The sequence below is a fragment of the Deltaproteobacteria bacterium genome (assembly GCA_016210005.1).
In the GTDB taxonomy this organism is placed as follows: Bacteria; Desulfobacterota; Binatia; order HRBIN30; family JACQVA1; genus JACQVA1.
In genome coordinates this window covers 1-43,081 of the sequence record JACQVA010000001.1, presented here as the reverse complement: position 1 = coordinate 43,081, position 43,081 = coordinate 1, and the positions used below count along the sequence as shown (strand labels likewise).

At 65.2% G+C, this 43,081-nt stretch carries 38 protein-coding genes and 1 pseudogene; 28 read left to right on the top strand and 11 right to left on the bottom strand.

The window, feature by feature from the left end; genetic code table 11:
- Positions 1-294 precede the first annotated feature (294 nt).
- Positions 295-1,179, top strand: coding sequence for a protease HtpX (gene htpX, locus HY699_00195; protein MBI4514226.1), 885 nt, complete (start codon positions 295-297; stop codon positions 1,177-1,179).
- A gap of 234 nt (positions 1,180-1,413) precedes the next feature.
- Here the strand turns inward: htpX and HY699_00190 are convergent, their stop codons facing one another.
- The 4 genes and pseudogenes from HY699_00190 to HY699_00175 all read right to left on the bottom strand — a co-directional run bounded on the left by HY699_00190 (position 1,414) and on the right by HY699_00175 (position 5,668).
- Positions 1,414-2,820 (bottom strand): hypothetical protein, encoded by a 1,407-nt coding sequence (locus HY699_00190; protein ID MBI4514225.1) that lies wholly within the window; start codon positions 2,818-2,820, stop codon positions 1,414-1,416.
- Between the two features lie 88 nt (positions 2,821-2,908).
- Positions 2,909-4,006, bottom strand: a complete 1,098-nt coding sequence (locus tag HY699_00185) for a hypothetical protein (GenBank protein MBI4514224.1) — start codon at positions 4,004-4,006, stop codon at positions 2,909-2,911.
- Positions 4,006-5,424 carry a cytochrome c gene (locus tag HY699_00180; GenBank protein MBI4514223.1) on the bottom strand — a complete coding sequence of 473 codons (1,419 nt, stop codon included), beginning with the start codon at positions 5,422-5,424 and terminating at the stop codon, positions 4,006-4,008. Before HY699_00180 ends, HY699_00185 begins: the two co-directional genes overlap by 1 nt.
- Positions 5,425-5,482: 58 nt before the next feature.
- A pseudogene (locus HY699_00175) lies at positions 5,483-5,668 on the bottom strand (MBL fold metallo-hydrolase).
- Between the two features lie 468 nt (positions 5,669-6,136).
- On the opposite strand from HY699_00175, the gene HY699_00170 reads away from it, so the two are divergent.
- From HY699_00170 to purE, 5 genes are all read left to right on the top strand, one after another.
- Positions 6,137-6,439 carry a hypothetical protein gene (locus tag HY699_00170; GenBank protein MBI4514222.1) on the top strand — a complete coding sequence of 101 codons (303 nt, stop codon included), beginning with the start codon at positions 6,137-6,139 and terminating at the stop codon, positions 6,437-6,439.
- Complete coding sequence (locus tag HY699_00165) at positions 6,373-6,849, top strand: GIY-YIG nuclease family protein (protein MBI4514221.1); 477 nt, start codon at positions 6,373-6,375, stop codon at positions 6,847-6,849. The genes HY699_00170 and HY699_00165 overlap by 67 nt, the downstream gene beginning before the upstream one ends.
- Before the next feature lie 5 nt (positions 6,850-6,854).
- Positions 6,855-7,943 carry an FtsH protease activity modulator HflK gene (gene hflK / locus HY699_00160; GenBank protein MBI4514220.1) on the top strand — a complete coding sequence of 363 codons (1,089 nt, stop codon included), beginning with the start codon at positions 6,855-6,857 and terminating at the stop codon, positions 7,941-7,943.
- A gap of 2 nt (positions 7,944-7,945) precedes the next feature.
- On the top strand, positions 7,946-8,818 hold the full coding sequence (gene hflC, locus HY699_00155) for a protease modulator HflC (GenBank protein MBI4514219.1): 873 nt from the start codon (positions 7,946-7,948) through the stop codon (positions 8,816-8,818).
- Positions 8,819-9,094: 276 nt separating this feature from the next.
- On the top strand, positions 9,095-9,673 hold the full coding sequence (gene purE / locus HY699_00150; protein ID MBI4514218.1) for a 5-(carboxyamino)imidazole ribonucleotide mutase: 579 nt from the start codon (positions 9,095-9,097) through the stop codon (positions 9,671-9,673).
- Here the strand turns inward: purE and HY699_00145 are convergent.
- On the bottom strand, positions 9,670-10,569 hold the full coding sequence (locus HY699_00145) for a serine protease (protein MBI4514217.1): 900 nt from the start codon (positions 10,567-10,569) through the stop codon (positions 9,670-9,672). The genes purE and HY699_00145 overlap by 4 nt on opposite strands.
- A gap of 122 nt (positions 10,570-10,691) precedes the next feature.
- Between HY699_00145 and HY699_00140 the strand changes: the two genes are divergently transcribed.
- The 4 genes from HY699_00140 to HY699_00125 all read left to right on the top strand — a co-directional run bounded on the left by HY699_00140 (position 10,692) and on the right by HY699_00125 (position 14,118).
- Complete coding sequence (locus tag HY699_00140) at positions 10,692-12,083, top strand: anthranilate synthase component I family protein (protein ID MBI4514216.1); 1,392 nt, start codon at positions 10,692-10,694, stop codon at positions 12,081-12,083.
- On the top strand, positions 12,080-12,964 hold the full coding sequence (locus HY699_00135; GenBank protein MBI4514215.1) for an aminotransferase class IV: 885 nt from the start codon (positions 12,080-12,082) through the stop codon (positions 12,962-12,964). Before HY699_00140 ends, HY699_00135 begins: the two co-directional genes overlap by 4 nt.
- Before the next feature lie 9 nt (positions 12,965-12,973).
- The gene (locus HY699_00130; GenBank protein ID MBI4514214.1) at positions 12,974-13,360 is read left to right on the top strand and encodes a hypothetical protein; all 387 of its coding nucleotides are present in this window, start codon (positions 12,974-12,976) and stop codon (positions 13,358-13,360) included.
- A 107-nt stretch (positions 13,361-13,467) separates the two neighbouring features.
- On the top strand, positions 13,468-14,118 hold the full coding sequence (locus HY699_00125) for a DNA-3-methyladenine glycosylase 2 family protein (protein ID MBI4514213.1): 651 nt from the start codon (positions 13,468-13,470) through the stop codon (positions 14,116-14,118).
- A gap of 34 nt (positions 14,119-14,152) precedes the next feature.
- Here HY699_00125 and HY699_00120 read toward each other — a convergent pair whose 3' ends face one another.
- On the bottom strand, positions 14,153-15,133 hold the full coding sequence (locus HY699_00120; protein ID MBI4514212.1) for an MBL fold metallo-hydrolase: 981 nt from the start codon (positions 15,131-15,133) through the stop codon (positions 14,153-14,155).
- Between HY699_00120 and HY699_00115 the strand changes: the two genes are divergently transcribed.
- Entirely contained in the window at positions 15,132-15,347 is a 216-nt protein-coding gene (locus HY699_00115; protein MBI4514211.1) for a hypothetical protein, read from the top strand. The genes HY699_00120 and HY699_00115 overlap by 2 nt on opposite strands.
- A gap of 158 nt (positions 15,348-15,505) precedes the next feature.
- On the opposite strand, the gene HY699_00110 is transcribed toward HY699_00115, so the two are convergent.
- Entirely contained in the window at positions 15,506-16,522 is a 1,017-nt protein-coding gene (locus tag HY699_00110; GenBank protein ID MBI4514210.1) for an alcohol dehydrogenase catalytic domain-containing protein, read from the bottom strand.
- 230 nt (positions 16,523-16,752) lie between these two features.
- On the opposite strand from HY699_00110, the gene pilB reads away from it, so the two are divergent.
- The 7 genes from pilB (at position 16,753) to HY699_00075 (ending at position 25,215) form a co-directional block, all read left to right on the top strand.
- A complete protein-coding gene (gene pilB / locus HY699_00105; GenBank protein MBI4514209.1) occupies positions 16,753-18,447 on the top strand; it encodes a type IV-A pilus assembly ATPase PilB in 1,695 nt (564 codons plus the stop codon).
- 64 nt (positions 18,448-18,511) lie between these two features.
- Positions 18,512-19,585 (top strand): type IV pilus twitching motility protein PilT, encoded by a 1,074-nt coding sequence (locus HY699_00100; protein ID MBI4514208.1) that lies wholly within the window; start codon positions 18,512-18,514, stop codon positions 19,583-19,585.
- A gap of 104 nt (positions 19,586-19,689) precedes the next feature.
- Positions 19,690-20,910 (top strand): type II secretion system F family protein, encoded by a 1,221-nt coding sequence (locus HY699_00095; protein MBI4514207.1) that lies wholly within the window; start codon positions 19,690-19,692, stop codon positions 20,908-20,910.
- Complete coding sequence (locus HY699_00090) at positions 20,907-22,982, top strand: sigma 54-interacting transcriptional regulator (protein ID MBI4514206.1); 2,076 nt, start codon at positions 20,907-20,909, stop codon at positions 22,980-22,982. Before HY699_00095 ends, HY699_00090 begins: the two co-directional genes overlap by 4 nt.
- Positions 22,983-23,545: 563 nt before the next feature.
- Positions 23,546-23,926 carry a prepilin-type N-terminal cleavage/methylation domain-containing protein gene (locus HY699_00085; protein MBI4514205.1) on the top strand — a complete coding sequence of 127 codons (381 nt, stop codon included), beginning with the start codon at positions 23,546-23,548 and terminating at the stop codon, positions 23,924-23,926.
- A 150-nt stretch (positions 23,927-24,076) separates the two neighbouring features.
- Positions 24,077-24,439 (top strand): prepilin-type N-terminal cleavage/methylation domain-containing protein, encoded by a 363-nt coding sequence (locus HY699_00080; GenBank protein ID MBI4514204.1) that lies wholly within the window; start codon positions 24,077-24,079, stop codon positions 24,437-24,439.
- A 404-nt stretch (positions 24,440-24,843) separates the two neighbouring features.
- Positions 24,844-25,215 (top strand): prepilin-type N-terminal cleavage/methylation domain-containing protein, encoded by a 372-nt coding sequence (locus tag HY699_00075; GenBank protein ID MBI4514203.1) that lies wholly within the window; start codon positions 24,844-24,846, stop codon positions 25,213-25,215.
- 51 nt (positions 25,216-25,266) lie between these two features.
- On the opposite strand, the gene HY699_00070 is transcribed toward HY699_00075, so the two are convergent.
- Complete coding sequence (locus HY699_00070; protein ID MBI4514202.1) at positions 25,267-28,467, bottom strand: fused MFS/spermidine synthase; 3,201 nt, start codon at positions 28,465-28,467, stop codon at positions 25,267-25,269.
- Positions 28,468-28,668: 201 nt separating this feature from the next.
- Here HY699_00070 and HY699_00065 point away from each other — a divergent pair, with 201 nt between their 5' ends.
- The 6 genes from HY699_00065 to HY699_00040 are packed head-to-tail and all read left to right on the top strand — an operon-like array spanning position 28,669 to position 35,772.
- Positions 28,669-29,661 carry a hypothetical protein gene (locus HY699_00065; protein MBI4514201.1) on the top strand — a complete coding sequence of 331 codons (993 nt, stop codon included), beginning with the start codon at positions 28,669-28,671 and terminating at the stop codon, positions 29,659-29,661.
- Positions 29,658-30,602 carry an ABC transporter ATP-binding protein gene (locus tag HY699_00060; protein ID MBI4514200.1) on the top strand — a complete coding sequence of 315 codons (945 nt, stop codon included), beginning with the start codon at positions 29,658-29,660 and terminating at the stop codon, positions 30,600-30,602. The genes HY699_00065 and HY699_00060 overlap by 4 nt, the downstream gene beginning before the upstream one ends.
- Positions 30,568-32,316, top strand: a complete 1,749-nt coding sequence (locus tag HY699_00055; protein ID MBI4514199.1) for a tetratricopeptide repeat protein — start codon at positions 30,568-30,570, stop codon at positions 32,314-32,316. The genes HY699_00060 and HY699_00055 overlap by 35 nt, the downstream gene beginning before the upstream one ends.
- A 1-nt stretch (position 32,317) precedes the next feature.
- Positions 32,318-33,085, top strand: coding sequence for an ABC transporter permease subunit (locus tag HY699_00050; GenBank protein MBI4514198.1), 768 nt, complete (start codon positions 32,318-32,320; stop codon positions 33,083-33,085).
- A complete protein-coding gene (locus tag HY699_00045) occupies positions 33,082-34,851 on the top strand; it encodes a glycosyltransferase family 39 protein (GenBank protein MBI4514197.1) in 1,770 nt (589 codons plus the stop codon). The genes HY699_00050 and HY699_00045 overlap by 4 nt, the downstream gene beginning before the upstream one ends.
- On the top strand, positions 34,852-35,772 hold the full coding sequence (locus HY699_00040; GenBank protein MBI4514196.1) for a glycosyltransferase family 2 protein: 921 nt from the start codon (positions 34,852-34,854) through the stop codon (positions 35,770-35,772).
- On the opposite strand, the gene HY699_00035 is transcribed toward HY699_00040, so the two are convergent.
- Positions 35,769-38,183 carry a bifunctional YncE family protein/alkaline phosphatase family protein gene (locus HY699_00035; protein ID MBI4514195.1) on the bottom strand — a complete coding sequence of 805 codons (2,415 nt, stop codon included), beginning with the start codon at positions 38,181-38,183 and terminating at the stop codon, positions 35,769-35,771. The two genes, HY699_00040 and HY699_00035, sit on opposite strands and share 4 nt — an antisense overlap.
- A gap of 394 nt (positions 38,184-38,577) precedes the next feature.
- On the opposite strand from HY699_00035, the gene rpsU reads away from it, so the two are divergent.
- Both rpsU and infA read left to right on the top strand, forming a co-directional pair.
- Positions 38,578-38,877, top strand: a complete 300-nt coding sequence (gene rpsU / locus HY699_00030; GenBank protein MBI4514194.1) for a 30S ribosomal protein S21 — start codon at positions 38,578-38,580, stop codon at positions 38,875-38,877.
- A 21-nt stretch (positions 38,878-38,898) separates the two neighbouring features.
- The gene (infA, locus tag HY699_00025) at positions 38,899-39,114 is read left to right on the top strand and encodes a translation initiation factor IF-1 (protein MBI4514193.1); all 216 of its coding nucleotides are present in this window, start codon (positions 38,899-38,901) and stop codon (positions 39,112-39,114) included.
- A 54-nt stretch (positions 39,115-39,168) separates the two neighbouring features.
- Here the strand turns inward: infA and HY699_00020 are convergent, their stop codons facing one another.
- Positions 39,169-39,474 carry a Rieske 2Fe-2S domain-containing protein gene (locus HY699_00020; protein MBI4514192.1) on the bottom strand — a complete coding sequence of 102 codons (306 nt, stop codon included), beginning with the start codon at positions 39,472-39,474 and terminating at the stop codon, positions 39,169-39,171.
- Positions 39,475-39,660: 186 nt separating this feature from the next.
- Between HY699_00020 and HY699_00015 the strand changes: the two genes are divergently transcribed.
- Both HY699_00015 and HY699_00010 read left to right on the top strand, forming a co-directional pair.
- A complete protein-coding gene (locus tag HY699_00015; protein MBI4514191.1) occupies positions 39,661-40,746 on the top strand; it encodes an acyltransferase in 1,086 nt (361 codons plus the stop codon).
- A 22-nt stretch (positions 40,747-40,768) separates the two neighbouring features.
- Entirely contained in the window at positions 40,769-41,542 is a 774-nt protein-coding gene (locus HY699_00010) for a histidinol phosphate phosphatase (GenBank protein MBI4514190.1), read from the top strand.
- A 34-nt stretch (positions 41,543-41,576) separates the two neighbouring features.
- On the opposite strand, the gene lysA is transcribed toward HY699_00010, so the two are convergent.
- Positions 41,577-42,860, bottom strand: coding sequence for a diaminopimelate decarboxylase (gene lysA / locus HY699_00005; GenBank protein ID MBI4514189.1), 1,284 nt, complete (start codon positions 42,858-42,860; stop codon positions 41,577-41,579).
- Positions 42,861-43,081 lie beyond the last annotated feature (221 nt).

Here is a 43,081-nt window from a genome sequence, read left to right as displayed (position 1 = left end):
TTGCGCCCCAACGGGCGACAGCACCACTGTCGCGGCGAATTTATTGCCGCTCCTGCGCACTTGCTGCATGCGCTCCGCGCCAACAGCTCCGTCTGCTTACGCTGATCCTACCGCGCGCACGCGACTATGACAGGACCCTGGGGCTCGAAGGTCTCGATCAAGGAAGAGGCCCTGCTGGCGGAAATCGCCGCGGCGTTCACGGGAGCGGCTGAGCATACCCAATCGTGACCGGTTTGCGGTCACGATTGCTCCAGATACCGGAGCCGAGCCGCTCACATTGAGGAGGAGATCAAAATGAAGCGCATCGTTCTGTTTCTTGCCACCAACATCGCCATTTTGCTGGTGCTCAGCGTCACGCTGCGCCTGCTCGGCATCGAGCGCATTCTGGACGCGGAGGGCATCGGGCTCGACATGGGGGGCCTCTTGGCCTTCGCCGCCGTCTTCGGCATGGGCGGCGCGTTCATCTCGCTGGCCCTGTCCAAGTGGACGGCGAAGCGGCTGACCGGGGCCGAGGTGATCGTCGCGCCGAGCAACGCGGCCGAAGCGTGGCTGGTGGAGACGGTGCGGCAGCACGCGACGCGCGCCGGCATCGCCATGCCGGAGGTCGCCGTCTACGACTCGCCCGACCCCAACGCCTTCGCCACGGGGATGAACCGCAACAAGGCGCTGATCGCCGTGAGTAGCGGACTCGTTACCGGCATGCGGCGCGAGGAGGTGGATGCCGTGCTCGGGCACGAGGTGAGCCACGTGGCCAACGGCGACATGATCACCCTCGCGCTGATCCAGGGAGTGATCAACACCTTCGTCATCGTGCTGTCGCGCGTGGTCGGGCACGCCGTCGACCGCATCGTCTTCAAGACCGAGCGCGGGCACGGGCCGGCGTTCTGGCTCACCACCATCATCGCCCAGGTCGTGCTGGGCATCCTGGCGAGCGTCATCGTCATGTGGTTCAGCCGGCGCCGCGAGTTTCGTGCCGACGCCGGCGGCGCCCGCCTGGCGGGGCGCGACAACATGATCGCCGCGCTCGAGCGGCTGAAGAAGGCCCAGCCCGAGCCCCTGCCCGACCAGATGGCGGCCTTCGGCATCGCGGGCGGCGTCGGGCGCGGGATGGTGCGCCTGTTCATGTCGCACCCGCCGCTCGCAGAGCGCATCGCGGCGCTGCGCAGCACCGCGCTCTAGCTCGCCAGCTCCGGCGTCGGAGGTTCCTCACTTCATCTGCTTCGCGATGGACGGAACGGAGGCGAAGAGCATGAAAGCATACAAGACAAGAGATGAATACGATGTCTGACGCTCTCGTCCTGGCTGCACGGCCCGTCCGGTGCAACAAGAACAGAATAGGGAGGAAGTGATGCCACTCGAAGCGATACGCCGGGACAGCACGGCTCAGGGTGCCGCGCGCACAGCCTGACGGCTTCAACCTCTCGGCGCCTCGCGGTGCAGATTCACCTCGGCGCGCCGCAGTACAGGGAGCGCCAAGAGCGGCACGAGGCCGATCACCAGCACGGTGATCATGAGCCGGCCGAGGTTGGAGTAATCCGACTGCGTCACCGCGTACATGGTGTTGAGGTAACGGGTGCACAACTCGCTTGCCGACAGCGCCAGGTTCATCAAGGACGCCATGATGGCAAACATCGTTGCCTCGGCGCCGCGTGGCGCCGTACGCGCGATCAGGATGAGCATGGGGACCATCGTCAGCTGGCCGAGCGGCGCGGAGATCGTCGTGTCGATGAGCGCCAGCGTGCGCGCCGACACGCCCAGCCACGTGTGCAGGCCATAGAAAAGACCGATATTCGGCAGGTAGAGAATCGTGGCGGCGACGATGACCCAGAGGAGCGTGACGCTCACCGGACGATGCGTGATGGGTTTGCGAAAGACCGCCAGCCCGACGAGGCTCAGGACGGAGCCGACCTGGGCGAGGATGCCGAGAAAGCGCTCGTCGAATCCCAGCTGGTCGATGGCCCAGTAGCTGTAGCCCTGTCCGGTGCCGGGCGTGGCGCGAAAGAGGAAGATCACCAGGGCCGCAAGCACGACGGCGCGCGTAACGCCGACCTGCCAGAGGAGCAAACCGATCAGTACGGCCGAGACGATCAAGATGATCTCCTGCCCATACGGCACGGCGAGCGCTTCGAGCGCCACGCTCACCGCCGCGTAGGCAAATCCCACCAGCATGATGATCGAGGCGTTGTGACCGGCGAGCGGTCCGTCGGTCGGGGGCCGCTCCGCCGCGCGCTTGGTGCGCACGAACAACGCCGCCACCGCAACCAGCACGGGAAGCGCCGCCCCTACCGCACAAACTCCACGCGGTCCGATCCATTGCGTCAGAACACCGCTCAGATACCCGACACTGATCGTACCGGTGAGGAGCGCCATGCGGCCGAGTGTCTGAATCTGTGCGACATCTTCGTCGGACTCGGCAGTCTCGACGCTCAGCGCATCGGCCACCACGTCCTGGACCATGAATCCCACGGCGATGATCACCGTCGCCGCGAGATACGCCGCCTTCGTGCTCACCACCGTCGCCAGCGCGGCATAGCCACCGAAGGAGAGGAAACTACCGAGCAACAGATACGGTACGCGGCGATTGCCGAAGATGGGATAGCGATCCGAGGAGACCCCGACCACCATTTTCATGCTCCACGGCAGGCCGATCCAGAAGCCGATGTGTGCCGCCTCGGCGGGGGTGATGCCGAGCGTGTCCTTTTGAAGATAAAGAAGCCCAACGCTCGTGATCGAGCTGGCACCGTACGCGAAGTAGGTGATCAGCACCGGCAGATAGGCGGGCCGGACCGGGCCGATCACGCGTGCAAGAAATCCCGCCATTTGATTCAACAATGCGGAAGTTGGGCTACCTCCGCAACCTCAGCAAACCGGCGTCCCGAAGGCGCCGGGCATGAGAGGACATGTCAACTCAGCGAGCCGCACTTGTCCGCCGCCGGCCTTGGGCCAGCGCGATGCACCAGGCGATCAGGGCGGCGTTGATCACGAAGCAGACGAGGAATACGGGCAGCCCACCCACCGCCGCGGCGCGCGCGTGCTGCTCGTAGAGCGCCCCGATATCGACCGCAGATAGTCGGATCGCTTCGCGCACCACGGTGACGCCGACCACGGTGATCAGCACGCCGATCGATGCCACGCCCAGCCACACCACGCTCACCCACGGGCGGCGCCACTGTGCCACCCAGGCGACCACTTGCAGGACCAAGCCGAACACCGCAGCAACCAGATACGGACTTGCCAGGGCTCCGGTGAGCTGCCGGCGCGCGGCCTCCTCCATCGTTAGATAGTAGAGCCCGCCGCACGCCGCGCTGAGGACCAGACCGCCGACGGCCAGCAACGCCAAGCGCGACAGCTCAGCGTGGGGCAGCCTCCGCCCGGCGCGTTGCCTCAACCACAATTGCCACGCCACGAGAACCGCCAGCGTCGGGATCGCTCCGACGAACCACACCGCCAAGCGCGGCAGCAGCTCAGGGCTGCGGTAGATCTGTGCCCCGGACGCGTAGAAGCCCGCCCACACTCTCTCGTGCGTACTGAGCAGGTGGTTTTCGGTCCACGAGTAGCCCGCGAACACGAAGCACAGCCACGCCCCGCCGCCGAGGGCCGCACGCGCGGCTGCCGCCCACTCGCCAATGCGCCGGCTCTTCAGCAGGTAGAGGAGATAGAAGCCAACGATGAGCACGGGGAGCATCGCCATCCAGCGATGAAACAGGAGCAGGTTGGCCGAGTAGAATTGCCGTTGATAGAGGATTTGCACGAACAGCAGCGGCGCCACGCCCGCCGTGATCGCGGCGCTCAATGCAAACGGCATCCAGTCCCGCAACACCAGCGCCGTCGTGCTGCGCTCGCGGGCGGCCGCCGCGCCGCCGGTGAACAAGGTCACCACCGCAAGGTACGCCGTCCCAGCCAGGACGTAGTTCATGAACAGCACGTGGATCACCAGGGTGAGCACGTAGAAGGTCAGGTAGAAGGCGGTAGCGCCCGGGAATCCGAATGGAAAGGGCGCATCCATCAGCGCACCCCGGCCGCGCGGTATGCGCGGCGCGCAATCCCTGGCGCCGTCCCCGCCTCGGCCAGCCAGCGGTCGATCTGCGCGAGCGTGTCCGGATCGTCCGCCAGCGGCCAAGTGGCCGGGCGGCCCCTCTTGACCCACGAGAGCATCTGCACCAAGGCCTCCAGCTCAGCCGCCGTGCCGGCGAAGGGCGGCATGAAGGCTTTGGTCCGCTGCAGCTTGGCAATGTTCATCCGCTTCTGCTCCACGGTCCACGACCCGGCGAGGTGGATGATTCCGTTGGCGCCTGCGAGCGTGTGGCAGACGCTGCACTGGAAGCGATAGACCTTGGCGCCCAGCCGGATCTGATCGTTCGGGTAGCTCGCCGCATCGCGCAGCGGGTACGGATCATGGGTGACCGAGCCGACGCGGCGCAGCCGCTCGACGTCTGGCTGCGTCATCGCATTGGAGTACAGGATATCGCGAACCGTGTACGGTTTGCGGACGCCTTCGCGCACGAACTCGCCGCCAGCGGTGGCACCAAATGCCAGCGCGACCAGCAGCGTTGCGGTCGCCCCATTGATGTAAAGCTTCTGGCGAATCAGCCCGACGGCCGCGTACAGGCCGATGAGTAGCGAGGTGCCCACCGCCAGCATGAGGAACATCGTCATGGCGGCGCTGCCGCCCAGCACCCACACGCGGCTGTCGCGCGGGATGACCAGCAGGTACCAGGCCCCGAGCGCCGGCATCAGCGCCATGGGCGCGAGGAAGTTGGCGGCGCGATTGATGAGCATCGTGCGGGCGTGGCGATCGAGATCGGGCATCGCGTTGATGACCGCGCAGGCCACCAGGGCGGCGATCGTCATCGCGACGATAGTGCGGAAGATCAGCGAAGGCCAGAAGCTGGGATTGAAAAAGCCGCTCCACACCTGCTGCGTCGCCGTCCAGCGGCCGGGCGTGAGCTGCCACGAGAGGATGCCATTGATCCAGAACAGGCTGAACCAGGCGGCGGCCGAGTACAGCAGCAGCAGGGTCATGCGACTGCGATCGGTCAGCACCGGCGCGTAGCGATAGAAGGCGTAGCCCGCGACCACCTCGAGACAGAAAAACGTCCACTCGGTCGCCCACACCCAGTGGAACTCATCGACCATCAATCCGATGGTACGCGGACTCACCTGGATGCTCGTGAACCACACGCCGACGCCGGTGAGCGCGCCGACCACGAAGCTGACGAGCACGAGAAACTGGAAGTACCCTTCGAGAAACTTCCGAGCGTGCGGCACGCGGCGGGTGTGCGCCAGCCACTGGAAGTAGCACATCAGCAAGCCACCCCCGATGGCAAACTGCGCCAGAAACACGTGGACGATGCCCATCCCGCCGATGACCATCCCCTTCATCAGCGGCTCGAAGTCGTTCACTGGGTAATACGGCAGATCCATGTCGCTACCGTGCCCACGCGGCGTGGCAACCCGCCGCGGTTGCCGAGCGCGGCGCGAAGTGGTCGGCGTGCACGTGGGTCTCGATCGTGTGGCTGAGGGTGAGCCCGAGCTCGTGCAGCAGCGCGCGGTCGCGTTCGAACTGCTCGAAGACCGTGCCGATGAGGAGGCCTCGCCGCGTCGCCTCGTCGGCGAGCAGGTAGGTGTAAGTGGAGGAAACGGGATCGAACAACTGCGGGAACAGCATGGCGCGGAGGGATGATCCGGGGGTTTGCCTCGCGACAGGAGTTTTGCGCCTGCGGCCCGTGCGATCGTCTTGCGCGGGTTCGCCGCCGTCACGCGTGGGCTTCATGACGAACCGATCGAGCTGGCGCTCCCCCAAGGGCGGCCTGGATCATCAGGAACTCTCCAACGTTGTCCATCGTGACCAGCCCGACCAGCTTCCCCTTGTCGATGACAGGCATAGTATGACACTCACACTCTTGGAGCCGCGCGAACGCTGTCTCCAGCATCTCCGCCCGAATCCGCGGTCTGGAATTTGCCGCGCATGGCTTCTCCTCCTTACTCAAGCCTCAGCACCAGGTTTGCCTTGCTTGTGCCGCTTCGCCTCTTACCAGAGATCTCCGCAATGGTCACGGACGCGGGCTCGTCTGCCGTCGTTCACCGGAGGCCTTTTGCACGCGGCGAATGATCATAGATCAGGAGCGCGACCGGCATGCGCAAGGTTCTGATTTACTCTCTGCTGCTGCTCCTCGGGCTGGCAGGCACGCAGGTGCTGGCTATCGTCGCTCCCGACGCTCAGGCGGACACGGCCACCGCGGTCAAGCTGCTCACGATGTTCGGCGGGTGCGCGACAAATTTGTGGGTAACGTGGTTCGGTGTTATGGCCGTCATTCCCGCGAAAGGCCGTCATTCCCGCGAAAGCGGGAATCCAGTTTGGCGTTTGGCGCTATGGACAAGCAGTTCTGCGTTTACACCCTGGCCAGCAAACGGAACGGCACGCTGTACATTGGGGTGAACTCACAGCTGGCAACGCGGGTGTGGCAGCATAAGAGCAAGGTCGTGGAGGGTTTTTCGGCCAAGTACGGCGTTGACAAGCTGGTCTACTACGAAGCGCAGGGCTGCGCAGAGACCGCAATCGTGCGGGGAGAAGCAGCTGAAGAAGTGGCGCCGCGCGCCTGGAAGATGACAAATTGCGTCCCTTTCGGCCATGGGCCTCGGCCTGACAGTACACGGTACTGTCAGACTGGTGAGGATTTGCCCGGTCGGCTGCACGTTACCCACAGATTTGTCGCACACCCATGTTCGGCCGCCGTGTTGCAGAGGGCGGGACTTGTGCCACATCGCATGATATCTTACCTGCTCATCGGATCAGACGAAGGAAGGAATGGAGATGAAAAGCATGAAGCGACACGCGACAAATGGTGAGTGCGATGGCGCAACGGCATGACGGTTCTTGGTCCGGCGGTGGCCCCGATGATCCCCTCGAGATGGTCACCCAGGCGTGGGAGGACTTCCGCAGGCGGTTCGCGGGCGGTGGTCGCGGGCGCTTCAACCCGTGGTTGATCGTCGCCATCGCGTTGCTGCTGTATGCCCTAAGCGGGGTCTTCATCGTCGCGCCCGACGAGCGCGGCGTGGTCCTGCGCTTCGGGCGCGTGGTGCGCGAGGCCGATCCTGGGCCGGGGTATCATCTGCCCTGGCCGATCGAGACCGTACTGAAGCCCTCGGTGACGCAGGTCCGCAAGGCGGAGTTCGGTTTCCGCACGGTGGACGCCGGGCCGCCGGCGCGCTACCGCGATGAGGACGTCGAGGCCTTGATGCTGACCGGCGACGAAAACATCGTCAAGCTGCAATTCATCGTGCAGTACAAGGTCAAGCCGGAGGCCCGCGGTGCCACCGATTTTCTATTCAATGTGCGCGACCCGCAGGAGACCGTACGCGACGCCGCCGAGGCCGCCATGCGCGAGATCGTCGGACGCAACAACATCGACAATGCGTTGACCGAGGGGAAGGAGCGCATTCAGGAGGACGCGCAGCTGCTGCTGCAGGAAATCCTCGACCGCTACCGCCTCGGGCTCGAAGTCGTGACGCTGAAGCTGCAGGACGTGGATCCGCCAGACCAGGTGTCGGACGCGTTCAAGGACGTCATCAGCGCGCAACAGGACAAGGAGCGGCTGATCAACGAAGCGACCGGTTACGCCAACGACGTGGTACCGAAGGCGCGCGGCCAGGCGGCGCAACTGCTCAATGAGGCCGAAGGCTACAAGGCTGCCAAGCTCCAGGATGCGGCCGGCGCGGCGCAACGCTTCACCGCTCTCCACGACGAGTACTCCAAGGCCAAGGAGGTCACCCGCCAGCGCCTGTATTTGGAGACGATGGAGGAAGTGCTCGGGCGCATGAACAAGATCCTGCTGGACGACCTCGCCGGCAAACAGGTCGTGCCTTATTTGCCGCTCGATCAGGTACTCAAGCCGCGCTCGGCCGAGCCGGCGGAGCCCGCGGCCCAGCCGGGGAGGAGGTAAACATGGATCGGCGTTGGATTCCTATTCTAGTCGTGCTCGGGCTCGTGCTCGGCACTTGGAAGCTGGCAGCGTACAGTGTGCCGCAGTGGATGCAGGCGATCGTGGTGCAGCTCGGCGATCCCGTACGCACGGTGCAGGAGCCGGGCCTCTATTGGAAGATCCCCCTCATCCAGAACGTGCTCTATTTCGACCAGCGGCTGCTCGACTACAATGCCGCCCCGCGCGAGCTGCTCACCAAAGACAAGCAGCAACTGGTGGTCGACAACTACTCGCGCTGGCGCATCCGTGATCCGCTCCAGTTCTACCGCACCGTCCGCAACGAAGAGGGGGCCCAGTCGCGCCTCGACGACATCATCTACTCGAACCTGCGTGAGACCCTCGGCCGTCACACCTTGCGTGAGATCGTCAACGAGAAGCGCGCGGCGCTCATGAAGCAGGTCACCGAACGCAGCGACGAGAAGGCGCGCGAGTACGGCATCGAGGTGGTGGACGTGGTGATCAAGCGCGCTGATCTGCCCGAGAAGAACGAGCTCAACGTCTTCAACCGCATGCGCACCGAACGCGAGCGCCAGGCCAAGAAGTTCCGCGCCGAAGGTGATGAGGAAGCGCGCAAGATTCGCTCCGAGTCGGATAAACAGGTGCAGATTCTTCTGGCCGAGGCCCGCAAGAAGTCCGAAATCATGCGCGGCGAGGGCGATGCGCTGGCGGTCAAGATCTTCGCCGACGCCTACGGCCGTGACCTGGAGTTCTATCAGCTCGTGCGTACGCTGGAGGCCTACCGCAAGTCGCTCGGTGACGGCACCACCATCATCCTGTCGCCCAACAGCGACTTCTTCCGGCTCTTGAAGCACCTCGATCATCCGCCGAAGCCATGAGGGGGGCCTACTCGCGGGCAATCTTCGACTGAACTGCCCCGCGGGCGTGGCGCTTGGACCAAGAAAGGACTCGCAAGGATGAAACGAAAGCAGCTTCTCGAACGGGTCGAGCTGGCTAAGCAACTGGAGGATTGGGCCGTGCGGCTGCGTCTAGGCAGCGCGATCCGAGTTGGCGGCTCGGCGGTGCGCGTGCCCGAGCGCGTCAGCGTGGAAACCGAGATCGAGTCGGACGATCGCGGCACGGAATTGGAAATCGAAGTGAAGTGGGCGGCTGCCATGACCGAGACAACGCCCATGGTCGGGATTTTGGTGGGCAGCCCGAGCGATCTCGAGACCGTGGCGGCCGCGCGCGACGTTCTGGCCTCGCTCGGTGTGCCCTCGGAACTGCGCGCGCTGTCCGCTCACCGTACGCCGGATCTCACGGTCGAGTACGTGCGCGGCGCCGAGCAGCGGGGTATCGAAGTGATCATCGCCTGCGCCGGCATGGCCGCGCACCTAGCCGGAACGGTTGCGGCGTACACGCTGCTGCCGGTGATCGGGGTGCCGCTGGGCGCCGGGCGGCTTGCCGGCCTCGACAGCTTGCTCGCCACCGTACAGATGCCGCCAGGCGTTCCGGTGGCCACGGTGGCGATCGACGGCGCCAAGAACGCCGCCTTCCTGGCCGCACGCATCCTTGCGCTCAAGTATCCCGCGGTCGGCGTTCGGCTGGACGAAGCGATGGCCGCCGAGCGGGTCCGGTACGAGAAGGCGGGTGCGGCTGCTAAAGAACGTGAGTTGCCGAGCTCGCCGGCGCCGCCGGCACGACCAAAGGCGTCAAGCGCAGCGGTGGCAAAGAAAAAGCGGCGGGAGCACTAGGCGAAGAAGGCTTCCGCGTCGCCGGCGCAGATGGCGAGCGGTTTGATTTCATCGCTGCGGAAGACGGTGCAAGCGATGGTGTCGCCCGGGCTATGGGCCCAGAGCAGTTGGTAGAGCGCAGCGCGCCCAGTAACTTCGCGGCCATCCACCGTCAGCAGAACGTCGCCGGCTTTGAGCCCGCCGCTCTCCGCCGGCGTACCCGGCAGCACGCCGGCTATGATCAGGCGCCCCCGCCAGGTGTAGCAGTACAAGCCCACCCACGCGCGCGGCGGCCGGGTGGTGCGCCGCCCGTTGCGGAGTAGCTCTTGGCGGTGATCGAGGAAATTCTCGACCGGGACGGCGAGGGTGAACCGCCCGACTTCGTTGAGGTCGAGCGATACCACGCCCACCAAGTGACCCATGCCGTCAAACAACCCGCCACCGGTGAGCCCCGGATTGACCGCGGTGGTGGTGATAGCGCGCTCCAACCGGTACTCCCAGTAAGCGTCGAACGCGTCGAGCGAGCTGACGGCGCCGTTGCTGACCCGGCGGGCATTGTCCCCCAGCGCCGCCACGATAAAGACCTCTTGCCCGCGCTGGAGACCGGTTGAGGCGCTGAGCTTGGCTACCGGCAGCTTGCGGCCATCGACGCGTACCAGCGCGATGCCGGTGGCGAAGTCCTGCGCTGCCACCTCACCCGCCAGCTCGCTGCCATCGAGCAGCGTCACCGTGATGGACTGCGCCCCAACGACGATGTACTGCACCGTCAAGATCAGCCCGGCCGAATCCACCACCGTGCCCGAGCCCGCCCGTTCGCAGCCGAGAATCGCTGCCGACGGATGATCGGCCGGCACTTCGCCCTGCAATTGCACGGTCGCCGGCAACACCCGCTCGAGCAATGTGACCGATGCATTCATCGGCGGCGGTTTGCTCTCTGGTGCTGGTAGTCGCGCATGGCTCCACCCTAGGCGCGGCGCGGTGAGTTGCAACCACCGAGCCCCGTGGCTATGAAAACAGTCACTGCCAAAGCAGGAATCGCATGCCGGCGCAAGAACTCCGTCTCGCACGCACACCGGTCGAAGTGCTGACCGCGGCGGCGTGGCCACGCCCGTTCGTGTTCGATGGTGGCGGGCCGCAGTCGTGGGGAAACGGCTTCGCGCTCTTCGGGCACACTCCGCGGGCTACGCTGCGCGTCGAGGCCAGCGGAACGGCGCAATGGACCGGCGACGGCAGCAGGCGCCAACTGCTGGGGCATCCCTTGGATCTGATCGAGCAGTTTCGGCGCACCTACGCCAGGCGCGTGATCGATGAGCCGACCACTGTCTTCGCCGGCGGCCTGGTCGCGGCCCTGAGCTACGATCTCAAGCACTGGATCGAGCGCCTGCCCGCACGCGCCCGCGACGACCAGGGTCTGCCGGTACTGGAGTGCGCCTGGTACGACTGGGCGCTAGTGTTCGATTACCGCACCCGCGCCTGGCAACTGGCGTCGTCATTCCTGACTGCGGGCGAGCTGCACGCCGTCGGTCAGAAAATCATGGCGGCAACCCGCGCCACGCCCGCGCCGGCGGCACAGTTGACGGCATCGCTCACTCACAATGTAACCCACGCCGAGTACATCGCCGCGGTGCGGCGGGCGCTGGCGTACATCGCCGCCGGTGATATTTACCAGGTCAATCTCGCCCAGCGCTTCGACGCCGCCGTGCGCGGGATGACGCCGCGGGCGGCGGCGGCCACCTTGTTTGCGCACTGGCAGCAGCGCCACCCGATGCCGTTTGCGGCCTACCTCGATTGCGCAGACTTCACGGTGATCAGCAACTCGCCCGAATGTTTTCTGCAACTGACACCCGCAACCATCGCCACCTTTCCGATCAAAGGCACGCGCCCCCGCGGTATGGATAACGCCCACGACGTTGCCAATGCGCTGGCCTTGCGCACCGATGCCAAGGAAGCGGCCGAGCATGTCATGATCGTCGACCTGGAGCGCAACGACTTGGGCCGGCTATGCCAGCCGGGCTCGGTGGAGGTGACGGAGTTCGCCACGGTGCAATCGTATCCGACGCTGCACCATTTGGTCTCGGCGGTGCATGGGCGGCGGCGTGCCGGCATCGAGCTGGCGGAGATCCTTAGCGCCACCTTTCCCGGCGGTTCGATCACCGGGGCCCCGAAGATCCGGGCGATGGAGATCATTGACGAGCTGGAGCCGGTGCGGCGCGGCTTCTATACCGGTGCCGTCGGCTTCCTCGACGCCCATGGTGCCGGCTGCTTCAACATTGCCATTCGAACCGCGCTGGGGTGCGGGGACAAACTGACCTTTCACGCCGGCGGGGCGATCGTGGCCGACTCCGATCCGCAAGCCGAGTACGAGGAAACCCTGCTGAAGGCGCGCGCTTTTTGTGAGGCGTGGACCGGGCGCGAAGGTGTACGAGTATGACTGTTCAACCCGATCTTGGCGGCGTCGTCTTCATAAATGGCCGCCTGTTACCGGCGGCGCGGGCGCGGGTGAGCGTGTTCGATCGCGGCTTGCTCTACGGCGATGGCCTGTTCGAGACCGTGCGCACGTACCGCGGCAGCGCCTTTGCGCTCGACGATCACCTGGCGCGCCTGCATGCCAGCGCGCGTTGGCTGCGCATCCCGGTGCCGCAACTGGATTGGCCCAGGCAGATCGGTGCGCTCTTGCGGCGCAACCGGCTTGATGCGGGCGATGCCACGGTACGAATTACGCTGACCCGCGGTGCCGCACGGCCCGGCTTGCTGCCGCCGCGCCTGGTTAGGCCGACGCTGTTGATGACCGCGGCTGCAATCGCTCCCGCCGTGGCGCGCGCGCAGCGCCGCGGGGTGCGGGTGGCTTTGTTGCCGTTTGCGCGCGCCGGTGTGCTTGCCGGCCACAAGCTGCTCGATTACGTGCCGGCGATTCTGGGGCGCGTTATTGCTCACCGCCACCGGGCGTTCGAAGGGTTGTACGTCGACGGCGAGGGCCGGCTCAGCGAGGGTACCACCTGCAATCTCTTCCTCTGCCGTCACGGGCGGCTGCTGACGCCGCCGCTAACCGGCGGGCCGGAGGTGCTGCCCGGAGTGACGCGCCGGCTGGTGGTGCAGCTCGCCGCCAGCGCGAAGATCGCGATGGAGGAAAGGGCTCTCTCCGTCAAGGACCTCGCCGCCGCTGATGAGGCTTTTTGCACCTCGTCGGTGATCGAGATCGTTCCCATCATCCGTGCCGGCGAGCGGCAGGTCGGCAGCGGCCGGCCCGGCGCCCTGACGCGCCGGCTGCAGCGGTTGTACGCAGAAATCGTCGCGCGCGCGATCGCGGCGTAGTAATCCCGCTTGACCGATCGTTGGGAATGGGACAGAACTCCGCGCGCGATGGCCTCGCCCGCGTTGCCGAAGATGATGCTCGGGTTCGTCGTGCGCCGCTGCACGGTGGCGCTCGGACACCGGCCGACTGCGGCCGAGCTCGCGGCTTGGGCCAACAGCCAGAGCGAAGAGGGCAAACCCCGATGCCTATTCGGCCGGCCAATCACCGAAAAGGAAGCGGCCGTGATCTTGCGTCATCCGGCGCGCGCCGTATCCGCCCGGAGCGCGGCCGCGCACGAGCAAGCTGCCGAGGGGGCAGAGGCCGCCAACGCGGTGTCCTTGGCGGCCGCCGCCGCCAGGCACCGCAGCGGGCCGCGCGGGCGCGCGCGTGCGCCCGGCCGCCAGCGCCAACGCTGAGAACGGGTGCGGAAAAACCATCACGCCACACGGTCGCGGTCAGCCGTGCTTGATCAGGGTTGCTGAAGGAATGACGAGTGCTCCGAGTTGGACCGCGAAGGCGCTTTTTGCGCAAACCTGTTTCGATTACCCGCTTGACGCCGGCGCGCAAAGCCGCCGCCGTGCGCCATCTCCGCCGGGCCGATGCCAAGCTGGCGCGGGTGATCGCGGCGGTGGGCACCTGCCAGCTGACCGTCCGTGACGGCAACGCTTATCGCTCGTTGTTTCGCGCCGTGTTGTATCAACAGCTGGCCGGCAACGCCGCCGCGGCGATCGAGCGCCGAGTGCAGGCACTGTTCGGCGGCCGCGTTCCGGCGCCGGCGCAGTTGCTCGCCGCCAGCGACGAGGCCCTGCGCGCGGCCGGACTGTCACGCCAGAAGACGGTGTACTTGCGTGATCTCGCCGCGCGCTTCGACAGCGGGGCACTGTCGGTGCGGCGGCTGGCGGCGCTGCCGGATGCGGAGGTCGTCGCTGCGGTCACCACCGTCAAAGGCATCGGCGAGTGGACCGCGCACATGCTGCTGCTCTTCGGACTCGGCCGCCCCGATGTGCTGCCGGTGGGTGATTACGGGGTCCGCAAGGCCGCGCAGCAACTCTATCAGCTCGACGACTTGCCGCGGCCGCACACCTTGGAGCAGATTGCGGCACCGTGGCGCCCGTATCGCTCGGTGGCCTCGTGGTACCTCTGGCGCATGCTGGATACCGAAGTGCTGCTGTAAAACACCGAGTGCTGCCTTATCCCGACTATCCCGACTATCCCAAGTGAGGCCACGCCGGCACTCCGCTGCGCTCGAGCTGGCGCTGATCGTGCGACACCAGCAGAGTAACCCCGGCGTGTTGGCCCAAGCCGCGCAGGAAACGGCGCAGCTCGCCGAGCCGCTCGCCGTCCTCGGGTACCACCAACAAGCTGTACAAGGCCGGTTTCGGCACATCGAAGGTGATGCCGTCGATGTTGTTAGCGGTGTCTCCGGTGAACACGTAGTGGCGTGAGCCGTCGCTCGTCGCCATGTGCGCGACAACGATCTGACTGCCGGGCGTGTGGCCGCCGGCGGCAATCACAAACAGTCCGGGAAAACCGCTGACCGGCATTAGCGGTGCGCCCTCGAGTCGCTCGCGTTGCACACAGCTGGCCGCTTGCAGCAGGCGCAGCCCAGCGCGGGTGAGGTGGTTGGTGCGCAGCGCTTGGGCCTCGGTTTGGAACACGTGGATGCGCTGGCTCACACCGGCGCACAGCGCGGTGATACCGCCGACATGGTCCGAGTGCAAATGTGTGAACAGAGCGCCCTGCACCCGCGCCGCCGCCTGGCCGAGACCTTCGGCGACGCTGCCGAGCGGCTTGATCGGCTGCCCGCCGCTGAAGCGCTCGATCGGCCGGCCGAAGGCCGCTGCCTCCTCGCGCGTCATGCCCGCATCTATCAGCACGATGCGGCCGTCGGCCCACTCGAGCACGAAAGACGGGTGGCTCATGACGTAGGGTTCCTGCGGGTGCGGATCGCGCTTGGGGTCGAGCACCGCCGAACGCGGCATGGGCTGGGTGGCAGTGTTGAGATAGGAAATCCGCACTGGCCCGTCGGCTGAGTTCGTGCCGACAACTGCCGCGGCTGCCGGCAGGGGGGTGCGCTCGCGCCGAATTGTCAGGTGTGCCCACGTCAGCCCCGATGCCGCCGCGACGATGGCGATAGCGACCAATGCCAGTACTACGAGCACGATCTTCTTGGTCATGCGCCTAGTCATGCGCCCTCCGTTTGCCGTTCCCATATCCGGCTCTGTGTTCGGAAACCAGGGCGAGGCGCGTAGGTATCTAAGCGGCAACCCGGCGTGGAACCGCAACGGCTCGAAGCTGGCGCACGACATCTTCGCCGCGGGCATCGGTATCGTCAACGCCGATGGCAGCGGCGGTCAGATCGTGCCCAACACCGGCGACGGGTTCGATCCGGATTTGGATTAGAACCGAACGCTCTCACGAGCGGGCTTCAAGCGGGGCACGGAGGTTTACTCCGTGCCCCGAGCCCGGCTCGTAATTGACGCAACCGACCGCAACGATTTCTGAGCTGCTCGGCGCAACAAGAATATCGTGGCCCGCGGCGCCAACGCCGCGGGCCGCGATCAGGGGAACTCGACCACCACCTTCGCCTGGGTCGAGGGCTGGGACAGCTCGGCGAAGGCCCGCGGGACCTCGTCGAGGCTGATTACGTCGGTGATCAGGGGCTGCACCTCGAAGTGCCGGTGCTCAAGGGCCTCGATCGCGGCTTCAAACTCGGCACGGGTGTAGCCAAGTACGAACTTCACTTCGAGTTCCTTCAACACGGCGGTGAGCGGGAAGACTTCGTCCATCTCCATGCAGGCACCGAGCACGATCACTTCCCCGCGGGTGGCGGCGGCCATGAACGCGGTGTTGAGGGTGCCTTTGACGCCCACACACTCGTAGACGGTGTCGGGCTCGCGCCCGGCCAGTTCGCGCACGGTCGCCGTCGGGTCGCTGCGGTGAGGGTTCTCGACCGCGGTGGCGCCTAGCTGGCGAGCCAGCGCCGCCCGGCCGTCGGTGATCTCCGATACGACAATGGTCTTGGCGCCGAGGTGGCGCGCCCACAGCAAGGTCACCAGGCCGATCGGCCCGGCACCGATGATGAGAACCGCGGCATCCTTGCTGGCGCGCGCCCGCCGAACCCCACGCAACCCGACGGCCAGGGGCTCGACCAAGGCGGCCTGGCGCAGCGAGACGTTGTCCGGCACGCGCAGCAAGCTGGCGGGGTGGACGCGGACGTATTCAGCAAACGCGCCGGCAAGCTGGCCGAGGCCAATGCCGCGCACCTGCGCACAGCGGATCCCGTCACCTCGCCGGCAGGCGGGGCACCCGCCGCATGCCATGTATGGCAGCGACACCACGCGCGCACCGATCTCCCAGCCGCTCGTGCCCGGCCCAAGAGCGATGATCTCGCCCGAGAACTCGTGGCCCATAATCGTGTCGGGCGGTAGCTGGTGAGCGAAGCGCGCCGCATGCAGGTCGGAACCGCAAATGCCGCAGTCGCGTACCCGCAGCAGCACTTCCCCGGCCGCAGGCGCGGGATCGGAGACCGTTGCGATTTGAAGCGTACCGTCGGAGCGTAGCTGTACGGCTTTCATGTGCGCCAGGTACTACCGCTGCGCCTAGCGGTCAATGCGTTCGTTGGCGTTTGCCTGCTCCGGCCCGGTATCGAGCGATGGTGGCGATCGGGGGCCGAACAGGTCTGCGCTTGCCTTGCGGCAGCGCAGATTCGCCCCGGGGAAAAACCAAATTGACAAGCGCCCGGGTCGTCAATTAGCGTGGGCACCTTGGCAGCGGGTGTGCTAGTATTGCCGGCGCGCACGAGACTATGAGCACACGCCTAGGGGAACTACTGGTCAAACGGGGCCTGATCACCCAGGCTCAACTCACCAAAGCGGTCGAGCACCAAGGTGAGCAAGGGGGCGCCCTCAGCGCCGTCCTGGTCAAGCTGAACTTCGTTTCCGATGCTGATCTGACCGCCTACTTGCAGAAGGAGTACCGGCTACCGCTCGTGGACCCGGCCGGGATGGACCTGCCGGCCGACGTGATACGCCTGATTCCGGCCGCTCTGGTCAACCGCCACCATTTGGTGCCGATCAGCCTCAGCGGGTCGTCGCTCACGCTGGCGATGTCCGACCCCTCGAACCTAGTGGCCATCAACGAGGTCAAGTTCCTGGCTGGCTACGACGTCAAGATCGCGGTGGCGGCCACCTCTTCGGTCACGGCCGCGATCCAGCGCTTCTACGATGAAGGGGCCAACTACTCCGAGGTCCTGACCCAGCTCGAAAGCCAGGATGTCGAGTTGGTGCAAACCGAGGAAGAGGTCGACGTCAAGGAGCTCGAGCGGGCGACCGAGGACGCCCCGGTGGTACGGCTGGTCAACGCCATTCTGACCAGCGCCATCAAGCGGCGGGCGAGCGACATCCACTTGGAGCCCTTCGAGCGCATGTTTCGCGTGCGCTTCCGGGTCGATGGCGTGCTCGAAGAAATCATGAAGCCGCCACTGAAGCTGAAGAACGCCATCACCTCGCGCATCAAGGTAATGTCGAGCCTCGATATTGCCGAGCGCCGCTTGCCGCAAGACGGCCGGATCAAGTTGAAGATAGGCCCCGGCCAGGAGATGGACTTCCGCGTCTCGGTGCTGCCGACGATCTTCGGCGAGAAGATCGTGCTGCGCTTGCTGGATAAATCGAGCCTGCAGCTCGACATGACCAAGCTCGGTTTCGAAGAAGGAGCGCTCAAGGACTTCAAGGACGCGATCTACAGGCCCTTCGGCATGGTCCTGGTCACCGGGCCGACCGGTAGCGGCAAGACCACGACGTTGTATTCGGCGCTTTCCGAACTCAACAAGGCGAGCTCGAACATCTCCACGGCGGAGGACCCGGTCGAGTACAACCTAGTGGGGATCAACCAGGTCCAGATTCACGACGACATCGGGTTGAATTTCGCAAACGCTTTGCGATCGTTCTTGCGGCAAGACCCAGACATCATCATGGTCGGTGAGGTGCGCGACTTCGAGACCGCGGAGATCGCGATCAAGGCCGCGCTCACCGGGCATCTGGTGTTGAGCACCCTGCACACCAACGATGCGCCGTCGAGCGTGAACCGGTTACTCAACATGGGCGTCGAGCCGTTTCTAGTGGCCTCCTCGGTGAACCTCATTCTGGCGCAGCGACTAGCGCGCAAGATCTGCCCGGATTGCCGCGAGCTGACGGAGATGCCGCCACAGGCGCTGCTGGACATCGGCGTCCCGCGCGAAGAGATAGGAACGTTCGGCTGCTTCCACGGGGCGGGCTGTGGCAACTGTAACGGTACCGGATACCGCGGCCGTATCGCCCTCTACGAGGTGATGCCTTTGAGCGAGGAGCTGCGCAGCATGGTTCTCAATGGCGCCTCCGCCAGTGAGCTGAAGCGGACGGCGATCAATCTGGGCATGAAGACGTTGCGCATGAGCGGGGTGACCAAGTTGAAGGAAGGCGTGACGACGGTGGAGGAAGTGGTCCGGGTTACAATAGCGGACTGAGGAGTGCATGGCCATCAGCGATACGGCGCCATTCGTAGAGCACCAGCCGAGCGTGGCCGCCAGCATGCAGGACTTTCTGCGGCTGGTGATCGACAAGGGTGCCACCGATCTCCACCTGACGGCCGATAGCCCGCCGGTGATGCGCCTCAATGGCGTCTTGGCGGCGATGCCCTTCCCGCCGTTGTCGGCCAACGAAACCAAGCAGCTCTGTTACAGCCTGCTGACCGAAAGCCAGCGCCACCGCTTTGAGGAGGAGAGCGAGCTGGATTTCTCCTTCGGGATTCGCGGGTTGAGCCGCTTTCGCGGCAATCTGTTCCTGCAGCGGGGGGCCGTAGGCGGGGCCTTCCGGCTGATCCCGTACCAGGTCCGTGGCTTGGCTGAGCTAGGCTTGCCACCAGTAGTGGCGGAATTGACCAAGCTGCCGCGCGGGCTGGTTCTGGTCACCGGGCCTACGGGCAGTGGGAAATCCACAACTCTGGCCTCGATGATCGACAAGATTAACCGCGAGCGACACGAACACATAATGACGGTGGAAGACCCCATCGAGTTCGTGCACGAGCATCGCGGTTGTGTGGTGAACCAGCGCGAGGTCTTTGCCGACACCAAGGCCTTTGCCGCCGCGCTCAAGCATGTGCTGCGGCAAGACCCCGATATCGTGCTGATCGGTGAAATGCGGGACTTGGAGACGATGGAGGCGTCTTTGACTGTCGCTGAGACTGGGCACCTGGTGCTCTCCACCCTCCACACCAACTCTGCGGTCCAGACCATCAACCGCATCATCGACATTTTTCCGACGAATCAGCAGCCCCAGGTACGCGCCCAGCTGTCTCTGGTCTTGCAAGGGGTCATCTCGCAGCAACTGATCCCGCGGCTTGATGGCAAGGGGCGGGTGCTGGCCGTCGAGGTCATGATCCCCAACGTGGCGATCCGCAACCTGATCCGGGAGGAAAAGGTTCATCAGATATACTCTCAGCTGCAGGTCGGGCAGACCAAGTTCGGTATGCAGACGATGACCCAATCGCTCGTGGACCTCCACCATCGGCGCCTGATTTCGTACGACGAAGCGATCGGCCATGCGACGGAGTTGGACGAGTTACGCGCCATGCTCGGGCCGTCGCCGAGCGCAATGCGTCGCTAGCGCGTCTGGCACACCAACTGCTTCAATCCGCAATAGGAATCGCCGGGATTCTGGCAAGTGCCTGAATTTCTGGCGTTTTGGTTTACGCTGCGGAGGTCAAAAAAATGGCAGTTTTTAGATGGCAGGGCGTTTCGTCACGCGGAGAGATGCTCCAGGGCGAGATGGAGGCGACGACGCGTGATGCCGTACTGGTGCGGCTGCGCGCGCAGCGCATCCAGCCGATACCGTCGAAGGTGAAAGAGAAGGGCAAGGGGCTGGACCGAGAGATCACGCTGCCCGGCTTCGGTGAGAAGATAAAATCGCGGGACATAGTCATCTTCACCCGCCAGCTAGCAACCATGATCGATGCCGGGTTGCCGATCGTGCAGTGCCTCGACATCCTCGCTCAACAATCCGACAATAAGAAATTCGGCAAGGTCATCGGCCAGGTCAAGGAAGAAGTGGAGTCCGGCTCGACCTTCACCGACGCGCTCCGCAAACATCCCAAGCTGTTCGATGACCTCTACACCAACATGGTCGCTGCCGGGGAGGTTGGCGGTATCCTCGATACCATTTTGCACCGCCTTGCCGTGTACATGGAGAAGGCGATGAAGCTCATCGCCAAGATCAAGGGGGCGATGATTTATCCGGTCACCATCATCACCGTGGCGGTGGGAGTCACCGCGGTGCTGTTGATCTACGTGATTCCGGTTTTTGCGGAGCTGTTCGGTAGTTTTGGGCAAGCGCTGCCGATGCCGACCCAGTTCGTGATCAACCTGAGCAATTTTACCATCGCCTACTTCCCTTACATGGCTGCGATCGTCGCAGCCGCGATAGTGGCGTTGCGGCAGAGCTACAAGACCGAGCAAGGCCAGCTGGCCATCGACGGCTTCATGTTGCAGGTGCCGATCTTCGGTGACTTGATTCGCAAGTCGTCGGTGGCACGCTTTAGCCGCACCCTGAGCACGCTGGTCTCCTCCGGCGTCCCGATCTTGGACGCGTTGGCGATTACGGCGCGGACATCGGGCAACAAGGTGGTCGAGCGCTCGATCCTGAGAACGCGGGTGAGCATCAGCGAGGGCAAGACCATCGCGGAGCCGCTGACCCAGAGCAAGGTGTTCCCGCCCATGGTCTGCCAGATGATTGCGGTCGGCGAGGCCACCGGTGCGCTCGATGCGATGCTGCAAAAGATCGCCGACTTCTACGAGGATGAGGTCGACCAAGTGGTCAACAACCTAACGGCCCTGATGGAACCGCTGGTCATTGTGTTCCTCGGCGTGATCATCGGCGGCTTGGTGATTTCCATGTACCTGCCGATCTTCAAGCTCGGAACGGTCATCCAGTGATCGAGGGCCATCACAACACCTCCGGCAGCGAGGATCTGCGCCGCCGCCTGCGCTGGCTGTTGTTCGGCCGCGTTCTGATCATTTCGGCGTTTCTTGGCGCGCTCTCGCTGGTTACGCTCAGCGGGCGTTACAGCCCGTACGTGGTCTCGATCAACTTACTCTTCGGCATCATCGCCGCGACCTACGCTGTCGCCATTGCCTCCGCCGTCGCGTTGCAACGGCTGCATGATCTGCGCGGTTTCAGCCACGGCCAGGTTGGCTTCGACGTACTGCTAACTACGGGGGTGCTCTATCTCACAGGAGGCCCCGACAGCCCTTTCGCCTTTCTCTATACCTTGCCGATCATCAATGCGGCCATCCTGCTCTTCAGCCAAGGGGCGGTGGCCACGGCCGTGATGGCGACGGCCGCGTACACCGGCTTGGTCGCCGGCATGCTTGCCGGAGTTGTTCCGACGCCCGACTATCAGTTTCCACCGGCGGTGTTCGACGGCCAACTCGCCATCCGCATGGCTACCAACAACGGCACCTTCTTCTTGATCGCGATCCTGGCCACTTCTCTCACCCGCAGGTTGCACGAAACCGAGCAGTTGCTGCTCGAGCGTGAGGGCGAGCGGGACAAGCTGGCCGTGCTGCAGGAAGCCCTGGCGCGCAACATCGGCTCGGGGCTGGTTACAACCGACGCCAACGGCCGCATCACCTCAGCCAATGAGATCGCCGAGGCCCTGGTGGGGGGCGAGCCCGGCAGGTTGCGCGAGAAAGACCTCGGCGAGCTGTTTCCGCCGCTCAACCTTACTGCAACCGCTAGGACCGCATTCTTGCAGTCAACCAGCCCGCTGCAACCGACGGAGTTCACCCACCGCTGCGGCGACGAGCGCGAGGTCAAGGTCCGCTGCATGGCGGCGCCGCTGCGCGACACCTATGGGCACGCCATCGGGGCGCTCTACATTCTGCAAGACGTCACCTCGTTGCAGGATCTTGCGCAGGAACTCGAGGGTGAGCAGGCGGGCGAGATGTTGGCGCGAGAAGCAGGCGAGGAAATGGTCGAGGAGGCCGCGCCTCGCGACGGGCTGCTGGGTACCAGCCCGGCCATGCGCCAGGTGCACGAACTGATAGATAAAGTCGCCCGGAGCGATGCCACGATCCTGGTTACGGGCGAAAGCGGCACGGGCAAGGAGCTCGTGGCCCGCGCGATCCACGCGCGCAGCAATCGCACCGATCGCCCGTTTGTTGCCCTCAATTGCGGCGCTATCCCCGAGAACCTGATCGAAAGCGAGCTGTTCGGCCACGTGAAGGGGGCCTTTACCGGGGCCGTCGGCAACCGCGCCGGTTATTTCCGTATGGCCGACGGCGGAACCATCTTTCTCGACGAAATCGGCGAGCTGCCGCTCGCCCTGCAGGTGAAACTCCTGCGGGTATTGCAGGAACGGGTGTTCATCCCGGTCGGAGGCCAGTCCGCCGTCGCCGTCAACGTGCGCGTGATTGCCGCGACCAACCGGGATCTTGCCACCGATATCAAAGCCGGCCGTTTTCGCGAAGACCTGTATTACCGGCTCAACGTCATCACCATCGACCTGCCGCCCTTGCGCGAGCGCCGTCAGGACGTGCCGCTGCTCATTCGCCATTTCTTGCGGCAGTTCTCCGACCTCCACGGCAAGCGCGTAACTCGCCTTACCGTAGGGGCGGCAAAGCTACTGCTGGCGTACGCCTTCCCCGGCAACGTCCGCGAGCTAGAGAACATCATAGAGCATGCCGTAGCACTGAGTGATAGCGAGACGGCGCACGAGGAGCATATGCCTGCTTACTTGCTCAGCGGCAACGGGCAGCTGCAGCCGATGACTCGCCCGCCGGAACCAAGAGCTGCCCCAGCGCCAGCCCCGACTCCGCTGGTCGAAGGTCGTTTCGATCTCGATCGTGACTTGGCGACCTTCGAGAAGGCCGCCCTGCTACGCGCCCTGGAACAAGCGGGCGGTGTCAAGAAGCGCGCGGCCGAACTGCTCGGCATAAATTACCGCTCGCTGCGCCATCGCCTGCAGAAGTACGGGCTTGAAACCGGCAACGATTTCCCGAACTGAATCAGCCCCACATGTGGACAGCGCCGCCACCCCTTCTCGCCCATTTCCAAAGCTCCAGCCCGACACAGCAGCTTACAACGGCCGATCGCGGTTCAGTGCCTGCCGTGCAACCTGCGTATGGAGTAGGGCGTTGCTGCTCCCGCCGCACTTCCCGGACCGAATGCCGCATTTGGGAACCGATGCCAACGTGCGGTCGCTACCCGGCGAAAACGTCAAAAAAGTCGCGGGCGATTTGTGTCACTCTTCGGATTCCACAGCGGGTCTAGTCATCGCCTTCGTGGAAAACCCGCACGCGCGTGAAGAGATTCGCTGTGCAGCAAGCCGGTGCGGCGTTGGTATGTGGCTTGCTCAACCAGAAAAGCGAAAACGTGATGACGGCGATGATCTACCAACGAGATCGAAACCGAGCTAGGCGCGCCCACGGACCGCCTCTCGGCTCGTCACGGGCCCTCGGCCCTTAACCGGCCGACCGGGTAGGCGAGCATGGAAGATTCAAAGAACTAGGCGAACACAGAAGATCGATAAGGCAGAAAATCAACAGGGAAAGAAAGGGAGCAAGCACAATGACGACACTGAAGGCACTGAGAGAGACCAAAGGCTTTACGCTGATCGAGTTGTTGGTGGTCGTGGCCATCATCGGCATCCTGGCCGCCATCGCCATCCCGCAGTTCACCGCGTATCGCCAGAGAGGGTTCGATGCCCGCGCCAACTCGGACCTGCGCAATGCGGCCACGGGCGAAGAGGCGTACTACGCCACCTTCCAGGTTTACAAGACCGACTCCAAGACCGGCCCGGGCACCATGTCGTTGCTGCCCGGCGTCTCCGTCTCCGACACGGTGACGGTGAGCATGACCGCCGCTACCGGGTCCTTCACCGGAACGGCCAAGTCGACCGGCGGAACGAAGACCTTCAGTTGGAACAGCGCCAACGGCGGTATGCAATAAGCCTGTCGCCGCGTTGCGGGCAAAGGGGCATGGCGGGTTCGCCATGCCCCTTTTTCCCATTGGGCCAACATGAGGATCTGGAAATCGGAGACAATCGTGTCACGCGGCAAGGATACGCACCCCGCCCGTACAGTGTCCCGCCAAGCCAAGATGTACGCGCGCGGGTTCACCCTGATCGAGCTGATGGTGGTGGTGTCGATCATCGGGATCCTTGCCGCGATCGCTATTCGCCAGTTCACGGTTTACCGGCAACGGGGCTTCGATGCCCGCGCCAACTCCGATCTACGTAACGCAGTAACGGCCGAGGAAGCTTACTTCGCTTCATATCAAGTCTACAAGTCCGACGCGACAACCGGTCCCGCCATCAGCGCGATCCTTCCGGGTCTGATTGTGTCGGATACGGTAACGGTGGCGATGGTGGCAAGCGGCAGTGTCAGCTTTACGGGAACGTCGCAGTCCACGAAGGGAACGCAGACGTACTCGTACGACAGCACTCTCGGCGGCTTCCAATAGCCGCGTCCGGCGGGGTGTCCCGCCTTCCGATCGTCAACAACGCACCGCCCGTTGCCGCGCGCAATGAGCGCGTGGTGGCGTGCCCCCAAGGGCTGCTGCCCGGCCGGGCGTATTGGCCGTCAAAAACGGACAGGCTGCCGTCAATAACTTCACGCTCAGGTCCGGCGATCCGTACCAACGCCCGAGCCATTCCGCTGGTACACGGCTTGCTGAAGATTGCTCGTGGAAACTAGCGATACCGCGAATGGGAGCATTGGCAGCTCATAGCAATTTGTACGCGGCGGTCTGCATCGACCGGATTGCCGGCTTCTATTCTGCCGCGCTCGGGCCCTAGGGGAATTAGTGACTATGACTTTGCTTGGCTAGCTGCTACATCAATATAAGGATTACAAAGGAGAATAGACATGACATCATTGAAGGAATCCAAGGGGTTCACACTGATCGAGCTGTTGGTGGTCGTAGCCATCATCGGCATCCTGGCCGCCATCGCCATCCCGCAGTTCACCGCGTATCGCCAGAGGGGGTTTGATGCCCGCGCCAACTCGGACCTGCGCAATGCGGCCACGGGCGAGGAGGCGTACTACGCCACCTTCCAGGTTTACAAGACCGACTCCAAGACCGGCCCGGGCACCATGTCGTTGCTGCCCGGCGTCTCCGTCTCTGACACGGTGACGGTGAGTATGACCGCCGCTACCGGGTCCTTCACCGGAACGGCCAAGTCGACCGGCGGAACGAAGACCTTTAGTTGGGATAGCGCCAACGGCGGTATGCAATAAGCCGTCGCGGCATTGCGTGCAAGGGGCATGGCTGGGCGCCATGCCCCTTGTTCACTGTGCACCAGTTCTCTTGGTGCTGGTTGAAGCTTCTACGCCAGCTGCGGCTTCCGGTGCGGCCGCCTCCAGCCCACGCCCAAAAGCCGCTGGTTCACCCGCCAAGAACGCCCCCCAATCTTCCTCAGCCTGCTCCACCCGCGGGTGTCCCGCGGCGCGATAGCACCGAACGCGCGCACGCAGCACCTCGCGCTGCCACGGGGCGTGCGGCTCCAGCGCCTCCAGCGCAGGCAAACAGTACTTGTCGAAATTCAATTGCGTGGCGATCTTCAGCACCGCTGAGCGGCGTTCTTCATCGAGCGCCAGGATCGCGAAGGGCGTGGTCAAGGCCTCGAGCAGCTGCTCGCCCAATTGTTTGTCTGCCGCTGCAACCGCTGTTGCCACCTCAAGAGCCCGGCCCAGCACGTGCGGCAGCGGCCACGGATCGCTCCGATAGGCGATGAACGCAGCCGTGAGCGCGGCGGCCGCCTCCTGCAACCGCCCTTGCCGCCAGCGCAGGTGGCCGAGCATGGCATCGGCCTCGATCGGCTGTTGGTGGCGCAATGATTCGATATAGCGGGCGGCGGCTTCATCGCCACGATCGGCCAAGACCTCCCCGAGCACGAGCAGCTCGACCAGCCCCACCGGCTCGCGGGATTGCGCACGCCACGCCGCCAGCGCGGCGGCGGAATTGCCCTCCAGATACTTGATCTGGGCCTTTGCGCGCGATTGCTGGTCGGCGGTCAAGTCACTCCACAGCGGCGGAGCAACGCCCACTGCAGTGTACAGCGCAATGCGCTCGTCCTCCACCCCGGCCCAATCGAGCGCCTCGCTGCCTAACGGTGGGCGGTCTTCCCGCCGTGCGCGCGCAAGTTGCCGCAGATCGGCGATGTTGAACAGGTTGCTCCTTCCCACGCTGCGAGCCATGGCATACTCAACCAGCGTCTGATCATCGGTGTTGAGAAAGCTGCCTTCGAGTTGAGCGATCGCCGAAACGAGCGACGGACCGGCGACGTAGCGCGCCAGGAATCCTTCGACACTGGTTGTGCGCCAAGCGACGGCCAGCGCCGTCTTGAAGGGTTCCTGCTGCACCCGGGCCCGCAAAGCCGGCAGGTCGTACCTGATCGGCTTCATTGTCCCCAGCAGCAACAGATCCACATCAGCCGTTCGCCAAACCTCCACCGACGGGAATACCGATGCCAGGGTGGCGAAGACGGTGCGGACGGTTTGGCTATCGACCTCGTATGCTTGCAGCCACTGCAAGAAGATACCGCCCTCGGCCAAGCGCAATGCGGCCGACTCATAGAACTCCCGTGTGAACAAGCTGGCGATGCCGGCTCGGTAAGGGTTGGAGGGCTCGGAGAAGATCAGATCGTAGCGCTCGGGCGTAGTCAGCAGTACCTCGCGCGCATCGGCGATGTGAATCCGCACTTTCGGATTGGCCAATACGTCCTGATTGACCGGGGTGCAGGCGCGAGCCACGTCGACAATCGCGGGCTCAAGTTCCACTACATCCACCCGTTCCATCGTCGGGACGGCCCCGAGCCAGCCGGCACTGCTGCCGGTGCCCAAGCCCACCACCAAAGCTCGGCGCGCTTGCGGGTGCAGGATGGCTCCCACCAGGCCGGTCATCACCTGCGTTGGGGCATCGTTGCGCGCGTTGCCGTCGGTCTTGCCGTTGACCACGAAGGCGTACGAGTTGCCGGCATCCAGTGCTACGCTGCTCTCGACGCCGTCCACCTGCCAGCGAACGTGACGGCGGCGGGCGTTGGCCCAGTCTTGCAAGCTATTGCGCGTGGCGTGGGCTTGGTCCGCGCGTCCAGCCCCGATCGGGCTGTGTCGCCACGCCGCCGTCGGTCCCGTAGCCCGCAGCATCAGTATCGCAGTCAGCGCCGCCGCCACCGGCAGGGCCGTGCGCAGCAGTTGGCGCTCTGCCCGCAACCCCAAGACGGTTGCCACGACCCCGAGCGCCACCAAAATTATCACCACTGCAGACCACGCGCCCGGCGCCGATAGGCCCGGCAACAACCCGAAACCACCGGCCAGTGAGCCGGCGATCGCGCCCAGGGTGTTCCAGGCGTACGCCTGGCCCACGTGGCGCCCGACGCGCTCACCCCCGCGGCCGAGGAGTGCAATCAACAGCGGAAATTGGATTCCGGATATGACCGCGGCCGGCAACACCACCAGCCCGGTAACCAGCGCCCAGCTCAGTACCAACCCGCCGAATCCGAGGCTGCCTAATGGGCGTAACAAGATGGCGAGGAACGCAACGCGATCGCCCAAGGCATAGGGATACGCTACGCAGACGGCTTCGAGCGAGCACGTCAGCGCAAAACCGGTGAGCGTTGCGCGCCGTTGGTTGCCGGTCAGCGCGTAGGCCACGCCCCCCACCCCGATGCCGAACAGCGCCACCGCCAGAATGAGTCCGAAGGTGAAGGACGAACCGCCCAACAACGGCCCGAGCATGCGATACCACACCAGCTCCATGAGCAAGAAGGAGAAGCCGACGGCCGCCGCCGCACCCAAAACAAACCCCGCCGGTGCTACTGCCGTTGTTGCCTCATCGGCTGCTATAGCCGGCGGCGCCGCCGGGCGCGTCCCCTGCCGGCGCGCCATGGCACGCGCGGTGATTCCGACTAACACGTTGAACAGCGCGGCACACCAGAGCGTGCTGCGCGTCCCCAACACTTCGAGCATGAAGAAGGTGGAGACGAACGCGCCGGTGACCGCGCCCAGGGTGTTGGTACCGTAAAGCACCGCGAGATGCCGCCGGTTGATGTCTTCGTCGGTTTCCACCGCCTTGGCGGCGGCGGGCAGCGTGCCGCCCATCAGGATCGTCGGCACGCACAGCACCAGCGTCGCCAGCAGCAATCGCGTGATGGTTGCCAGGCCCAACCCCAACACCACCGAGCCGCCGAGCGCGACGTACGCTTGCCGCGCAATCCACACCAGGCCTGGAGTCAAAGCGGCTGAGGCCGCGATCATCAACTCCAGATTGGCATAGAAGGCCAGCGGCCGCGGGTGGCGGTCGGCCCGCCGCCCCAGGAGCGCGCTGCCCAGGCCGAGCCCGCCCATGAAGATCGCCAGCACCGCCGCGGAGGCCGCGGTCGAGGCCCCGAAGATCAGGCGCATCTCCCGCAGCCACGCCACTTGATAGATCAGCGCGCACGCCCCGGAGCCGAACAACAACGGCGCCACCCGCGCCAGCCTCAGGGTCATTGCCCAACCTCCACCATCCGGCCTGTTTCGTACTACACCACTCCCGCGCACAGCAAGCCGCCGCTTTCACGCCGACTCAGACTTCACGCCCGCTATCCCACTGACTGGCTGTGCACTTCCTGCTTGCATTTGTGCGATGGTTTGTTACCCGTGGCTCGACTGTGCGCGGGAGTGCCCGATTCCGGAGGTAGGGACGTAGGGATGACCAACAGCAATGTCACCGCGGGGCACCAGCTTCCGCGCAGCCGCCGCCCACCTGCTGCCGGTACAGTCCACGCCCACGCGCCGTTGCTCCGGTCGCTCGCCGGCATCGTCATGGCCGGTACGGCCGTCGCTCTCGCCGCCGGCTTACGCTACGCCAGCGGTGTACTTGAACAAACTCAGCCGCCGGCCGGTGAGCACGATTTCACCTATGTGCCCGATTCCCGCTTTGTGCGTGTGGCCTCGCTCGGCCATGCCAGCGCGGTCGCCGACGTTCTGTGGTTTCGCACTATCAGTTACTTCGGCCTCCACTACCGCAGCGACCGCTCGTATCGCTGGTTGGCGAAGATGTGCGAGGTGGTCACCGACTTGGACCCGCGGGCCCAGCATGTCTACCGTTTTGCCGGCGTGATCTTGCCCTGGGAGGCCAACCTGCCCGACGATGGGATCGCCTTGCTGCACAAGGGCTTGCGACAATTCCCGGATGATTGGTATCTGCACTGGTTGGTGGGCTTCAATTACTACTTCTTCAAAGATGACCTGCAGCCGGCAGCGTTTCATCTGGGCCGTGCGGCAGCTCTGCCTGGTGCTGATCCGTATGTATCTCGGCTAGCGGCTATCATCTATGCGCAAGGCGTGGACAACCGGGCGGCCGAGTCCTTCCTGACGGAACTGGCGGCCTCGACGCGGGACGACTCTTTGCGCCAAGTGGTCCAACAGCGCCTCCACGAACTGACGCTTGGCCGCCATCTCGAGGCCTTGACCGAGGCGGTGCGGCGTTACCACGAGCAGTTCGGGCAGCCACCGGAGAATCTCGACGCCCTGGTGACGGCGGCGGTCATCTCCGCGCTGCCGCGCGAGCCGTTCGGCGGCCACTACGTGTTTGATCCAGCCACCGGGGCGGTGCGCAGCACGTCCGGCCAGTCGCCGTTGCGCCTCTATACCAGCAAGGCGCGTGAGCAGTATCGCCAGGGCAACCCGGTGCATTGGTGACTATGGCCTTGCTGGAAGCCGTCGGACTGTCGAAGCACTACCGGCACAACTGGACGCTGCGTCCGATCCGCGTGCTCGAAGATGTCTCGATCTCGCTCCGCCCCGGTGAGGTCTTCGGCCTGATCGGACCCAACGGGGCCGGCAAGACCACCACCGTCAAGCTGATGCTGGGCCTGCTCCGCCCCAGCCGCGGACAGGTGCTCTTCGACGGCCTGCCGGTAACCCTGCCACGGGCCAGGAGCCGCATGGGATTCTTGCCCGAGCAGCCCTATTTCTACGATTACCTCACGGTCGATGAAACCCTGCACTTCTACGCCCAGCTCGCCGGTGTCGCGGGCGCCGAGCGCCGCCGGCGGGTAGCTGCGCTGGTGGAGCGCCTCCAACTCGGGCCCTTCCTGCGGCGCACCATGCGCCAGCTGTCCAAAGGCAACTTACAGCGCGTCGGCATCGCCCAAGCCATCATTCACCGGCCCCAGCTCGCTATCCTCGACGAGCCGATGTCGGGACTCGATCCTACCGGCCGCAAGGAAATGCGCGACCTCATTGCCGAACTCCACGACGAGGGCATGACCGTGATCTTCTCGTCGCACATTCTGCCGGACACCGAAGCGCTGTGTGATCGGGTGGCCATTCTGGTTGCCGGCCGCGTGCGCGAAGTTGTGGAAATGGCGCGCAGCGGCGAGGCGGCTGGGCCGTTTGCGCTCACGGCGAGCGCGCTACCGGCGGCGGTGCTGCCTCAACTGCAGCAACTCGGTCACCAGCTGGGCGGGAGCGCGAGCGGCCCGCAGTGGTCGTTCCGGCTCCCGGACCGCCCAGCCTTGCAGCGTGCCGTTGCCTTGATCGCAGCCGCCAACGGTTTTGTCGAGTCAATCACGCCCGAGCAGCCCTCGCTCGAAGAACGCTATCTTGCATATGTTGGCGACGCCACGCCTAGCCCGTGAGTGGGGACCGCTGGCTTTGGTGATCGGCGCGGCCATCATCCCGTACCTCAACGCCCTAGGCGCCGACTTCACATTCGATGACCTCTTGGCCATCCGCCAGAGCCCACTGGTGACCGGCCCGCTCGATGGCTGGGGCATCTTGGCTACGCCGCTTTATCCGGGCGATCTCTACCGTCCGCTGACGTTGCTGAGCTACGCCCTCAACGAGAAGCTGGCTCCAGCCAGCGCCCGGACCTTCCACGCGGTCAATATCGGGTTGCACGCGCTGGTGACGGCGCTGGTCTTTGCGCTCGGGCGGCGCTGGTGTCGCAGCCGCCCGGTGGCGTTGGTTGCGGCGCTGCTGTTTGCCGTGCATCCGGTCCATACCGAAGCCGTCACCAGCATCGTCGGACGGGCCGAACTGCTGAGCGCGCTGTTCGGCATGCTGGCCTTGGTTGCCACGCTGGCGGCGATGGCTAGTACGCGCCCGGGCTGGGATACGCTGGCGTTAGTCGCCTTTGGCGCTGCGGTGTTCAGCAAGGAGAGCGGAATCACGATTCTCCCTCTGGTGACGTTGTGTCGGGCCGCCCACCGCGGCGGCAGTTTGGCGCCGGCTGTAGGCCGAGAGCTGCGCAGCGGACACTGGATTCCGTTCCTGGCCGTTGCCGGCCTGTTCGTGCTGGCGCGCACCCAAGTCGTCGGTTCGCTCACCTCGCCGATACCGCCCTCAGCGCTCGATAACTTCCTGGCCTATGTCCCGCTGCAGTTGCGCATCCGAACCGCCTGTGCCGTGCTGACTGATTACGCCGGGCTGCTGCTGGTACCACTGGTGCTGTCGGCGGACTACTCGTGGTCGCAGGTGGTGCCGCAGGCGTCCTGGGCGTCAGCCCCGGCGCTGTGCGGCGTGGCACTGCTGGCGGGCAGTCTGTTTGGCGGGTTGTGGTGGGCTAGACCGAACCCGCGCCTGAGCGTGCTGGCAGTGTTCCCGCTCGTTACCCTGTCGCTAACCGGCAACTTCCTGTTCGCCATCGGAACGACGAAGGCCGAGCGCTTGCTCTATCTGCCCTCTGCCGGCGTCGCCTTGTTCGTCGTGGCGCTGGCGGCTTATCTGTCGCCGCGACGGATCATGCGCCCGGCATGGCTTGCGCTTGGCCTATTGGCCGGTGTGGTGGTTGCCTTCAGCGCGCGGACGTGGCTGCGCAACCGCGACTGGCGCGACAATCTGACGCTGTTCGCCGCGACGGTACGCACAGCTCCCCGCAGTGCCAAAGCCCACCACAACTTAGGCACGGTGTTACACGAGCGCGGAGAGCTGGATCGGGCGGCGCTGCACTTGCGCCAGGCGTTGGAGCTCTATGCCGACTACGACGACTCCGCCTTCGATATCGCCCTCATCTACGAACAGAAGGGATTGGCGAAGGGCGCTGAAGACTGGTATCGAAAGACCTTGGTGATTACGCCGGCCCACAGCAAAGCCAACGAAAACCTCTGCGGTTTGCTCTACCGTGAGCGTGACTACCAGGCCGCGGAACGCGCCTGTCGCCGGGCGCTGAGCTTCGCCCCCGCCAACGCCAACTGCTTGAAGGGCCTCGGTGGCAGCTTGCTAGGCCAGGGCGAGCGCGAGCGCGGACTCGAGATCCTGCGCCGCTCGCTCGCCCTCAATCCGAGCGATAGTGAATTGCGCGCGCTGGTGGAACGGCTTACAGCCGGGCAGTTGCCGCAGGAAGGGGGGTAACGTGAAAGTGCTCTCCATCGCCCTCAACACCGCCCGCGAAGCCATTCGCAACAAGGTGTTGTACTCCATCATGCTGTTCGCGCTCCTACTCGTGGGGGTGGCGGCGGTCTTCGGCGCCGCCTCCATCGGCGACCAGATGAAGTTCATCAAGGACTTCAGCTTGCTGAGCATCTCGCTCTTCGGCGTGATCACCACCGTCGTACTGGGCGTCAACTTGCTGAACAAGGAGCTGGGCAAGCGCACGATCTTCAACATCCTGGCCAAGCCGGTGGCACGCTGGCAGTTCATTCTCGGCAAGTTCTTGGGTTTGCTGGCGACGGTTGCGGTCATGGTGGCCCTGATGAGCGCGGCACTGCTGATCTTCCTGCGCGGCCTGGAACCGCAGGTGGACTGGCGCTTGCTGCTGGCGGCCACCTCCGTCGTGTTGGAACTGATGGTGTTGATAGCTCTGGCCCTGTTCTTCTCCTCGATTGTGGTGACCCCAGCCCTGGCCGGTCTGTTTACCGCGGCGGCGTTCGTTACCGGGCGCTCGGCGTCGTACTTGCGGGCCTTCGGCAGCGATGAATACCCGCCGATCGTCCAGCAAGGCTCCCGCCTGTTGTACGCCATCGTGCCGCACCTCGATCGCTTCAATATCGCCGACCAAGTGATCTTCGGCGAGCGATTTTCGCCCTGGTATTTTGCCCACATCGTCTTGTACGCGGTCTGTTACACGGCGCTCACGCTCTTGCTCAGCGTCGCGCTGTTTCAGCGCCGGGAATTTACGTGAGCAGTCCCCGCCCCGAGGCAACCACGGCCCTGTGGTGGTCGCTGCTGGCCGCCGTGGGGACCGGTGTGCTCGGGGATGTCTACCTGCTGTGGGGACGGGCCAGCGCCAGCGCCTTCGCCGCGCCGGCCTTGCTGGTGCCCGCACTGATTGCCGCGGCCTTGCTCGCCGTCTGCCTTGCGGCGGCGTTCACCCTGTGGCCATCAAGCCGGCCGGCGGCGGCAGCCGGTACCGGGATCCTGTTGCTCGCTGCGGCGCTGGCGGTGCTCAACTTAGTGCCGCCGGTGGCCCGCGACGAGCTGACCCATCACCTTGCGCTGCCGGCGCTGTACCTGCGAGTGCAGCGCATTGTCGAGATTCCGTTTGCCGAGCAGTCGTACTACCCGATGCTGCTGGAGATGGCGTACACGCCGCTGCTGCTCGGGCTGCCGGACCAGCTGCCGAAGTTCCTGCACTTGCTCTACGGCCTCGCCAGCGCGGCCCTGCTCGCGCTCTATGTCCGGCGGCAGGAAGGCCCCGGCGCCGCTGCGCTCGCGGCGCTACTGGTGCTCAGCACTCCGGTGGTGTTCGTGCTGGCGGCCAGCGCCTACGTCGATCTGGGGTTGCTCTTCTACGCCACCGGCGCGCTGGTGGCGCTGTTGACCTGGGCGGAGCAGCCGCGCCCCGGATGGCTGATCACCGCTGGGTTGCTGGCGGGTTGCGCGGGCGCCACCAAGTACAACGGCATGCTCGTCATTCCCTTGCTGGCGGCCGGCACCGTGCTCCTGCCACAACCGGCGATGAGCAACCGCCGGCAGCTGGCAGCCGCCGCGATCTTCATCGCGGCAGCGCTGGTGGTGCCGTCACCATGGTTGATCAAGAACTGGACCGAGACCGGCAACCCCATCTTCCCCTTGTTCAATACCCTGCTCCATGGGCGCCCGTTGCCGGCGCGGGCCAGCCTCGACTTCCTGACGCAGCGCCGGGCGCTTTACGGCGAGAGCTGGCTCGAGATCGCGCTATTGCCGGTGCGCATCTTCATCACCGGTCGTGAGGGCGATCCGGCCCGTTTCGACGGCGTCCTCAGCCCGCTGCTCCTGCTGGGCTTTGCCGCCGTGAGGCGGGGCGCGAGCCGCCGCGAGTGGCTGCTGGCGGCCTACGCCGCCGGTTTTGCGCTGTCGGCGTTCTTGCTCACCGCTTTGCGGGTGCGCTACAGCATCGCGATCGTCGCCCCGCTGGTGTTGCTCACCGTGCAGTACTGGCTGCACCTGCACCGCGCCGGCGGTGCCACCGCCGCCTTGGCGGGGCTGGCTCTCGGCGGTGCGTTGCTCTTCAGCGCGGGCCACTGCGGGCAGCTGTGGCTGCGCCTGGCCCCGCTGTCGTATCTGAGCGGCAGGCTGGATCGCCATGCTTACATCGCCCAGTTCATTCCCGAGTATCCCGTGTTGCGGGTCGCCAACTCGCAGCTGCCCGCCTCCGCCCGAATTCATCTGGCGTTTCTCGGCAACCGCAGTTACTACTGTGAACGGGAATACGTTTACGACTTCGGCCTCTCGGGCGGGACCTTGCGTCGCCACATCGAGGCCGCAGACAGCGCTGCGGCCATCGCCCGCTCGCTGCGGGCTGAAGGTATCTCGCACTTAGTGACAGCCAACGCCCTGCTCGACGATTACGTGCAGCACAACTTGGCGGCGGCGCCGGGCCAGCGCTGGGCCGAATTCAGCCGCCAGTATCTGCTGCTATTGTATAGTGAGAACGGATTTGGTCTGTACGAGATCCGGGAACCATAAATGGCGCCGCCGGCACTCTCCATCATCATCCCCGCCTTCAACGAAGCCTCCGCTCTCGCGGCGGTGCTGCGGGCGATCGCGGCGCAAGCGCTGCCGGCGCACGAAATCATCGTGATCGACGACGGCTCAACCGACGACACCGCCGCGGTGGCCGCGGCGCAGGGCGCGCGGGTCATCCGCCATCCGTACAACATCGGCAACGGCGCAGCGGTAAAGAGCGGCCTGCGTGCCGCCCGCGGCGAGGTGGTGCTGCTGATGGACGGCGACGGCCAGCACCCGCCGGCGGCGATTGCGGCACTGCTGGCACACCTGAGCGACTACCACATGGTCGTCGGTGCGCGCGTGCGGCGCTCGGAAGCCGGCTACCACCGCTTGCTTGCCAACCGCCTCTACAGCGGCTTTGCCAGCTACGTGGCCCAGTACCGCATCGAGGACCTGACCTCGGGCTTCCGCGCGCTACGGCGGCGCGATGCGCTGCGTTTCGTCGATATGCTGCCCAACACCTTTTCCTATCCCTCGACCTTGACGCTGGCGGTGCTGCGCTCCGGGCTGCCGGTGAAGTACGTCGCGGTCGAGTTCGGGCAACGCACCGGCCAGAGCAAGATCCGCTTGTGGCGGGACGGCACCCGCTTCTTGCTCATCATCAGCCGGGTGGCGACGCTGTTCGCGCCCTTTCGCGTCTTCTTGCCGGTCAGTGCCGCCTTCCTGGCCACCGGCCTGGGCTACTACGCTTACACCTTCTTCACCCAGCACCGTTTCACCAACATGGCGGCCCTGCTGCTGAGCACCGGGGTGATCATCTTCATGATGGGTCTGGTGTCGGAGCAGATCGCGCAGCTGCGCATGGATCGCTACACCGCTGCGGCGGCGCCGGAGGAGGCCGTGGAGCCCGACTCTCGAAGTGGCGGCGGCGCCGGCTAGCGGCGGCGCTCCCGCTCGTGGAAGTAGTCCCACAGGATCTGGTTCAGCACGGCATCGGGTACGCGATCGGGGCGGCTGAAGTTGTAGCGCCGCGATAACGCGGCACCCGAAGTGCCTTCCCCGTTGTAGGCGAGCGGAATTTGCTGCGGCAGCGCGCTGTACGGAGTGAAATCCGGCGTCTCGGTGAAGACGTCGCGCATGACGATCGCCATCTGGTCGAAGATGCTCATCGGCGGCAGGCCGAGGATCAGCTCCATCGTGCGATGCATGCTGGCCATGTCGTAGCGCGTGTGGATGACGGCGCGGCGCCGGACGTAGGGGCCGATCACCAGGCCCACCGTCCGGTGCGAATCGACGTGATCGCCGCCCGACTGGGGATCGTCCTCGATCACGAAGATCACTGCATGTTCCCATATTTCAGTCGTGTTGGAGATGGTCTCGACGATCTTGCCGAGGGCGTAGTCGTTGTCGGCCACGTACCACTCGGGGACCGGGGAGCCGCTGGTGCGGCCGTCGGTATGGTCGTTCGGCAGCGCGATGTAGGTGAACTGCGGCACCGTGCCGGCCGCCACTTGCTGCTCGAAGTCGGCACGCCAGACTTCATAACGGCTCACGTCGCTTACGCGCAGATCGAACACTGAGAAGTCGTCATTAGTGTTCTGCGCCCAGTAGTCCAGCGGCACACCGGCTTCGTCGGTGCGCAGGAATTCGCCGTAGTTACGAAAACTGACGTTGTGTTCATGGCAATTGTCGAACCAGAAGCCGCCCTCGGGCGTGGCAATCGGATAGACGGTGCCGCGGACGACGTCGCCGTCCTCATTGGAAAGGTGACTGCCGATGTCGTCGGGCCGGACCTCGAAGCTGACTGGCACCCAGGTGCGCTCGCCGTAATCCGTGTCGATTGCGCCCATGACCCAGTTGTGCCCAGGCTCGCTCTTCTCGCTGTTGGCGAACAGCCGGTCCATGAGCACGAACTCCTGCGCCAGCGCGCGGGTGTTGGGCGAGATCTCCCGTCCCTGACGATCGCGGGCGTAGAGCACCAGGCTGGGGTCGCCGTCGCCTTGGGGCAGATCGCCCAACACTTGATCATAGGTCTTGTTCTCCCGCACGATGAAGAAGACGTGGCGGATCGGGGTTATGTCTTCAGCCGCGCAGGGAATCGGAAAGCAGGGGGTCGGGGCCGGCCGGTGGTTGCTCGGCCGCAGCCCGGCACCGTAACCGTTGTTGAAGCGCACCCGGCCGGTGTAGCCGGCGAGCTTGGCCACGCTGGGCACCGGCAGCACCGATAGTGTGCCGCGCACACCGTACGTGCCGCCGAGATCGATGTTGAAGCGGTAGTCGGCTTTCTGCAGCTTGGGCGTGCGGGGATAAGTGCGGGCACCCTTCATGTTGGCGATGTAAAGCGTCTGGCCATCCGGGCTCACGGCCAGCGCGCTGGGATAGAAGCCGGTGGGGATGTAGCCTTGCAGGGCTTCGGTCGCCGCGTTGATCACCGCCACCGCGTTCTCCCACGACAGGGCGACGTAGACGGCCGCGCCATCGGGGCTGATGGTGAGCGCCGAGGGGCTGGCGCCGGGGCGGGCTCCTGCGAACGGGGTCAGCGAAATGGTCCGTGCCGCGGTGGGGTTGGCGACGTCGAAAACCGTGAGATCGTCGGTGTTGGCGTTGGCGACGAAGACCTTGCTGCCGTCAGGCGTCACTGCCAGTGCGTTGGGGTTCGAGCCCGTTGGTACGGTCGCCACCACACGGTTTAGGTCCGTATCGACGATCGACACCGTGCGGTCGCCGCGATTAGTCACGTAGACCTCGTGGCGCGTCGGGTGCACGGCGACGCTCCACGGCGATTTGCCCACCACGATGCTGGTGAGCATCGTACGGCTGGCTACGTCCACCACCGCCAAGGCGTGCGCCAGGTTCTGCACCACGAACAGCTTCTGTCCGTCTGGGCTGATGGCCAAGCCCGCCGGGAAGCCGTTGACCGAGATGCAACCGCCGCTGTCGCAGCCGGCGGCGGTAACCTTGCCGTCGTCCGCAATGGTGGCGATGCGCACGACGGTCTCGCCGGTGTTGTTCTCCCAGCCGCCGGCCGAGGCGAAGCCGGTGCGCCCATCGGGGGCCAACACAATGCCCTGAAACAGCGAGTTGAAACCTGTCTCGATGGTTTGGAACTTGGTTCGCAGCGTGGTCGTGTTCACGCTCATCAGGGATTGGCCGAGGAAGCCGTTATTGGTGACAAGCAGAAAGGCCCCGTCCCGGCTGATCGCCATGCCGGCAGGAAAGAGCCCGAGATTGACCTGCTTGCCGGCGGCGCTGACACGCTGGTTCGACGGCAGCACGCCCCGCCGAGCCTGCACCGGCCCGGCGCACAACAACCCGATGGCGACGATTACGGCAAGTCGAATCCGGATCATGGTCTACTCCCCCTGCCGGAGGCGCCCACACCGGCGCCGAACCCGCAGCTGAACGGTTGCAAGCCTATAGCACGCTAACGCGACCAGCCCTAGCGACGAGTCCCGGTGCTGGTGGCTCGGGTGTCTCGACTCGGGCCGCTGACACTGCTATGTAGGCGCGTGTTTCTGCAGCGTCCGGCCTGTCGCCCGACTCCCGCCTGGTGCGACAGGGTGTCGCTGGCCAATATGCCAGGCGGCGATACGCGCAGAGTGAGCTGGTGAGGGCAGGTTGGGGGTTGCACCGGTTGCGAGTGCAGCGGCGGTGCGAAGCACGGTCCGATATCGGCGGGAACGAGAGCTAGGATTTTATGAGCGGGAGCTGCCAGGGCGGCAGGCCGCGTGGAGGATGAACGGTATGATCGAACAGAGTGAGCTGCGCGAGGAAGCGCCGGTTCCGGGTTACCGTAGTGGAGACGGAGCATCATATCCGGCGCGCCGCGCGCAGGCGCTCACGGTGTTTGTGGATGACCGCGGGGTGGAGTCGGCTCTGCGAACGTTCAAGAAGCTGGTGATGCGCGAAGGCCTGCTCAAGGACCTCAAGCGCCACGAGCACTACGAGAAGCCCGGGGACCGCAAGCGGCGCAAGACCCGCGAAGCGATCCGCCGCCGCCGCCGGCAGGCAGCGCGCGTGATGCGCGTGCGCGGTGGCGCGTAAACCGGGAGCAGGAGCCTCGCCGTGGCCAAAGACGATCTCATCCAATTCCAAGGTACGGTGATGGAATCCCTGGCGGGCGGGCAGTTCCGTATCCAGGGTGAAAAGGGCCGCCAGTTCACTGCCCGCATCAGCGGCCGCCTGCGCCGATTTCACATCAAAGTGATCCCCGGTGACCGTGTCACAGTGGCCGTGTCACCGTACGATCCCACCCACGGCTTCATCATTCATCGTGCATAGGCGCGGCGTGGTCCGCTGCGCGCCGGCCGCCGCGCCAGCCGCGGCGGCCCCGGCCTAAACCGCCACCGACAACCACTCGCCGTCGGTGCGCACCTCGTAACACGCCACCGCACACGCCGGATCGTCCGGCGAGACGCCCGTGGTCACGTCGTAAGTCCAACCGTGCCACGGGCAGGTGACCACAGTGCCCTCCAAGTCGCCCTCGCCCAGCGGCCCGCCCTTGTGTTTGCAGGTGCCGTCGATGGCATAATACCGGCCCTTGACGTTGAAGACCGCGATCTTCTTGCCGTTGACTTCGAAAGCCCGGCCCTGACCGCTGGGGATATCCCGCAGTGCCGTTACACGCGTGAACTCGGCCATTGCTCTCACTCCTTGCTCTGCGCGCGCGAGGCGCGCTTCAACTCTGCTGCTCTTTGAGTCCAATGGCAACCGCCTACCAGCTGGCGGCTTCCCTCCGCGCCAGCGCTTGCACCGGCGGGCGGCTTCGCTTATCCCGACGGCGTGACCGCTTCAACGCGCTTGACCTGGCCGGATACGGTGAAGGGAATGTCGATCCTCTGGATCGTGTATTTCCACACCTTCAGGCGCTTCGCCGAAGGCCGCTATCCGTGGCCGCTCAATCAGGGGTACTGGCAGCAGCTGTGCGAGCAACTGGGGCCGAGCGTGGGCAGCCCGGAGTGTGCCGCTCGCGCCCTGTTCATTGGCTTCTCCTCGCTCGGGTTTCACGCGGTCGGGGTCTTCATTGTGCTGAGCGGCTTCGCCCTCAGCTTCGCGCTCGCCCGCAAGGGCGCGGCCGGCGCTGTTGATTGGCGCGCCTGGTACCGTAACCGGCTGGTGCGCTTGTTCCCGCTCTATTGGTGCGCGCATCTGATCTATCTGGCCTCGCCGTCGCAAGTGTATCTGGAGCCGATCGACTATCGCTTCGTGCTCAGCTTCTTCGGAGACCGAGTGGTCCCGCTGACGGAGATCTTCTATTACGCCAATGCCGCCTGGTGGTACTTCGGCTTGTTGCTGCAGCTCTACGCGGTCTTCCCGCTGCTGCACCTGCTGCGGGTACGGCTGGGCGCCGGCGTGTTTCTTGCCGGCAGCGCCGTGCTTACGCTAGTGACCCGCTATGTGTTCTTGTTCCCGTTGGGCTCGGAGTACAGCGGCGCGCTGGTGCAAGGCGCCCTGTTCACCTGCCGGCTGTTCGAGTTCACGGTCGGCATGGTGCTCGGCGCCGCCTGCGCGCGCGACCGCGCGCGGGCTGACCGCCGCTTGCTCTCTTGGCCGGTGGCGCTTGCGGGCGCGGCGCTCTACGTCGCCGGGCTGTACGCCTCCGACTCGCGGCTGGCCTACGTGGCGGCCGATGCGCTGATCGGCTGCGGCCTGACGCTGCTGATGGCTAACTTGGCGCGCTGGCTGGAGCAGGTGCCGCGGCTGCAGGCGCCGGTGGCCGTGGTCGGCGCCTATTCGTACGGCCTTTACCTCCTGCACCAGCCGTACGTCATTTGGCTGGGCGACACCATGCGCGAGCGCACCACGTTGGCCAGCTTTACGGCGGTGGCGGTGGCGGCCACCGCGGTCCTGGCGCTCGTGTCGATGGCGATAGAACGGGGCGTGAACCGCGTAGTCGCTCGCGTGCTCGGGTAGACAATTCCAGCGGGGTGGACTGATGGACAAGAGACTCGAAACTGCAATTGCCGCCGCACGGGCCGCGGGCGAGGTGGCGCTGAGGTATTTCCGCACGGCGCTGGCGGTCGAAAGTAAGGCCGACCAATCGCCCGTCACCATCGCCGATCGCGAATGCGAGCGGCGCATCATCGAAGTGCTCAGCGCCGAATTTCCGGACTACGGCGTGGTCGGCGAGGAGTTTGGCGTGCGACCGGGAGCCGGCGCGCGCTGGATCGTCGATCCCATTGACGGCACCAAGAGCTTCATTCGCGGCATCCCCTACTTCGCTTCACTGATCGGCTTGGAAGAGGAGGGCGAGATCACACTCGGTGTGATCTATGCGCCGGCGATCGACGAATTGTTGTACGCGCAAAAGGGACAAGGGGCGTACGATCGCAACGGGCGCTTGCGCGTATCCGAGCGCGCCCCGCTGCAGCAGTCGATGGTGGTGTTCGGCGGCCTCAACGCGTTGCGCCGCACCGGCTACTGGCCGGCCCTCGAACGGATCGTCGATGCCAGCGCGCGGCAGCGGGGCTACGGCGACTATTTCGGCCACACCTTCGTGGCGCGGGGTCAGGCCGAAGCGATGATCGAAGTCGACCTCAAGCCCTGGGATATCGCGGCGCTGAAGATCATCGTCGAAGAAGCCGGCGGCCGCTTCACCGATTTCGCCGGTGTGCCGACGATCTACAGCGGTACGGCCCTGGCCACCAACGCGCGAGTCCACGACGAGATTCTGGCAATTCTGAGGCGGCAGGCCGGCCCGCAGCCGTAACCGGTCGCTGATCCGGGTGCTCGCAGCATCGGCCTTACAGCCGCTCGAAGCACTCCACCCGAACGATGTCCGCCAGGGTTTCCCGGCGGGCCATCAGGTAGGCGTCGCCGTCCTCGAGCCACACCTGCGGGGCACGGCTCACCGAGGTGTAGTTCGAACTCATCGCCACGCCGTAGGCCCCGGCGTCGTGGAGGACGAGCAAATCCCCGGGCCGCGGCAGCGGCAGCGGGCGCGGGGCCAGCAGCTCATCGGCGCCGCGCGTGAACACGTCACCCGATTCGCACAGCGGCCCGGCCACGATCACCGGCACCTGTGGCGCACGGGCATCGGCGCCGTGAACGGTGATGTGATGATAAGAGCCGTACATCGCCGGCCGCACCAGATCGACAAAACCGGCATCGACCATCACAAAGGTGTGCCCGGGGCCCTTGTCGTTGCTGCGCGTCGCTTTGACATCGCTTACCCGCGTGATCAAGGCGGTGCTAGGCGCGACGAAGTAACGGCCAGGCTCGATCTCCACCCGCAACGCGCGCCCCGCGCGTGCGCTCAGCAGCGCCTGCGCTTCCCGCAACCCGCGTCCCAGCGGGCCGAGATCCATCGCTTCGCCATCGGGGCGATACGGGTGCGGCAGGCCGCCGCCAAAGCTGACCGCTGCCAGCGCCGGGTAGTCGCGTACACGCTCGGCAAAGAAGTGCGCCAGCTTCTGGGTGTTGGCGGTGAACTCGTCGATCGCCGGACCGCTACCGACATGGGCGTGCAACAACACGATGTCGTAGCCGGCGCGCTCCGCCGCCCGCCGCACCTCGCCGGCGTCATCGTGCCAAATCCCGTGCTTGGAGCTCGGCCCGCCGGTGTCACATTCGCTCACGTGCCCGTGCCCGAATCCCGGATTGAGCCGCATCCCGATCGGCCCGCGCCAGCCGGCCGACTGAAGATCGGCGATCATGCCCGGTGAGCCGATGTTGGGCAGAATGTCGCACTCGGTAATCGCCGCCAGAGCGTTGTCGCGGAAGACGTCGGCGCTGAACAGCACCGCCGGCGGGTTGACCCCGATGGCAAATCCCGCGGCTCGCGCACGCAACACTTCATTGCCCGAGACCGCGTCGATCCACAGGCCGTGCCGGCGCATGGCTTCGAGCACCCGGCGAGTGGAGTAGGCCTTCATCGCGTAGCGCGCTTGCAGGTGCGGGTGATTGGTCAGCTGCAAGATGTCGCTGATCCGCCGCCGTAGTACCTCGGCGCTACAAATGAAGAAGGGCGTGCCTACCCGCCGGGCAATTGCTTGCAAGTCCACGCTTTCAACAAACGAATCGGGCATGCCTCCTCCGCGCCGGCTTGCGCCGAGTCGTAACAAGGCCGCGGTGGTGGTGCAAGCAGCGGTGGCGCGGCAGCCGTAATCGGGTGTGCGACAAATCTGTGGGTAACGTGCAGCCGACCGGGCAAATCCTCACCAGTCTGACAGTACTGTGTACTGTCAGGCCGAGGCCCATGGCCGAAAGGGACGCAATTTGTCATTCCCGCGAAAGCGGGAATCCACGG

Coding starts and splice junctions, on each gene's coding strand:
- htpX (MBI4514226.1), top strand. CDS start 295: ATGAAGCGCATCGTTCTGTTTCTTGCCACCAACATCGCCATTTTGCTG.
- HY699_00190 (MBI4514225.1), bottom strand. CDS start 2,820: ATGGCGGGATTTCTTGCACGCGTGATCGGCCCGGTCCGGCCCGCCTAT.
- HY699_00185 (MBI4514224.1), bottom strand. CDS start 4,006: ATGGATGCGCCCTTTCCATTCGGATTCCCGGGCGCTACCGCCTTCTAC.
- HY699_00180 (MBI4514223.1), bottom strand. CDS start 5,424: ATGGATCTGCCGTATTACCCAGTGAACGACTTCGAGCCGCTGATGAAG.
- HY699_00170 (MBI4514222.1), top strand. CDS start 6,137: ATGCGCAAGGTTCTGATTTACTCTCTGCTGCTGCTCCTCGGGCTGGCA.
- HY699_00165 (MBI4514221.1), top strand. CDS start 6,373: ATGGACAAGCAGTTCTGCGTTTACACCCTGGCCAGCAAACGGAACGGC.
- hflK (MBI4514220.1), top strand. CDS start 6,855: ATGGCGCAACGGCATGACGGTTCTTGGTCCGGCGGTGGCCCCGATGAT.
- hflC (MBI4514219.1), top strand. CDS start 7,946: ATGGATCGGCGTTGGATTCCTATTCTAGTCGTGCTCGGGCTCGTGCTC.
- purE (MBI4514218.1), top strand. CDS start 9,095: ATGACCGAGACAACGCCCATGGTCGGGATTTTGGTGGGCAGCCCGAGC.
- HY699_00145 (MBI4514217.1), bottom strand. CDS start 10,569: ATGAATGCATCGGTCACATTGCTCGAGCGGGTGTTGCCGGCGACCGTG.
- HY699_00140 (MBI4514216.1), top strand. CDS start 10,692: ATGCCGGCGCAAGAACTCCGTCTCGCACGCACACCGGTCGAAGTGCTG.
- HY699_00135 (MBI4514215.1), top strand. CDS start 12,080: ATGACTGTTCAACCCGATCTTGGCGGCGTCGTCTTCATAAATGGCCGC.
- HY699_00115 (MBI4514211.1), top strand. CDS start 15,132: ATGCGCCCTCCGTTTGCCGTTCCCATATCCGGCTCTGTGTTCGGAAAC.
- HY699_00120 (MBI4514212.1), bottom strand. CDS start 15,133: ATGACTAGGCGCATGACCAAGAAGATCGTGCTCGTAGTACTGGCATTG.
- HY699_00110 (MBI4514210.1), bottom strand. CDS start 16,522: ATGAAAGCCGTACAGCTACGCTCCGACGGTACGCTTCAAATCGCAACG.
- pilB (MBI4514209.1), top strand. CDS start 16,753: ATGAGCACACGCCTAGGGGAACTACTGGTCAAACGGGGCCTGATCACC.
- HY699_00100 (MBI4514208.1), top strand. CDS start 18,512: ATGCAGGACTTTCTGCGGCTGGTGATCGACAAGGGTGCCACCGATCTC.
- HY699_00095 (MBI4514207.1), top strand. CDS start 19,690: ATGGCAGTTTTTAGATGGCAGGGCGTTTCGTCACGCGGAGAGATGCTC.
- HY699_00085 (MBI4514205.1), top strand. CDS start 23,546: ATGACGACACTGAAGGCACTGAGAGAGACCAAAGGCTTTACGCTGATC.
- HY699_00080 (MBI4514204.1), top strand. CDS start 24,077: ATGTACGCGCGCGGGTTCACCCTGATCGAGCTGATGGTGGTGGTGTCG.
- HY699_00075 (MBI4514203.1), top strand. CDS start 24,844: ATGACATCATTGAAGGAATCCAAGGGGTTCACACTGATCGAGCTGTTG.
- HY699_00070 (MBI4514202.1), bottom strand. CDS start 28,467: ATGACCCTGAGGCTGGCGCGGGTGGCGCCGTTGTTGTTCGGCTCCGGG.
- HY699_00065 (MBI4514201.1), top strand. CDS start 28,669: ATGACCAACAGCAATGTCACCGCGGGGCACCAGCTTCCGCGCAGCCGC.
- HY699_00040 (MBI4514196.1), top strand. CDS start 34,852: ATGGCGCCGCCGGCACTCTCCATCATCATCCCCGCCTTCAACGAAGCC.
- HY699_00035 (MBI4514195.1), bottom strand. CDS start 38,183: ATGATCCGGATTCGACTTGCCGTAATCGTCGCCATCGGGTTGTTGTGC.
- rpsU (MBI4514194.1), top strand. CDS start 38,578: ATGATCGAACAGAGTGAGCTGCGCGAGGAAGCGCCGGTTCCGGGTTAC.
- HY699_00020 (MBI4514192.1), bottom strand. CDS start 39,474: ATGGCCGAGTTCACGCGTGTAACGGCACTGCGGGATATCCCCAGCGGT.
- HY699_00015 (MBI4514191.1), top strand. CDS start 39,661: ATGTCGATCCTCTGGATCGTGTATTTCCACACCTTCAGGCGCTTCGCC.
- HY699_00010 (MBI4514190.1), top strand. CDS start 40,769: ATGGACAAGAGACTCGAAACTGCAATTGCCGCCGCACGGGCCGCGGGC.
- lysA (MBI4514189.1), bottom strand. CDS start 42,860: ATGCCCGATTCGTTTGTTGAAAGCGTGGACTTGCAAGCAATTGCCCGG.